The sequence below is a fragment of the Janthinobacterium sp. OK676 genome (assembly GCF_900103595.1).
Lineage (GTDB): Bacteria > Pseudomonadota > Gammaproteobacteria > Burkholderiales > Burkholderiaceae_D > Janthinobacterium.
Window position 1 is genome coordinate 1 of sequence record NZ_FNHA01000005.1, and the last position, 54,867, is coordinate 54,867.

A 54,867-nucleotide genomic window follows, 5' to 3' on the forward strand; every position below is an offset into this window, starting at 1 on the left:
GGTCTTGATATGCCTACCAAGATTTTGACAGCGGTCGATACCGTTCGCAATATCACGAACGGCATGAAGGGAATAATACAAGGTCGGATTAGCGCCACGCGCGTAATCCGACAGGACGCGGCAACAATGTTGTCGGATTACGCTGCGCTAATCCGACCTACGCACTTATGCGGGCACACCGAGTATCACGCTGGACGCTTTAAATATCGCCGTCACGCTGCTGCCGATGACGATACCCAGGTCGGTGCAGCTCTGGTTGGTGATGATGGCGGCAATCGTGCCGCCGCGCGGCAAGTCCAGTACCACTTCCGTGTTGACGGCGCCCGTCTGCACGCGCGTGACCGTGCCGGCCAGCTGGTTGCGCGCGGAAAAGCGCGCGCCTTCGCTGTCGGTCACGAGGATGATGGACGAGGCCTTGATCAGCGCAAACGCTTCCGCGCCCGGCACCAGGCCCAGGCTTGCGCTGCTGCCCTGGGTGACGATGGCCACGATGTGCTGGCCACCGGGCAACTCCAGGGTGACTTCGTCGTTGACGGCGCCCTGTTTCAGTTCAGCCACCTTGCCCAGGAATTGATTGCGTGCCGTCGTTTTCATGGCCATTCTCCGAATGAGTAAAAGATCGTCGGCGATGCCTTCGGCCTGGCTGCCCAGCTGGCGCAGGTAGCGTGCATGCTCGCGCTCGATGATGCGGAAATTGTCGACCAGCTGGCGCCCCCGCTGCGTCAGCCGCGTGCCGCCGCCGCCCTTGCCGCCCGTCAGGCGCTCGACCAGCGGTTCGCCGGCCAGGTTGTTCATCGCGTCGATGGCGTCCCAGGCCGCCTTGTAGCTCATCTTCACAAGCTTGGCCGCCTGCGTGATGGAGCCGCATTCGGCGATGGCGCCCAGCAACTCCACCCTGCCGGCGCCACCGAGGTTTTCTCCGCCCACCGTCATCCATACCGAGCCTTCCAGGCCGATTTCCGCTGCCGCTGATTTATCCAATGCGTTCCCCCAATGCCATGTGCTCTTCCCTGTTATCGATCTGTCCGTCGCGCAAGTACAGCACGTGTTCGCCCAGGATGCGCGCATCTTCCGGATCGTGCGTGATCAGGATCATGGGCACGTCCAGGCGCTGCTGCCACTGGCTCAGTTCCAGCCGCATTTTGACACGCAGGGCCGGATCGAGGGCGGCAAACGGCTCGTCGAGCAGCAGCGCGCTCGGTTCGGCCACGAGCGCCCTCGCCAGCGCCACCCGCTGGCGCTGGCCTCCGGACAACTCGTCGGGGAACTGGTGCGCCAGTTCCTGCAAGTGGAAGGCATCGAGCCAATGCTCGACCTTCTGCAATTTTTCGCGCGCACGCGGATTGAACCAGCCGCGGCTCAGGCCAAAGCCCACGTTCTGGCGCACCGTCAGGTGCGGGAACAGCGCGTAATCCTGGAACAGGTAGGCGACGTTGCGCTGCTGCGGCGGCAGGTTGATGCCGGCGGCCGAGTCGAACAGGGTGCGGCCATTCAGGCGGATATGGCCTTCGTCCGGCGTGAAGAGACCGGCAATGGCTTTCAAGGTCATGCTCTTGCCGGCGCCGGACGGGCCATACATGGCGATGCGCTGGCTGCTGGACGTGCATTGCACCTGCAGGTCGAAGCGGCGTTTGCCGGAGCGCAAGGTGGCGCGGAGGTCGAGGTCGAGTTGCATGGGCGTCATCCTCAGCGTCATTTATGCGCGACGCGCCCGGGCGCCAGGCGGCCAGCCGACAGCAGCACCACGATGCAGACCAGGGAGGTGATCAGCACCAGCGTATTGGCCACGTCGTCCTGGCCCGCCTGCACGGCTTCGTACACGGCCACCGACAGGGTCTGCGTCTTGCCGGGGATGCTGCCGGCCACCATCAGGGTGGCGCCGAATTCGCCCAGCGCGCGCACGAATCCCAGCAGCACGCCGGCCAGGATGCCGCGCCAGGCCAGCGGTAACGTGACGCGAAAGAAAATCGCCATTTCGGAAATGCCCAGCACGCGGGCCGCCTGCTCGAGCTGGCCGTCGACGGCCTCGAAGGCGGCGCGCGCCGGCTTGAAGACGAGGGGAAAGGCGACCACGGTGGAAGCGATCACGGCGCCCTGCCACGTAAAAATCAGGTTGATGCCGAAGTTGTCCTGCAACCAGATGCCCAGGGTGCCGCGCCGGCCCAGCAGCACCAGCAGGTAATAGCCGAGCACGGTCGGCGGCATCACCATCGGCAGGGTCAACAGGGCGTCGAGCAACTCTCGCCCGGGAAAACGCGTGCGCGCCAGCAGATAGCCCGTGCCGATGCCGAGCAACAAATTGAGCGCCGTGGCCCATGCCGCCACTTTGAGCGACAGGGCCAGCGCAGTCCAGGCGATATCCATGTGCAGTCGTTTGCCTTATGGCTTCTTGAAACCGTACTTGGCGAGGATGGCTTGCGCCGACGCCGTCTGCAGGTAGCTGACGAAGCGCTTCGCTTCGGCCGCGTTGCCGCTGCCCTTGATGGTGGCGATCGGGTACAGCACGGGCGAGGCCAAAGGCACCTCCAGCACCACGTTTACCTTGTCTTTCATGATGGCCGCGTCCGTGGCGTAGACAAAGCCCGCATCGACTTCGCCGCGCGCCACATAGTCGAGCGACTGGCGCACGTTCTGCGTGCCGATGGCCTTCGCTTGCACGGCGTCCCACAGCTTGGCCTTCTTCAGCGCGCCTTCCGAGTAACGGCCGACGGGCACGCTGGCCGGATTGGCGATTGCCACGCGGGTCACGTCCTTGTGCGTCAGGTCGCTCAAGCTCTTGATGCCCAGCTTGCTGTCGTGCGGCACGATCAGCACCAGGCTGTTGCCGACGAAGTCCATGCGGTCGGCCGGCAGCACCAGGCCCTGCTTTTGCGCCGCATCCATGGTTTCCTGGTCGGCTGAGGCAAACACGTCCACGGGCGCGCCCTTGACGATCTGCTGCAGCAGCACGCCCGAGGCGGCGAAGTTCAGGGACACCTTGCTGCCCGGATACTGCGCCTCATAGCCCTGCGCCGCCTCCTTGAACGCATTCGTCAGGCTGGCTGCGGCCGACACGACCACTTCGCCGGCAAGGGCGGACGAGGCGGCGGTGGCAAAGAGGGCGGCGCCGAGCAGTGTGGCGAGGGAGGTGAGGCGCATGATCGTATCCTTGATGAGAAGAGAACCAGGCTCGTAATATACACCGATATATAGCGTTCTGCCATTGCGTGGGTCAAGACTATGCCAATGGCATTGACAGATGCGGATAGTCGGACTATTTTTAAAAATAGAAGAATATCAACTACTTTCCAGGGTTAAACGATGGGATACGCAGCGGTACTGCTTGGCCCCTTGATACTGCTGGCGGTCATTCTTCTGGCATTGGCCATCGAGAGGCGCCATCCCCTGGAACAGCAGCCCGCTGGCGCGTCGCGCTTCAATCTGGCGTATATGATCATCTATGCCGCCAGTGGCGCGATGCTTGCCCCGCTCACGGCCATCGTCACGGTACGGCTGGTCAATGCGGCCGGCGGCGGGCTCATCGATCTCGACGCTTCAGGCTGGATGCTGGTACCGGCATTCGTCGTGTATGCGCTCTCGATGGATTTTCTGGAATATGCCTTTCATCGGGTGCAACATCGCGTGCCCGCCATGTGGGCCATGCATTCCTTCCATCACAGCGATGCGGCCATGAATGCCAGCACAACGACCAGGCATTATTGGGCCGAAGCGGGCATCAAGGCGCTCAGTATCTACCTGCTTGCCGGTATCTTGTTCAAGACCAACTTGGCGATATTGGGAATGTACGGGGTTCTGGGCCTGTATCACGTTTTCCCGCACATGAATGTCCGGGCCGGCTTTGGCCCTTGCTGGATGTTGTTCAATTCACCGCAGTACCATCGCATTCATCACTCTGCGCAAGCGGAACATTTCGACCGTAATTTCGCAGGGCTGTTCCCCGTCTTCGACTGGCTATTCGGCACCCACCATATTCCCCGCGCGGGAGAATATCCCCCCACGGGTCTGGACACGGGCAAGGCGCCGGCAAGCTTGCTCGACACGCTAACGTGGCCAGTGCGCAAGTAAGGCCAGCCTCCCTAGGCGCGCGCCACGGCCTCCTCGTCGCGCCGCGCATAGCGTTGCGCGATCACGGCGCAAATCATCAGCTGAATCTGGTGGAACAGCATCAGCGGCAAGATCACCATGCCCAGCGAACGCGTGGAAAACAGCACCTTGGCCATCGGCACGCCGCTGGCCAGGCTTTTCTTCGAGGCGCAAAAGACGATGGCGATTTCATCTTCCTTGTTGAACCCCAGGCGGCGGCTGACAAAGGTCGAGATGCCCAGCACCAGCGCCAGCAGCAGCAGACTGATCAGGCCCAGCGCCACCAGCGTTTCCACCGAGATCGTATGCCACAGGCCTTCGCTGACGGCTTCGCTGAAGGCCGTGTAGACCACCAGCAAGATCGAACCCTGGTCAACGTATTTCAGGGTGGCTTTGTGGCGGTCGACCCAGCGGCCGATCCAGCGGCGCAGGAACTGGCCGGCCAAAAACGGCAGCAGCAGCTGCATGACGATGGACAGCACGGCGTCCACGGACGACTTGCTTTCCGCGCCCTTGGCCACCAGCAGGCCGACGAGGATGGGGGCGAGGAAAATGCCGATGAAGTTCGAGGCCGAGGCGCTGCAGATGGCGGCCGGCACGTTGCCGCGCGCCATGGCCGTCATGGCGATCGAGGACTGCACGGTCGACGGCAGCGCGCACAGGAACAAGATGCCCATGTACAGGTCGGGCGTGAGGAAGGTCAGCGCCAGCGGGCGCAAGGCCAGGCCCAGCAGCGGAAACAGGACAAAGGTGCTGGCCAGCACCAGCAAGTGCAAGCGCCAGTGCATGGCGCCGGCCACCACCGCTTCGCGCGACAGCTTGGCGCCGTGCAGGAAGAACAGGGCGCCGATGGCGACCGTGGTGATGTTGCCGAAGACCACGGCCGTCTGGCCCGTGCAGGGCAGGAAAGTGGCCAGCGCCACGGTGACGAGCAGGGCGATGGTGAAATTATCGGGTTTCAGATTGCGCAACAGGGCAGCGGGAGAAAAAGAAGACATGCGGTAGCCTGGTAACGGCGCAGCCTTGCAACAGAACGCTGTGCCGGGGATGACAAACGGCGCCGGGAGCGGCGCCAGTGCCAGCCATTCTACCTGCTTCCAGGCGGCTTGCCTGGAAGCAGCAATGCTCCCACTCGCTACCCGCCTTACACGATACCGCTGCTGCTGGCGCCTGCCTTCGGGGGGCGCGCCACGCCGCGCTGCTCCCGATAGCCGCTACCGCGGTAGCAAACGACGGGATCGATGGCGGCGCCCGAGCGCTGGCGCGCCATGGCCAGGATGGCGCTGACATCGGTGCGGAACGCCTGCTTCAGCGTCTGCGCCGAGGCGTGCACGTCGTTGGCTTCCTGGTGTTGGCGCAGGGCGGCGCGGTCGACCAGCGCGGACTGGATGAAGGCGCGCTGCACCTCGACTGCGCTGCTCATCAGGCTTTCGATGGGGTCCGTCACGTTGTGCGACTGGTCCAGCATGTAAGCGGGATGGAAGGCGGCGCCGTCGCGCGCGGCCGCATCGGCCAGCTCATTGAATACAAGGAACAGCTGGAACGGGTTGATGCTGCCCGAATCGAGGTCGTCGTCGCCGTATTTGCTGTCGTTGAAATGGAAGCCGCCCAGCTTGCCGAACTGCGCCAGGCGCGCGACGATCATCTCGATGTTGGTATTGGGCGCATGGTGGCCCAGGTCGACCAGGCATTTGGCTTTCGGCCCCAGCGCGCTGGCGCAGGCAAAGCTGGTGCCCCAGTCGGCGATGGTGGTGGCATAGAACGCGGGCTCGAACAGCTTGTGTTCGATAAAGATGTTCCAGTCGGCGGGCAGGGCGCCGTAGATGTCGCGCATGCTGTCGAGATAACGCTCCAGCGCGCCGCGCAGGTTGTGCTGGCCGGGAAAGTTGGCGCCATCGCCCACCCACACCGTCAGCGCCTTCGAACCCAAGGCACGCCCCAGTTCGATGCATTCGATGTTGTGCTCGATGGCTTGCGCACGCACGGCCGCGCTGTGCGACGTCAGGCTGCCGTATTTGTACGACTGCGCCTGTCCGGCCTGGTCCTGGAAAGTGTTCGAATTGACGGCGTCGAAGCCCAGGCCGTGGCTCGCGGCGATGTCGCGCAGGGCCGCCGTGTCGCTGACCTTGTCCCACGGAAAATGCAGCGAGACGGCGGGCGTGGCGCGCGTCAATTGATGGATCACGGCGCAGTCTTCCAGTTTTTCAAATACATTGCGCGGTTCGCCCAGGCCGGGGAAGCGGGCAAAGCGCGTGCCGCCCGTGCCTGCGCCCCAGCTGGGCACGGCCACGGCAAACGTCTGCGCCAGCGCCGTCAATTGCTCGATGTCCTGGCCGCGCCGTTCCAGCACGCCGCCCAGGGCCGCATAGTCGGCCTCCAGGTTGGCTTGCAGCTTGGCATTGTGGTCGGCCACGCGGCCGCTATCGATCATGGTATGCATCTTGTCTCCTTGCGCGCAGCGGCGCCATGGCCGGCTGCGTCGTTTTTTAGATTAACGTGTAAATGCGGCCGCGTTGCCCGCGTCGACATTGATGATATTGCCCGTGCTCTTGGCGGCCTTGTCGCTGGAGAGGAAATATACGGCTTCGGCGATGTCTTCCGGCAGCACGCTGCGTTTGAGCATGCTGCGCTGGCGATAGAATTCCTCGATATCGTCCGTATCGATCTTGTTCGAGGCGGCCCGCTCTTCCTTCCACTTGCCGTCCCAGATGCGCGAACCGCGAATGACGGCATCGGGGTTGACGACGTTGACGCGGATGCCGTACGGCGCACCTTCGAGCGCGATGCAGCGGGCCAGATGGATTTCCGCCGCCTTGGCGGTGCAATAGGCCGAGGCGCCGGCCGATGCCACCAGACCGTTCTTGCTGGCGACAAACACCATGCTGCCACCGAGCTTTTGCTGCTGCATGATGCGGAAAGCGGCGCGGCTGACGAGGAAATAGCCGGTCACCAGGATGGACTGGTTGCGTTCCCACATGGCCAGGGTCGTCTCTTCCAGCGGCGCCGACGAGGCGATGCCCGCGTTCGAGACCAGCAGGTCGATGCCGCCAAAGCGCAGCACGGCCGCGTTCAGGATGGCCTCGACGTCGTCTTCGGCCGTGATGTTTGCGCGCACCGTGGCGATATTGTCGCGGCCCGCCACCTTCAGCAGGCTCTGCTCCGCCGCTTCCAGCGCGGCGCCATCGATATCGGTGAGCATCACGCACGCGCCTTCCTGCAGCAGCTGGCGCGCGACGGCCTGGCCGATACCGCCGCCGCCGCCCGTCACCAGCGCGATGCGTCCGGCCAGGCTCTTGGGTTTCGGCATGCGCTGCAGCTTGGCTTCTTCCAGCAGCCAGTATTCGATATCGAACGCTTCCTGTTCCGGCAAGCCCACATAGGTGTCGACGCCATTGGCGCCGCGCATCACGTTGATGGCGTTGACGTAGAACTCGCCGGCGATGCGCGCCGTGGCCTTGTCCTTGGCGAACGACAGCATGCCCACGCCGGGGATCAGATAAATGATGGGGTTGGCGTCGCGCACGGCGGGGCTGTTGTCGCGCTTGCAGCGCGTGTAATAGGCGAGGTAGTCGGCGCGGTAGGCGGCCAGCGCCTCGTCGAGGCCCGCCACCAGCTTGTCGAAGTCGGGGCTGGCCGGATCGAAGTCGATGACGAAGGGACGGATTTTCGTGCGCAGGAAGTGGTCGGGGCACGAGGTACCCAGCGCGGCCAGCGGCAGCAGGTCGGCGCTGCAGACGAATTCGAGCACGTTGGCGCTGTCGTCGAAGTGGCCCAGCTTGTACTCGTCCTGGCTGATCTTGCCGCGCAGCAGCGGCATCAAGCGCTGTGCCAGGACCGCGCGCTCGCGCGCCGGCAAGGGCGCGGATCTGGCACCGCCGAACGCCGGCTGCGTGGTGTTGGCCGCCAGCCAGTCTTCCGCGCGCTTGATGATGGCCAGGGTGGTTTCATAGCAGGACTTGGCCGTGTCGCCCCACGTAAACAAGCCATGGCCTTCAAGGATGATGCCCTTCAAATGCGGCTGGGCCTGCGACAGCGCTTCAAGCTTCAAGCCCAGGTCGTAGCCGGGACGCTGCCACGGCAGCCAGCCCAGTTCGCCCTCGAAGATCTTTTGCGTGAGCGCACGGCTATTGGCGCAGGCGGCAATGGCGATCACGGCGTCCGGGTGCATGTGGTCGACGTGCTTGCGGGCGATGTAGGCGTGCAGGGGCGTGTCGATGCTGGCCGCGCGCGGATTCAGGTTGAAGGTGCAATGGGGCAGGTAGGCGACCATTTCATCTTCCAGCGCCAGGCCGCGGTAGCGGCCTTTGAGGGCGCGCAGCTTGTCCATGTACAGGGTGGAAAAGCCGTCGAGCTTGATGCTGCCCAGGTCGCCGCCGGAGCCTTTCACCCACAGCACGTCGACTTGCTCGCCCGTCAGGTGATCCGTCATGGCGATCTTGGCCGAGGTATTGCCGCCGCCAAAATTGGTAATGCGCATGTCCGAACCGAGCAGGTTGGAACGGTACAGCAGAAGCTCCGGTTCGCTCAAGGTCGCGGCGTGCGCATCGTCCCATAGCGAGGCCATGGGCGCAGGTGGTGTGGTGTCCATCGTGGCGGTCATACAGTGTCTCCATTCTTGGTTGTGCGTGCGGATTGCCATGGCCGCATCTGTGTGCGGGACGCCATGACGGCAACGCCCAGTAGAAGCCAGCGGCCTGATCATGTCAATCAACAAGCAATCAAAAACGTGAGGGAAACGCAAATAATCATCATGTTGATCGGAACTCCAATCACGCATTTGCGCGCTATCCAAATAATCACGATGTTGATTGATTGAATGTTGACATGCACTGCTCAACTGCTTAGGCTGGCTCACCGATAAAGAAGTCGTCCCCGGGCAGCTGGTACGGGAGAGGACTCAAAAAGGAGACAACGTGGTTAATCACAAACGCCGCAAAGGGCTGTTGAAGTTACTCGCCGAGCATGGCGTGGCAAGCGTCGACCAATTGGTCGGCTGGCTCAATTCGTCGCCGGCAACGGTGCGGCGCGACATCGCGTGGCTGGCCGAACGCAGCCTGCTGGTGCGCACGCGTGGCGGCGCCGAAAGCCTGCCGCAGAAGAAACAGCGCACGTTTGCCCTGTCGGGCGACACCTTCCATAACAATATCGACCGCTGCGCCGCGCAAAAACGGGCGATCGCCCGGCATGCCTGCGGCCTGTGCAGCGATGGCGACACCATCATCATCAATGGCGGTACCACCACCTACCGCATGGTGGAATTCCTCGTCGACAAGCGGCTGAAAATCCTCACCAATTCCTTTCTCATGGCCGAGCAATTATTGCGCAGCAGCGAGAATGAAATCATCCTGCCCGGCGGCAAGGTGTACCGCGAGCAAAACGTCATCCTGAGCCCCTTCGACAACGACATCAGCCAGCACCATTACGCCGGCAAGATGTTCATGGGCATCTACGGCTTGTCGATGCTGGGCTTGATGGAAGCCGATCCCTTGCTGATCCAGGCGGAAAAACGCCTGATCAGCCAGGCCGAAGAGCTGATCGTGCTGGCCGACAGTTCCAAGTTCGCCCGCAAGGCAGGCCTGATCCTGTGCGGCCTGAACCGCGTGTCCTGCGTCATCACGGACACCGGCGCATCGGATGCGGCCGTGCAGATGCTGGAGCAGTCGGGCGTCAAGGTCGTGGCCGTGGCGCCCGAGGCGCTGGCGGAAGCGGCCATGCCGCTGTCGCCAGCGGAACACGAGTGGCAAGAGCAATAGGCAAGTCAGTGGCAAAAGCAGAGGGTTGGAGACATGGTGTCTACCGCCCCGGCAGCAACAATAAAAAAGGAGACGTGGCATGAAACTGAACAAGATGATGGTGACGGCATTGAGCATGTGCATGATCGGCTGCCTGGCCAGCAGCGCCCAGGCGGCGGAAAAAATGAAGATCGCCATGGTCGTCAAGAGCCTGGGCAACGGCTTTTTCGACGCCGCCCACGAAGGCGCGAACGAGGCGGCCAAGCAGCTGGGCGACGTGGAAATCATTTACACGGGCCCCACCACGGCGACGGCGGAAGGGCAGATCGAAATCATCAGCTCGCTGATCAGCCAGAAGGTCAATGCCATCGTCATTTCCGCCAACGACGCCAATGCGCTGGTGCCGATCACCAGGAAAGCCATGCAGCGCGGCATCAAGGTCATCTCGTTCGACAGCGGCCTGGCCAAGGACGGGCGTTTGATGCAATTGAATCCGTCCAGCCCCGCGCTGATCGGCCAGAAGCAGATTGAAATGGCGGCCGACGCCATCGGCGGCGCGGGCGACATCGCCATCCTGTCGGCCACGGCGCAGGCGACGAACCAAAACATCTGGATCGGCGAAATGAAAAAGACGCTGGCCCAGCCCGCGTACGCCAAGATCAAGCTGGTGGCCACCGTGTATGGCGACGACCAGTCCGACAAGAGCTACCGCGAAGCCATCGGCTTATTGCGCAGCAACCCGAACCTGAAAGCCATCATCGCGCCGACCACGGTGGGCATCAATGCGGCCGGCAAGGCCGTGGCCGATGAAAAGCTCGTCGGTAAAGTGTACGTGACGGGCCTGGGCCTGCCGTCGGAAATGGCCGGCCACGTGAAGAGCGGCGCCGTGAAAAGCTTTGCCATCTGGAACCCGATCGACCTCGGCTACGCGGCCACGTATGCCGCCCATCAATATGTCACCGGCAAGGCCGGCAGCAAGCCCGGCGACACCATCGCCGTGGGCCGCATGGGCAAGCTGACCCTCGACGCCAGCGGCGAAGCGGCGCTGGCGCCACCGTTCACCTACAACAAGGATAACGTCGACAAGTTCTCGAAAATATTCTGATTTGTTTGTGTACCGATGGCCGTAATCCGACGTCACCGGTAAAGCCAACAATGTTGTCGGGTTACGCGCTTGCGCTAACCCGACCTGCGAATATCTCTCAAGTGTGAATGGCTATGTCACAGAATCCCCCTATTTCCGTGCCGGCGGAGGCGCCGGTGCTGCGCCTGTCCGGCATCTGCAAGCATTTCGCCGGCGTTGTCGCGCTGCACGACGTCGGCCTCTGCGTGCGCGCCGGTGAAGTCATGGCGCTGATCGGCGAAAACGGCGCCGGCAAGTCGACCCTGGTCAAGACGTTGACGGGCATCTATCAACCGGACGCGGGCAGCATGCAGCTGGGCGGCGAAACCGTCTCTTTTTCCAGCCCACAAGATGCGATGGATGCCGGCATTACCGCCGTGCACCAGGAAACCATGATGTTCGAAGAACTCACGGTGGCCGAGAATATCTATATCGGACGCCAGCCGCAAACGGGCTTTCCCGCGCGCATAGATTGGCCGCGCATGGCGGCCGAGGCGGAGAAAATCTTCGCGCGCCTGGAAGTGCAGTTGCCCGTCTTGGCCAAGGTCAAGGAACTGAGCGTGGCACAGCGCCACTTCGTGGAAATCGCCCGCGCCCTGTCGCAGGAAGCGCGCGTGGTGATCATGGATGAACCGACGGCATCCCTGTCGCAGCGCGAAATCCACGAGTTGTACCGCATCATCGCCCAGCTGCGCGCGGCGGGCACGGCGGTGATTTTCATTTCGCACAAATTCGATGAAATCTTTACCGTCGCCGATACCTATACGGTGCTGCGCGACGGCCATTTCGTCGCCGCCGGCGCGCTGGCCGACATCACGGAAGCGCAGCTGGTTTCGCTGATGGTCGGACGCACCATCGAGCAAGTGTTTCCCAAGGTGGACGTGCCGCTCGGCCCCACCGTGCTGGAAGTGGCGCAACTGTGCCACCCGACGGAATTTCATGACGTCAGTTTCTCCGTGCGGCAAGGCGAAATCGTCGGCTTCTACGGCCTCGTGGGCGCCGGCCGCTCGGAAGTGATGCAGGCGCTGTTCGGCCTCACGCCAGGCGTGAGCGGCAGCATTGCCATTGGCGGGCAGCAAGTGGCCATCGGCTGCGCCAGCGACGCCATCGGCCACGGCATTGCCTACGTGCCGGAAGATCGCCAGCACCAGGGCGCGCACCTGTCGATGTCCATCGTGCAAAACATCACCTTGCCGATTCTGGACAGCATCGGCTTTTTCCTGCGGCCACGGCGTTCCCAGGAAACGGCCATCGCGCGCCACCTGAGCGAGCAGCTGGAATTAAAGGCCAGCCACTTTACGCAGATGGTGTCGGAACTGTCGGGCGGCAACCAGCAAAAAGTCGTGCTGGCCAAGTGGCTGGCCACCAAGCCCCGCGTGATCATTCTCGATGAGCCCACCAAGGGCATCGATATCGGCTCGAAGGCGGCCGTGCACCGCTTCATCAGCGAGCTCGTCACGCAAGGCCTGTCCGTGATCCTCGTCTCGTCCGAGCTGCCCGAAGTGCTGGGCATGGCGGACCGCATCGTCGTCATGCACCAGGGCCATATCCACCGCGTCTTTGCACGCGCCCAGGCGACGCCTGAAAACGTCGTCGCCGCCGCGTCCGGCAGCGGCCATCCGCACGAGGAGCTCGCATGCGCTATCTGAAACAACGCGAAGTCCAGCTGGCCCTGCTGATCGTGCTGCTGGTGCTGCTGGTGGGCCTGCGTTCGCCCGTCTTCCTGACCCTGGGCAGCCTGTCCAGCCTGCTTACCGACAGCACCTTGCTGATCATGCTGGCGCTGACGCAAATGTTCGTCATCATCACGCGCGGCATCGACCTGTCCGTGGCGTCCAACCTGGCCCTGTCGGGCATGCTGTCGGCCCTGCTGGCCGTGCACCATCCGCAGTTGCCGCTGACGCTGGTGATCCTGGCGGCGCTGGGCATCGGCCTGCTGCTGGGGCTGCTCAACGGCTACCTGATCGGCTACCTGGACTTGCCGCCCATCGTCGTGACTCTGGGCACCATGAGCGTGTACCGGGGCCTCGTATTCGTGCTGTCGGGCGGCGCCTGGGTGTCCTCGCACCAGATGCCGGCCGCCTTCATCGATTTCCCATTGACACGGCTGCTGGGCGTGACCCACCTCGTGTGGATCGCCGCCGCCGCCATCGTGCTGACCTGCTACCTGGCCCGCTACACGCGCTTCGGGCGCGACCTGTATGCGATCGGCAACCAGCCGCAGGCGGCCCGCTATGTCGGCATCGCCACGGCGCGGCGCCTGCTGTGGACGTATGGACTGTCGGGCCTGATGGCCGGCCTGTGCGGCTATCTGTGGGTGGCGCGCTATGCCGTCGCGTATTCGGAAATCGCCTACGGCTTTGAATTTACCGTGATCGCCGCCTGCGTGATCGGCGGCATCAGCATCGCCGGCGGCGCCGGCACGGTGGGCGGCGCGGTGCTCGGCTCGCTGTTCCTGGCCGTCATCAACAACGCCTTGCCCATCGTCAAAGTCTCGCCGTTCTGGCAAAGCGCGCTGACGGGCATCGTGATCCTCACGGCCGTGCTGCTCAATGCGCGCGGCAACAAGAACACGGGCCGCCAGATCCTGCCGCTGGCGCGGCTCACCCCTACGACCCACAGGAGCGCCACGTGAACGCCACTGTCCCCACCTTGCACGGCAGCACGCCGGAGACGGCGCCCGTGCGCTCGCGCTACACCATCCTCGACCGCAAGGCGCACCGTCTGGGCCAGTATCTTGCCCACTGGGAAGCGTTATTGGCGCTGCTGCTGGTCGCCGTCTTCGCCGCCAACAGCGTGCTGCTGCCGCATTTCCTCGACGCCTACAACCTGGCCGACAGCACTTTCAATTTCAGCGAGAAAGCGCTGATCGCGCTGCCGATGGCCTTGCTGATCATTTGCCGCGAAATCGACATTTCCGTCTCCGGCATCCTGGCCCTGTCGTCCGTGGCCATGGGCCTGGCGCACCACGCGGGTTTGCCGCCGGCAAGCCTGCTGTTTGTCGCGCTGGCCACCGGCGCCGCCTGCGGCTGCCTGAATGGCGTGCTGGTGACGCGCTTCGCCCTGCCATCGATCGTCGTGACGATCGGCACCGTGGCCCTGTTCCGCGGCCTGGCCAGCGTGATCCTGGGCGACCAGGCCTACACGGGCTATCCGCAACTGCTGATCGACTGGGGGCAAGGCTATTTCTTCGACATCGTGCCACGCCCCTTCGTCATCCTGCTGGTCTTCACCGCCCTGTTCGCCGTGCTGCTGCATGCCACCAGCTGGGGCAGGCGCATCTACGCCATCGGCTGCAATCCTGGCGCGGCGCGCTTTTCCGGCGTGGCCGTGGACCGCTACCGCTTCGCCCTGTTCATGGCCACCGGCGCCATGGCGGGCCTGGCCGCCTGGCTGCTGACGGGACGCATCGGCAGCACGCGCCCGAACATCGCCATGGGCTGGGAACTCGAAGTGATCACCATGGTCATCCTGGGCGGCGTGAGCATCGCCGGCGGCAAGGGCAGCATCGGCGGTGTGCTGCTGGCCGTGCTGTTGCTGGGCATGGTGACGTATGGCCTGGCGCTGCTGAATATTCCCGGCGTCATCATGACGATTGTCGTCGGCATCTTGCTGCTGATCACGATTGCGCTGCCGCGCCTGCTGAACCGCAAACACACACGAAAATAAACCATGCAACAGATCGCTTTCAAGATGCAGCTGAAACCCGGCCATGCCGCCGAATATCAACGCCGCCACGACGCCATCTGGCCCGAGCTGGCCAGCCTGCTGCAGGAGTCCGGCGTGCGCGACTACAGCATCTTTCTCGATGAGGAGACGGGCGCGCTGTTCGCCGTGCTGCGCCGGGTGGACGGCCACGCGATGGAGGCGCTGCCGCAACATCCCGTGATGCGCCGCTGGTGGGCGCATATGGCCGACCTGATGGAAACGCAGGCCGATGCCTCGCCCGTCGCCGTGCCCTTGCTCCCCGTGTTCCATCTCGCATAAGGACCACCGTGACCATCGACGCCACCGTAGTACTCGATATCGGCAAGACCAATGCCAAGCTGACCTTGCTGGACGCCACGGGCGCCATCCTGGCCGAGCAGCGCCGCCCGAACCGCATCATTCAAACAGGACCGTACCCGCACCACGATACGGAAGGGCTGTGGGACTGGCTGCAAACGGGCCTGGCCGCCTTTTCTCGCCTGGCGCACGTCACCGCCATCGTGCCCGTCACGCATGGCGCCACGGCGGCGCTGGTCGACGCTGACGGCCTGGTGCTGCCCATCCTCGACTATGAATCGACCTTGCCGCAGGCACTGGCGGCAGAGTATGCCAGCTTGCGGCCGGCCTTTGCCGACAGCCTGTCGCCGCAATTGCCCTGTGGCCTGAACCTGGGCTTGCAACTGTTCTGGCTCGCCAAAACCTACCCGCAAGAATTTGCCCGCGCACGCCATATCCTGACCTATCCGCAATACTGGGCCTGGCGGCTATCGGGCGTGGCCGCCAGCGAAGTGACCTCGCTCGGTTGCCATACGGATTTGTGGCAGCCGCAGCAAGGGGCCTATTCGTCGCTGGTGGAGACGATGGCTTGGGCGCCGTTGTTTCCCCCGTTGCATGCGGCATGGACGGCGTTGGGACCCGTGCTGCCGCAGTGGCGCGAAAGCAATGGCTTGCTGCCCGATTGCCAGGTGCTGTGCGGCATCCACGACAGCAATGCCTCGCTGCTGCGCTACCTGGATGCGCAAGAGCAAGCCCAGCCGCGCACGGTCTTGTCGACCGGCACCTGGGTGATCGCCGCCGCCTTGGGCGCCCCCCTCGACCGGCTCGATGAAACGGCCGACATGCTGGCCAATGTGCATGCGCTGGGCCAGCCCGTGGCCTGCATGCGCTTCATGGGCGGGCGCGAATTTGCCGTGCTGGCGGGCAGCGCGCCGCAAGTGTGCGGCATCGATGATATCGCCCGCCTGGTCAGCCAGGGTACGCTGGCGCTGCCCTGCTTTGCGGAATCGGGCGGCCCCTTCGTCGGACAGGCGGGGCGCATTGCCGGACCGGCGCCACGTACGACCCAGGAACGCTATGCGCTGGCCACCCTGTATTGCGCGCTGATGAGCGATTATTGCCTCGATGCCCTTGGCGCCCAGGGACCCGTGACGGTGGAAGGCAGCTTCACGGACAACCCGCATTTCGCCCCCTTGCTGGCGGCCTTGCGGCCAGGCCAGGAGGTTGCCGTCTCGCAGGATGCCAGCGGCACCACCTGCGGCGGCTGGATGCTGCACCGCTGGGGCGAAGTACCGGCGATGGCGGCGACGGTGCTGCCCATGATGGAAGTGGAAGGTTTGAACGCGTACCGGGCGCAATGGAGGGCGATTTGCAGGTCGGATTAGGTCCGCAGGACCGTCATCCGACAACATCACCAGCGCCGGCCAACAATGTTGTCGGGTAAAACTGTGCGGGCAAAAAAAATGCCCTGTCCGCAGACAGGGCAACCCGGAGTAAAGTACAGCGCGAGCGGGATTAACCGGCGGCTTTGACTTTCAGCTCGTTCTTGATTTCTTTCACGCCGCTCACGGAAGCGACGATCTGCACGACGCGGTCACCCGCTTCGGCGCTCGGTACCTCGCCCGACAGGACGACGACACCTTGCTGGGTTGCTACCTTGACTGGCAGGGCGGCGGCTTGCGCATCGGCGCTCAGGGCGGCCTTGGCCGAGGAAGTGATGGTTTCATCAGGGACGGCTGCGGCAGCGTTGGCGGCCACGACGGTGTCAGCAGGAGCTTGTGCTTTTGGTGCGGAGTCAGCGGCATGCGAAGCGGTGATCGAGGCGCCCGACAGTACGATAGCGGCAACCAGGGTATTGAACAGTTTCGATGTTTGCATGGTAGTTCCTCTCAATGAAGTTAAAAGCTTCTTACTTGGATAAAGCAACACTTTGAAGCGTCACACCTACCCATACAGCAAGCGCCGTGCCAGCTTTTAAATTCCATTCAAAATCAACGACTTAGCTTTACACTCGATTTTTTCAGCCCGTTTCCCGGCGATCTGGCCCGAAAAACGGGGCTTTTTGTCGCCTGGCAGCGACAGCTTGTGGCAGGAACGTCAATGTTCCACACCAAGCCACTGATTTATAACGCTTTATTTTTGTCGCTATTCAGCGACAGGGTCGCCATCGCCCCGAAACAGGGCCGGCGTCAGCTCGTATTTCTGCAATAAGCGGTAGAACTCCGTGCGGTTGCGGTCGGCCAGGCGGGCCGCGTCGGCCACGTTGCCGTCCGTCAGGCGCAGCAGCTGAATCAGGTAGTCGCGCTCGAAGCGCTGCTTGGCTTCGTTATAGCTGAGCGCTTCCAGCGACGGCACGCGCAGCGCACGCTGCACCAGGGACAAGGGCACCAGCGGCGCCGTGGCCAGCGCGCACACTTGCTCGACGACATTGACCAGCTGGCGCACATTGCCGGGCCATGGCGCGGCCACCAGCGCCGTCAAGGCGTCGGGCGCAAAACCGTTCAGCGGTTTTTGATACTTGGCCGCCAGCTTCTGCAGGAAATGGTTGGCCAGCAGGGCGATATCTTCGCGGCGCTCGGCCAGCGGCGGCAGGGTCAAGGTCACGACGTTGAGGCGGTAATACAGGTCTTCGCGGAATTGCCCCTCGGTCATCGCCACGTCGAGGTCGCGGTGCGTGGCCGACAGCAGGCGCACGTCCACCGGACGCGTCTGGTCGGCGCCGACGGGGCGCACGGCGCGCTCCTGCAGCACGCGCAGCAGTTTCACCTGCAGCGGCAAGGGCATGTCGCCGATCTCATCCAAAAACAGGGTGCCGCCATCGGCCGCCTGGAACAAGCCTTCGCGGTTGCCGACGGCGCCCGTAAACGATCCCTTCACGTGACCGAACAGTTCCGATTCCAGCAGCTGCTCGGGAATGGCGCCGCAGTTGACGGCGATAAACGGCGCCTTGGCGCGGCGGCTGGCGTTGTGCAGCGCGCGCGCCAGCAATTCCTTGCCCGTTCCGCTGGGGCCGCGGATCAAGATGCTGGCGTCGGAGCCCGCCACCAGCTTGGCTTCGGCCAGCAATTCGGCCATCTGCGAACTGCGGCTGATCAGCTCGGCACGCCAGCTCTCGTCGCCGGACGCTTGCGCCGGCATGACGGTGGACAAGTTGATGGCATACGCCACTTTTTCCATCAAGAGCTTGCCGTCGAACGGTTTCGTCAGGTAGGCAAACGCGCCGCGCGCCGTCGCGTCGACGGCGTCGGGAATCGTGCCGTGCGCCGTCAGCAAAATGACGGGCAGGGCCGCATGCTGGCGGCGGATTTCATCGAACAGGGCCAGGCCGTCGCGGCCCGGCAATTGCACGTCGGTAATGACCAGGGCCGGCAATTCCACGGCCAGGCGCGCCAGCGCCGCTTCCGCGCTGCCCACGGCCGTGACCCGATAATTGCCCGCCTTCAGGCGGATGGTCAGCAAACGCAGCAGGTCTGGATCGTCGTCGACCAATAAAATGTGGGGGTGTTCGCTCATTTCGGCGCTCCCGCGGCAGGGCGCACGGACAGGCTGCGCTCGATGTTTTTCAGCGCTTCGAGTTTTTCATTGAGCAAGTCGTTGCGGCGCTGGGCGTCGCGCAGCTGCGTGTTGAGCTTGTCGATGCTCTCTTCCTGGCGGCGCAGTTCCGCATACTGGCTGCCCAGCAATTGGGCCAGCGGCGCCAGCAGTTGCGCATCCTTGCCCGTGGCCGTGGCCAGCGGTTCCAACAGCGCCTGCGCGCGGGCCAGGTCGCCGGGGCCGCGCAAGGCCGCCTGCAGCATGGCGCGGCGTATCGTGTTCTGCGGCGCATGGTCCGCTTTCGCCAGGTCCAGCTGCGCTTTCGCCAGCTCCGACGGCGTCATCAGGCGCAAGGCGCTTTGATACGCAAGCAGTTCGGTGAGCTGGGGATCGGCTACCACCACCACGCGCGGCGGCGTTTGCACCAGCACGGGCGTCTGGATGGGGGGCTTGGCGGCACAAGCGATCAACAGCAGCGCGCAGGCGGCCATGGCGGCCAGGGAAATTCTCGTCATCATAAGGGCAGTTCTATCCGAAAATGCGCGCCGGCGGGGCGCGGTAAAAGAGTGACGCTGCCATCGTGGGCGGCGATATATTCGCGCACGATGGACAGGCCGATGCCATTGCCGTTGCGCGCGCCGGCCGCCTGGCGCACTCCCTGGTAAAACGGTTCAAAAATACGCGCGGCATCCTCGGGCGCCACGCCGGCGCCCTCGTCGATGCAGTCGATGCGCACGCGGCCGCCTTCGCAAGACAAGCTAAAGCGCACGGTGCCGCCTTCCGGGCTGAAGCGCACGGCATTCGACAGCAAATTCGCCAGCGCCGTCGCCAGCTTGTCGCGGTCGGCCTGCACGATCAGGGACTCGCCCAGCACCTCGACCGTCAAGCGGCGCGCCAGCCATTGCAGGCGCTGCCCGGCCACCACATCTTGCAGCAAGACGAGCAAGTCGACCTTGCTGTGCGCCAGATGCTGGGCGTCAAAAGCGGCGGTATTGTAGCGCAGCAAGTCCTCGATCTGGGTTTGCAAGGACGCCGTGTTTTGCTGCAGGATGCCGGCGATTTCGCGCTGGCTGTCGCTGAGCTTGCCGGCCACCTCGTCTTCCAGCAAGGCCACGCCTTCGCGCAGGGCCGCCAGCGGGGTCTTCAGCTCATGCGAAATGTGGCGCAGAAAACGTTCCTTGTCAGCATCGAGGTCGGCCAGGCGCTGGCGCAGCCAGTCCAGCTGCTGGCCCAGGCGGCGCGTGTCGGCCGGGCCGCCGACAACGATGGGCTGATCGTAGCGTTTGTCACCGAGGCGCTCGATGGCCGTCTTGATGCGGCGCAGCGGGCGCGACAACAGAAAGCCGAAGCAGGTGGCCAGCACGGCCGCCAGCAGCACGGCGCCGCCCACCAGTATGCCCAGCAGGCGGCGCTGGCGTTCCAGCTCGGCCAGCAGGGCGTCGTTGCGGCTGCCGATTTCCGTCTTGCTTTCGCGCGCCAGGCTGTCATTGATTTGCGCCATGCGGGCGAACGCGCGGTACACGACGGCGTGACCATCGCGCTTGCGGCGCTTGCCAGCCTGTAAGACTTCCCACGCCGATTGCGCCTGCACCGTCCATTCGTCGGCCAATTGGGGAGCGAACTCGGGCGTGGCGCGGTTCAGCACTTGCAGCGCCGCCGCCGCTTCGTCGCGGGCCGCCGCGAAACGCTCGCGGAACACGGGATCATCGAGCACGAGAAACTGGCGCGCGCTGCGCTCCATGGCCAGGGTGCGCTCGGACAGGCGCTGCGACTGTTCCGTCAGGGTAATCGCCTGCGCCGCCGTCTCGCGCCCCAGCCGCGCCAGATGTTCCAGGGTCAGCAGGGCTTGCACGGAGGTGGCCGTCAAAATGCCCGTCGTCAAAATGAAGGCGGCAAATAACAGTTGGCGAAAGGAAAGTCGGGACAAGGTAGGCGCCTTCGGTTCAGTCTGGAGAGAGTAAAAGGCGCATGGTACGCTAAGCCTTCATCGCGGGGCGCCAGCTGTCAAAAATAGCCGACCTGATAACATTGTTGCTTTTGCGTCCCACAAGCAAGCCTCGGCGGCGGCGCGCAGATACTCCTAGTACAATAGGGAAAAACTTCATACAGGCATCAAAGTGGCCCCGGCCCTGGCATTACGCCGCTTTGCCCCCACATGTGATGCAGCCCCACCGACACTCCGAATCACCTACCGCAGAGATCCCATACCGCATGAGCACATTTGAAAAAGTCAGCAGCAACTTCATTCCAGTCTTGCAGGCAACCATCGAGCAATATGTCGAGCCAGCAACGGGCATGCGCCATATCCACATGCATACCGAGCAGGCTGAGATGGTGTTCCTGGTGGCCTTTCCCACTGTGCCCGAAGTGAGCGACGGGCGCGCCCACATCCTGGAACACCTGGCCTTGTGCGGCTCGTCGCGCTACCCGGTGCGCGACCCGTTCTTCTCGATGCTGCGCCGCTCGACGGCCACGTTCATGAATGCGATGACCTATCCGGACCGCACCGTGTACCCGTTCGCCAGTACCGACCGCAAGGATTTCTTCAACCTGCTCGACGTGTACCTGGACGCGGCCTTCTTCCCGAACCTCGATTACCTGAACTTCCGCCAGGAAGGCTGGCGCCATGCCTTCGAAGGCGACAAGCTCGTGTACCAGGGCATCGTCTTCAATGAAATGAAGGGCGCTTTCAACAGCCCCATGCGCGCGCTCGACAGCGGCATCGCCAGCGCCTTGCTCAAGGGCACGACGTATGAAGTGGAATCGGGTGGCGATCCGCTCGACATCCCCGAGCTGACGCATGACATGCTGAAAGCATTCCACGCCAGCCACTATCATCCTTCGCAAGCCGTGATCATGACGTCCGGCAATATCGAAGCGTCGGCCGTGCAGGAGCAAGTGGCGCAGCGCGTGCTGTCCAAGCTCAGCGGCTTCAGCCCGCGCCGCCTGCCGCAACTGGCGCCCGCATGGACGGCGCCGCAGGAAAACGTGGTAAAAATTCCGTCGCAGGAAGCGCGCGACGATGAATTCGGCCTGCAATTCGCCTGGCTGATGGGCGAGTCGAGCGACCCCATCGCCTACTACCACGCGCATCTGCTGTCGCACGGCTTGCTCGGTGAATCGTCGGCGCCCGTCATGCGCGCCATGGAATCGGCCGGCTATGGCCGCCCATCGGACATGAATGGCCGCGATGCGGGCATCCGCCAGATGGTGTTCCACATCGGCATGGAAGGGTTGACCCAGGAACAGATCGCCGATGCGCACCAGCGCATCTGGACGGCGCTGGAAGAAACGGCGCAAGAGGGCATCCCGGCCGCCGTGCTGCACGCGGCCTTGCGCGACATCAAGTACAGCCAGCGCGAGATCAGCAGCGGCCGCATGCCTTACGGCCTGGGCCGCTTGCTGCACGCCTTGCCGCTGGCCATGTACGATGGCAACGTCATGGATGCCTTCGACAACGCGGCGATTCTGGAAACCCTGGAACAGCAAATCGAGGACCCGGAATTCTTCAAGCAGCTGGTGCGCGAACTGATCGCCAACCCGACCCGTTTGACGACGCACGTGGTGCCCGACAGCGCCTACTTCACGGACCGCGCCGCCCAGGAAGACGCCAAGCTGGCGGCCCTGCAGGCGAAGCTGACGGATGCCGAGCGCGAGCACATCGTCGCCGAGTCCGCCGCACTGGAAGCGCATCAGCAACTGCCATCGAATTCCGAAGTCTTGCCGCGCATCCGCCCTGGCGACGTCAGCGCCTTGCCGCGCCCGGCCCTGCCGATTCCGGCCGCCGTCGACGGCGCCGTGGCGTTCAGCATCGCCTCGAACGGCATCAGCTATGCCAACGTGCTGTACGACGTGTCGGGCTTGCCGGAAGCGTCGTGGCCATGGCTGCGTCTGTACACGGACCTGGCGCCGGAACTGGGCGTGGGCGACATGTCGTTCGACGACGCCAGCGCCTGGCGCCAGAGCATGGTGCCCTCGTTCCACATCGGCCTGGAAGCCATTCCCCGCCCGCAACAGGCGATGCGCGTGGAACTGTCGTTCTCGGCCAGCGGTTTGCGCGAAGAACACGCGGCGATTGCCGCCGTGCTGTCGGCCTGGATCGCCAAGCCCCGCTTCGATGAAGAAGATCGCCTGGCCTTCCTGATCGAAAGCCTGGTGCAAGACAAACTCTCCAGCCTGGCCGAGTCCGGCAACCGCTACGCCATGCTGGCCTCGGCAGCACCGCTGTCGCCCACGCGCCGCTTCGACGACATCGTCGGCGGCCCGGCAGCATTGCCGTTCTACCGCCGTTTGCAGCAGCTGAGCAAGACGTCGGCAGGCTTGCAGGAAATCGCACGCGAACTCGACACCCTGCACGCGCACATCATCGCCCAGCCGCCGACCGTGCTGTGCGCGGGCCTGGAGCAGGATGGCATCACCCTGGCCCGCTTGCTGGAATTGCCGGCTGCCAGCACGGACGCGGCCGCGCCAGCCGTTGCTGCCGCAGCTGCCGCCTTGCCGCTGGCCAACACGGCCCTGCATGCGACAAGCCAGATCAACCATTGCTTCGTTTCCTGGGCCGTGCCGGGCGTGCACAATCCGGACGCTGCGGCCCTGGCTGTCGCCGCCGAGCTGATGACCAACCAGGTGCTGCATACGGCCCTGCGCGAAAAAGGCGGCGCGTATGGCGGCAGCGCCAGCTACGCGGCCGGCGCCGGCACGTTCACCCTGAGTTCCTACCGCGATCCGCGCCTGGCCGGCACGTTTGCCGATTTCGGCACGACGCTCGATCAAATCCTCGACGGCGATTTCTCGCAGGAGCAAGTGGAAGAAGCCATCATCTGCGTCATCAAGGGCCTCGACAAGCCGCATTCGCCGTACGCGGAAGCGCTGACGGCGTGGAACATGCAGCAGCGCGGCACGACGGAAGCCGTGCGCCAGCAATTCCGCACCGGCGTGCTGAACTGCACCCTGGCGCAGATCAAGGCCGTCACGCGCACATGGCTGAAAAACGGCCAGCCGAGCCGAGCCGCGTTTGCAGGTAATACAACGCAAGATCTGGCCGGGCTGGAAGTGGTGGATCTGCTGGCGCTGGCTTCTTAAGCTGGGCAGGCGGATCGTGTCGGATTACGCGGCGTACCGCCGCTAATCCGACCTACGCTACGGATCGGGTAGGTCGGATTAGCGTGGCGTAGCCGCGCGTAATCCGACACCACCACGGGCCAACAATGTTGTCGGATTACGTGCGGCCCTGCCGCACTAATCCGACCTACGATGCTATTGGGGGACAGAATTAGGTTCCATATACATTAATTCCCACTGGTGCCCATCCGGATCCTGGAAACTATGTCCATACATGAAGCCGTAATCCATCGGCTCCTTGTAGATGCTGCCGCCCGCCTGGACGGCCTTCGCCACCAGCGCATCGACTTCGCCGCGGCTCTCGGCCGACAGGCACACGAGCACTTCCGTCGCCACGGTGGTGTCGCACAGCTGCTTGGGCGTAAATTGCTTGAACTTGTCGTGCGTCAACAGCATGACAAAAATGTCGTCGGTGACGATCATGCACGTCGCCGTTTCATCCGTGAAATGGGCATTGAAACTGAAGCCCAGCGCCGTGAAAAACGCCACGGAGCGTTCCAGCGACTGGACGGGCAGATTGACAAAGATTTTGCGGGCCATCATGTCTCCTAGTAGGTCGTATGAGTAGGTGCTGCCCGCCGATTCTACACCGGCTGTTCAGCCCTTCGCGCGCGCCACGGTCTTGGGCGCGTAGCCGAAATAACGGCTGAACGCGGCGCTGAAATTGGCCGGGTGGCGATAGCCCGTTTGCCAGCCCGCCTGCGCCACCTGGCAACCATTTTCCAGCAATAACTTTGCCCGTTGCATGCGCAGCGCCAGCAGGGTGCGCTGCGGGCTGTCGTTGTAGCGGTAGCGCCATCCCTGCTTGAGCTTGAACAAGCTCAAGCCCACCTGCGCGCACAGGTAATCGAGCGTGAGTTCCTGCGCCATCTGTTCCTGCATCAGCGCGTGCACGCGTTCCAGTTTGGCGATATCGGCCTCGGACCAGCGCGGCACGGCAGAGGGCGCCGGCCGCAGTGCCCGCAATTGCTCCGCAAGCAGGCTGAGTACGCCGATATGCACGGCCAGCGGGTCCGTCGCGCGCAGCAGCGCGCGCGCGTGCAGGGCGGAGGCGGCCGTCGTGGCCGCATGCGCCAGCTGGCGCGCGCCGCCGTTGGGCAACAGGCAAGCCAGGCCCTCCGGCCAGTAGCGCGCCAGCGCCTCTTCCCCGACCAGCACGCGCAATTGCGCCGCCCGTTGATTCGCCTCGAAACGGCGCTCGCCGCTCGTGTGGCGAAACGCCGTCACCGTCGTATGGCCGCCCTGGAAACGCAGTTGTTCGCCATCGCGCGTGACGTAGCCGGACGCGCCTTCCAGGCCGATGGTGATCACCATGCCGCCCGCGTCGTCATGCTTCGATTGCTCGACGAGCGCCAGGCGCGGACGGTAATCGGAATGCACGAGCAGCAAGCCCTGGTCGACCTGGCGCTGCTCGGCGCGGCACTCTTTCAACCCCGGGTCCAGCTGGCGCCGTGTCCAGCCTGCCGCTTCCCAGTTCTGTCCCATCATCGCTCCCCCTGTTTTCCCGCGCGCCGACACGCATACGAAATGCGCCGTGCCGCATACAAATGCAAATGATAATTATTCTCATTGTTGCATAAAATAGGCATCCATGCCCATCACGCCGAAAGGAAGCGCCATGCCAATACCTTCGCAACACGCCTTGCAACCCGACCGTAACCTGGCCATCGCGCCCTTCCAGGCGGACGGGCTGGCCGCCGCCCTGGAACTGGGTATTTTCGATGCGCTGGCCACGCCGCACACGCCGGCGCAACTGGCCGCAGCCCTGTCGCTGCATGCGCCGCATACGGCCATGCTGCTGGAACTGCTCTGGAGCATGCAGATGCTGGAATGCGACGGGACCGATGACGGCATGCGGCGCTACCGCTGCACGGCCACTACCTTGCAGTATTTCTGCCGCAACTCTGTTGCCTTTTGCGGCGACGCCTGGCTGTCCCGGCTGCATGCGCTGGCGCCCGCGCAAGTAGCGATTGAACGCGCCTAACAATTACCATTTAGTAATTATGTTTTTTATAGCAAAAATGGGAGCAAATGCGCTAAGCTGTGCCGGCATTGATCGATGTCATCCGCAGCACTCCGCTGCCTCCACAGGGAATCCATCATGAGTCTGAATATCGCAGGGAAAGTCGTCGTCATCACCGGTGCCAGCAGCGGCCTGGGCGAAGCCACCGCGCGCCATCTGGCGGCGCTGGGCGCTTCCGTCATGCTCGGCGCGCGCCGCATGGACTTGCTCACTACCATTGCCGAGGAAATCACGGCCGCCGGCGGTCAGGCCGCCATCGCCCAGACCGATGTCACCCAGGCGGGCGACCTGACGCGGTTGGTTGACACGGCCCTGGCCGTGTTCGGCAAGGTCGACGTGCTGATCAACAATGCGGGGCTGATGGCCATCGCACCGATGAGCGCCTTGAAGGTCGACGAGTGGAACAACATGATCGATATCAACATCAAGGGCGTACTCAACGGCATCGCCGCCGTGCTGCCGCATTTCCTGGCGCAAAACAGCGGCCACTTCATCAATATTTCGTCGGTGGCGGGACAAAAAGTCTTCAGCCCGGGCGGCACCGTCTACAGCGGCACCAAGTTTGCCGTCAGCGCCATTTCGGAAGGCTTGCGCCATGAGCTGGCGGCCAGCGGCGGCGCCATCCGCACGACGGTCATTGCGCCGGGCGCCGTGGACACGCCATTGAGCGAGGGCAGCAGCCATGCCGAGAGCGCCAAGGCCGTCAAGGAGTTCTACCAGATTGCCATTCCCGCCGCCTCGGTGGCGCGCGCCATCGCGTATGCGATCGAGCAGCCGGCCGACGTGGATATCAACGAGATCGTGCTGCGCCCGACGGCGCAGGCGTTTTAAGCGGGGTCAGTCTGCAGCGCGGCGATGATCAGGTCCGCCAGCCGCTCGACGGGCGGCCTGCTCACCGGTGACGCACGCAACAGTTCCAGCGACAGCGGGGGCAGGGCGGGCAAGCCGGCCGCCACGTGATCGAGCACGCACACGGAAGACGGCAAGCCCAGGCCCGTGCGCACCGTCACGCCCAGCCCTGCCGCGGCGGCCGCCCACAGGCCTGCCAGGCTGGGACTGGTAAACGCCGTGCGCCAGGCGATGCCGGCCCGGTCCAGCGCCTGCGTGGCGCAGCGCTGGAACAGGCATTCGCGGTCGAACGCAATGAGCGGCAAAGGCTCGCCCGATTCGGGCCGCCAGGCCAGGCTCGACGAGGCGATCCAGCGCATGGCCGGTTCGGCGATATGCTGGCGCTGCTGCGGCGGATACTCGGCCACGTCGGCGATGCCCGCGCCGCCCCACAGCAGGGCCAGGTCCAGCTGGCCCATGGCCAGCCCTTCCATCAAGGCCGTGTTGCGCGCCACGTGCGCCTCGATGCGCACTTTCGGATGCGCGCGCGCAAAGCGTCCCAGCACGTCCGGCAGCAAGGCTTCGCCGAAATCCTCTTGCAGACCCAGCCTGATCCAGCCTTCCAGTTCCGCGCCCCGCAAGGCGACGGCCGCCTCGTCGTTGAGTTCCAGCAGGCGGCGCGCATAGCCGAGCAAGACTTCGCCGGCCGGCGTCAGCGCCAGGCCCCGTCCATCCTTGCGAAACAGGGGCATGCCCGCCTGCTCCTCGAGTTTTTTCAGCTGCGCGCTGACGGCCGAGGTGGAACGGCCCACCTTGTCCGCCGCGCGGGCAAAGCTGCCCAGCTCGATGCCAGCCACATAGCTGCGCAGGAAGGCGATGTCGAAATTAAGCAAGCTCATGGCATCAATACAATCGTCCGGTTTTATGGGATGGTTTAACGTAAATTATCTGATATTCAGAATGATCGTACTGCGCAACACTGTCAGGGTCAACCACTTACTTTCCTTGCCATGAGCACCAATTGCCAAGCTCTTCCTGTTCCTGTCTCCGCCACCGTGCCCGCGCCGGGCGACGCTCACCGCTGGAAAGTGCTGGCCGTCGGCGTGGCGGCCAATGCCAGCTTTTCCGCCGCCGCCAACGGCATGCCCACCACGGCCATCTGGCTGCGCAGCGGCTATCACCTGAGCAATACGGACCTGGGGGTGGCGCTGGGCGCCATGGGCCTGGGCGTGGCCTTGACCGAATTGCCATGGGGTATGGCCACCGACCGCTGGGGCGACCGCCCCGTGCTGCTGACCGGCTTGCTGGGCACCATGCTGGCACTATTGACCTTGCTGCTGTGGATCACGCCCGCTGACGGTTCCGTGCCTCCGTTGTGGGCGCTGGCGGCCGGGCTGGCCCTGGTCGGCGTGCTGGGCGGCAGCGTGAATGGCGCCAGCGGCCGCGCCGTGATGCGCTGGTTCGGCGCCGGCGAACGGGGTTTCGCCATGAGCATCCGCCAGACGGCCGTGCCGCTGGGCGGCGGCCTCGGCGCCCTCATCCTGCCCAGCCTGGCCTCGCGCCATGGCTTCATGCCCGTGTTTGGCGCCCTGGCCCTCGTATGCGGCCTGTCGGCGTTTTTTACGTGGCGCTGGATGCATGAACCCGATTTTTCTGCCGAGGCCGCCACGGGCCCGCAAAACGCGCCCAAAGGCCCATTGAAAGACCAGGCAACGTTGCCCCTGAAGAATCGCAAAGTCTGGCGCATGGTGGCCGCCATCGGCTTGCTGTGCGTGCCCCAGTTTGCCGTGCTCAGCTTTGCCACCGTGTTCCTGCACGATGACGGCAACCTGGGCCTGGCGGAAATCACGGCCGTGATGGTGGCCCTGCAGGGGGGCGCCATGGTGATGCGCATCTGGAGCGGGCGCTACACGGACCGCCACGCGAACCGGCCCGCCTGGCTGCGCGGCTCGGCCCTGGTGGCGCTGGCCACGTTCGTGCTGCTGGGCATGGCCGCCGCATACGATGCGCCAGGCTGGGTCTTGATGAGTGCCGTGGTGGTGGCCGGCATCGCCGTGTCCGCCTGGCATGGCGTGGCCTACACGGAACTGGCCACGGAAGCGGGCGGCGCCAACGCGGGCACGGCCTTGGGAATGGCAAACACGGCCGTGTACGTGGGCCTGTTCCTCACGCCGATTGCCATCCCGCATTTGCTGGCGGCCAGCAACTGGCCCGTCGTGTGGTGGCTGGCGGGGCTGGTGGCACTGCTGGCCCGGCCATTGTTTCCGAAAGCCTAGGGCAGCGCCCTGATCCGGTACACGCAGCGCATGGCGTTGGCCAGCACGTGCTGCTCGCGCACGATGCTGGCGTTCGGCCCCACCACTTCCTGGAACAGCTGCAATTCGGAGCGGCAAAAGCCCTGGCAGGTGCGCGCGGCGGCACAGATGGGGCAGTGGTCTTCGATCAGCAGCCAGTCCTTGCCGTCCGCTTCCACGCGCGCCATATAACCCTCTTCATCGCGCACGGCCGCCAGTTGCCGCAGTCGCGTGGGCAAGTCCGGCGCCGAGCACGCCTGCGCATACGCGCCGCGGCTTTCCTCTTCGCGCTGCGTGATGAGTTTATCCAGGCCCGTCTCGCCGAACAGCTGGCGCACGGAACCGATCAGCTTGATCGTCAGCTGCGCATGCGTGTCGGGAAAGCGCGCATTGCCCGCTTCCGTCAAGACCCAGTTCTGGCGCGGCCGGCCGGCGCCCGCCTGCGCTTCCTGCCGTCCCTCGATCAAGCCCGCCGCCACCAGCTTTTGCACTTGCTGGCGCGCCGCCTCGCCCGTCATGTCCAGGGTCTTGGCCAGGGTCGCCGTGGAGACGGGTCCCTTGGTCTTGATGAAATACAGGATGCGCTCCGTCGTTTGCGGCACCTCGCTATTATCCAAACGTTTACTTGTGTAATTCATTTCACTCAACTATCATGGGGCAAGTTAACCAACTAATTGCTTGCATAATAGGCCGGTAGCTCCCCGCTGTCGAGGAGTTTCCACGTCCGCGTGCCGGCAAGACACTTTTTGGACGGGAATCCCATGCAGCTGCAGCACTCGATCTGGCTGTTTCACGCCATCCTCGCTACCGGCCTGGCCATCTGGCTGACCTTGGCCGCCATCAACAACCTGCACGCCTTCCACGGCGCCGTCTGGGCCATCGGCAACACCATGCGCATGGACCCGCTGCGCCAGGACCCGACCATCCAGACACCGCTGCTGCGCCGCGCGCTCACGTCCTTGCGCTTACACCGGCTGGCGCTGGGCGTGGTGCTGGCCTTGCAGCTGCTGGCCGCCATCGCCGCCTGGACGGGCGTGGCGCTGTTTGCCGGCGACGGCCTGACCGCTGCCTTGCCCTGGCTGAACCTGGCCTTGTGCGCCATGGCCGCCTTTTTGCTGCTGATGCACCTGGGCGGCCTGTGGTTCGGCTACTGGATCGCGCAGGAAGGCTTGCAGACGACGCATCTGGTGCTGCTGCTGTGGACCCTGGCGCTGTTTTTCACCTTCAACGCGCAGCGGACCTGACCAGCCTCCGCTGCGCCTCTTCTTCCCAGTTGTAAAGGACTTCATCATGCATACGAAACTCGTCGGCGCCTCCGCGCTGGCCATCACCCTGGCCGTCGCGGGCGCCGCGCTCTATCCGCGTGCCGACTCGCATGCGGCCGATGCCGCCGCCTACCCCGCCACCAAGGTGGCGCTGGTGCCCGTCGTGCTGGGCACGCAGGAACGCTACTTTGCCGGCGTGGGCGAACTGGAAGCGGCGCGCCAGGTGCAGGTGGCGGCCGAAACGGGCGGGCGCATCACGCAGATCCGCTTCGCATCGGGGCAAAGCGTGGCGGCCGGCGCCGTGCTGGTGCAGCTCAATGATGCGCCGGAACAGGCGGCCCTGCTGCGCCAGCGCGCGCAGCTGAAAAACGCGGAAAGCAGCCACGCCCGCACGGCGCAGATGGTGAAGGAAAAGGCGGCCACGCAGGAGCAGCTCGATAGTGCGCTGGCAGCGCGCGATGCGGCCTTGGGCGACGTGCGCCAGACGGAGGCGCTGATCGCGCAAAAGACCATCCGCGCACCGTTCGCCGGACAGCTGGGCATCCGCAAGGTGCACGCGGGCCAGTACCTGAACGCGGCCGACACGGTGGCCAGCCTGATCGACACGAAGTCGCTGATGGTGAACTTCGCCCTCGATGAACAGAGCAGCGCGAAACTGGCGCCAGGCCAGGCCGTGCAAGTGCTGGTGGACGCCTATCCCGGCGACGTCTTCACGGCCAAAATCAACGCCATCGACCCGCTGATCTCTCGTTCGCGCATGGTGCAGGTGCAGGCGGCGCTGAACAATCCGCGCGGCGCGCTCAAAGCGGGCATGTACGCGAATGTGCGCGTGGCGCGCGAAGCGGGCCGGCAGCTGACGGTGCCGGAAACGGCAGTGACCTACAGCGCATATGGCGACACGGTCTTCGTCGCGCAGCAGGAAGGAAAACAGCCGCTCACCGTCAAGCGCGTGGGCGTGAAACTGGGCGAGCGGGCAGGGGGCCGGATCGCCATCCTCGACGGCTTGCGCGAGGGCCAGCGCGTGGTCGCTTCGGGCCAGCTGAAACTGGCCGATGGCATGGCCGTGCAAGCGGTCGCCAATACCTTGGACGAAGTAAAACGCGCCGCGCCCAAAGCCGGCTCGTAAAGGAAAGACATCACCATGAAATTTACCGATTTATTCGTACGCCGCCCCGTGCTGGCGCTGGTGATCAGCACATTGATTTTGATGCTGGGCGTGGTCGCCATCCTGCAGCTGCCGATCCGCCAGTATCCGATGCTCGAATCGTCCACCATCACCGTCAAAACCACGTATCCGGGCGCCTCGGCGGAACTGATGCAGGGCTTTGTCACCCAGCCGATCGCGCAAGCCGTGTCGTCAGTGGAAGGCATCGATTACCTGACGTCGTCGTCGGTGCAGGGCAGCAGCACGGTCACCGTGCGCATGGAACTGAACCGCGATTCCACGCAAGCGTTGACGGAAGTGATGGCCAAGGTCAACCAGGTGCGCTACAAGCTGCCCGAAGGCGCCTTTGATCCCGTCATCGAGCGCTCGGCCGGCGATTCCTCGGCCGTCGCCTATGTCGGCTTTGCCAGCGAGAGCGTGTCCGCGCCCGCGCTGACGGATTATCTGGCGCGCGTCGTGCAACCGATGTTCGCCACCATCGACGGCGTGGCAAAGGTCGACGTGTATGGCGGCCAGCAGCTGGCCATGCGCCTGTGGATAGACCCGGCGAAACTGGCCGCGCGGGGCCTGACGGCGGCCGACGTGGCAGATGCCGTGCGGCGCAATAACTACCAGGCGGCGCCCGGCAAAGTCAAAGGACAATTCGTCGTGTCTAATATCAGCGTCAACACGGATCTGACCAGCGTGGAGCAGTTCCGCGACATGGTCATACGCAAGGGCGCAGATGACAGCGCGGCGCTCGTGCGTCTGAAAGACGTGGGCACGGTGGAACTGGGCGCGGCCGCCACGGAGACGAGCGGCATCATGGACGGCGTGCCGGCCGTGTACCTGGGCCTGTCGCCCACACCCGGCGGCAACCCTTTGGTGATCGTCGACGGCATCAGGAAGCTGCTGCCCGAAATCCAGAAAACCCTGCCGCCGGGCGTGAAAGTCGAACTGGCGTTCGAGACGGCGCGCTTCATCCAGTCGTCCATCGACGAGGTGGCGCGCACCCTGCTCGAAGCGTTGCTGATCGTCGTCATCGTCATCTACCTGTGCATGGGTTCCTTGCGCTCCGTGCTGATACCCGTCGTGACGATCCCCCTGTCGATGCTGGGCGCGGCGGCGCTGATGCTGGCCTTCGGCTTCAGCATCAATTTATTGACCTTGCTGGCGATGGTGCTGGCCGTGGGCCTGGTGGTCGATGACGCCATCGTCGTGGTGGAAAACGTGCATAGGCATATAGAGGAAGGCAAGACGCCCGTGGCGGCCGCCCTCGTCGGTGCGCGCGAAGTGGCCGGCCCCGTGATCGCCATGACGATCACGCTGGCCGCCGTGTATGCGCCGATCGGCATGATGGGGGGACTCACGGGCGCGCTGTTCAAGGAATTCGCGCTGACCCTGGCCGGCGCCGTGGTGGTCTCGGGCGTGGTGGCCTTGACCCTGTCGCCCGTGATGAGCTCCTTGCTGCTGCAGCCCAAACAATCGGAAGGGCGCATGGCGCGCGCCGCCGAGCATTTCTTCGAGGGCTTGACCAGCCGCTATGCGCGCCTGCTGGACCGCTCCTTGCATCACCGCTGGCTCAGTGCCGGTTTCGCCGCGCTGGTGATGGTCAGTCTGCCGTTTTTGTACCTGCTGCCGCAGCGCGAACTGGCGCCGGCGGAAGACCAGGCCAGCGTGCTGACGGCGATCAAGGCGCCGCAGCACGCCAACCTCGATTACGTCGAGCGCTTTTCCTACAAGCTTGATGCCATCTACAAAAATATTCCCGAGACGGACTCGCGCTGGATCATCAATGGCGGCGAAGGGCCGGCATCGAGCATCGGCGGCATCAACCTGACGCCGTGGGCCGAACGGGCGCGCAATGCGGCCGTCATCCAGGCCGAATTGCAGCACGCCGTGGGCGACGTGGAAGGCACGAGCATCTTCGCCTTCCAGCTGGCGCCCTTGCCCGGATCGAGCGGCGGCTTGCCCGTGCAGATGGTCTTGCGCAGCGCGCAGGATTACGCCACCCTGTTTCGCACCATGGAAGACGTCAAGCAGCGTGCGCGCGCAAGCGGCCTGTTTGCCGTCGTCGACAGCGACCTCGATTACAACAACCCGGTGGTCAAAGTGCGCGTGGACCGTTCCAAGGCGAACAGCCTGGGCATCCGCATGCAGGATATCGGCGAGTCGCTGGCCGTGCTGGTGGGCGAAAATTATCTGAACCGTTTCGGCATGGATGGCCGCGCCTACGACGTCATCGCGCAAAGCCCGCGCGAGCAGCGCTTGACGGCGCAAGCCCTGACGCAGCAGTACGTGCGCGCCGACGATGGCAGCCTGCTGCCCCTGTCTGCTGTTGTCTCGGTGACGGAACAGATCGAGCCGAACATGCTGACCCAGTTCAACCAGCAAAACGCGGCCACCTTCCAGGGCGTGCCCGCGCCGGGCGTGACCCTCGGCGACGCCGTCGCCTTCCTCGATGGCGTGGCGAAAACCCTGCCGCCGGGCTTCAGCTACGACTGGCAATCGGACGCGCGCCAGTTCGCCACGGAAGGCAATACCCTGCTGCTGGCCTTCCTCGCGGCCGTCGTCGTCATCTACCTGGTGCTGGCGGCGCAGTACGAAAGTCTGACGGACCCGCTGATCATCCTGATCACCGTGCCGCTGTCGATCTGCGGCGCGCTGATTCCACTGGCCCTCGGCTACGCCACCGTCAACATCTATACGCAGATCGGCCTCGTGACCCTGATCGGCTTGATCAGCAAGCACGGCATCCTGATGGTGGAATTTGCCAACGAATTGCAGGTGCATGAACAGCTCGACCGCATCACGGCCATCCGCAAAGCGGCGCAGATCCGCTTGCGCCCGATTTTGATGACGACGGCGGCCATGGTGGTGGGCCTGGTGCCGCTGCTGTTCGCCTCGGGCGCGGGCGCCAACAGCCGTTTCGGCCTCGGTGTGGTGATCGTCTCGGGCATGTTGATCGGCACCTTCTTTACCCTGTTCGTGCTGCCCACCGTGTACACCTTTCTGGCGCGCCGCCACACGGCCGACCATGCCACGCCGCGTGCGCGCGATTTGTCGCAGGCGCTGAAGGAATCCCCATGAAAAATTACCGCTATCTAGCCTCCCTTTTTGCTGCCCTTTTCCCCGTGCTGGCCGGCTGCGCCGTCAGCCCCGCCTACGTCACGCCGGGCACGCCCGACATCGCCCTGGCCAGCCCGCAGCAAGCGCAATTCGCACCCGGCGCGAGCGCCGTCAGCGAGGCCGCCTGGTGGACATTTTTCGACGATGCGCGCCTGTCGCAGCTGATCGCCAGCGCGCTCGAACACAACCTCGATATCGCCCAGGCGCAGGCGAACCTGCTGGCCGCGCGCGCCGTCTTCGACGAACGCCGCCTCGATGAACTGCCTGCCGTCACAGGACAGGCGGGCTGGCGGCGCACCGTGCAGCAAGACACGCCCGACAGCCGCGCCGCCAGCGCCAGCACGCGCGTGGGTTTCGACGCGCAATGGGAGATCGACCTGTTCGGCCGCCTCGCGCATATCAGCCGCTCGGCACAGGCGCGCGCCGACGCGGCGCAGGCCGATTTGCGGCAGGTGCGGCTGACGATTGCCGCCGAGGTGGCGCGCAATTACTACGAGGCGCTGGGCTACCAGCAAAACCTGGCGCTGACGCAGGCGCAGGTGCACAGCTGGCGCGATACGGTGGCATTGGCCGACGCGCGCATCCGCGCCGGCAGCGGCTTGCCGGAAGAGCGCCACAACGCGCTGGCCAACCTGGCGCGCAGCGAGGCGATGCTGCCGCCCTTGCAGGCGGGCTTGCGCCAGGCGCAGTACCGGCTCGATGTCTTGAGCGGTCAAACCCCGGGCGCCATCGCGCTGGCCACCACACCCCGGCAACAGGCGCCGCTGGCGGGCCAGCTGCCGCTCGGCGACGTGAACCGCCTGATCAAGCAGCGTCCCGACGTGGTGCGCGCCGAACGCCTGCTGGCCGCCTCCAGCGAAGACGTGGGGGCCGCCACGGCCGACCTGTATCCGCGCCTGAGCCTGGGCGGCTTCCTGGGCTTTTTCGCGCTGCGCGGCAGCGGCGTGTTCGACGGCGGCGCGCGCGCCTTCGAGGTGGCGCCATCGGTCAGCTATCCGGCCTTCCGCCTGGGCAGCGTCAAGGCCCGCTTGCGCGGCACGCAGGCCGAGGCGCAAGGCGCGCTGGCGCGCTATGCGCAGGCCTTGTTAATCGCGCAGGAAGACGTGGAAAACGCCGTCACGCAGCTGGCGGAAAACCAGACGCGATTGGCGTCATTATTGCGGTCGGCGCGCCACGGCAACGCGGCCCTCGGCATCGCCAGCACGCGCTTTGCGGGCGGTTCCGGCAGCTACCAGGCCGTGCTGGAAAACCAGCGCGCCTTGTACGATATCCGGCGCGAAGCGCTGCTGGCGGAAACGGCGTCCTACATCGATGCGATTGCCCTGTACAAGGCGCTGGGATGGGGGCAAACTATGTAGTATTTTCGATCAAAAGGAGAGACGATGTTCACGCAAGGCAGCTGGCTCAATGCACCGGAAAACTGGTCCGCCGACGGCGCGCAATTGCGCGTGACAACGGACGCCAACACGGATTTCTGGCGCAAGACTTCGTATGGTTTTATCCGCGACAGCGGCCACTTTTTCGGCACCGAAGTCGATGGCGATTTCACGGCGCAGCTGCATGTGTCGGCGCAGTACGCAGCGCTGTACGACCAGGCCGGCATGATGGTACGCATCGATGCGGAAAACTGGATCAAGTGCGGTGTCGAATTTTCCGACGGCCAGCTCTTATTGAGCACCGTGCTGACGGCCGATACATCCGACTGGGCCGTCAGCATCGCGCCCGCCATGCCGGACGGTTTCTGGCTGCGCGTGACGGTGGAGCAGGGCGCGATCCGCGTGCAGTATTCGACGGATGGCAAGCTGTGGCCGCTGCTGCGCCTGGCGCCGTTTCCCGTGGCATCGCGCTACCTCGTCGGCCCCATGTGCTGCACGCCGGAACGGGCCGGACTTGAAGTCGTGTTTTCGCAGTTTTCCACCGGACCGGCGCTGCAAAAGGATTTGCACGATCTCACTTAGAACGCCACTGCGCCTTGCTTAGCTGAGCGCCGTATCGAGCACCATCATCAGGAGAAAACCGAACACCAGCGCGATACTGGCAAAACCACCATTGCCGCTGCGCTGCGCCTCGGGAATGGCGTCGTGCACGATGACGAACAGCATGGCGCCGGCGGCCGCCGCCAGGCCCCACGGCAGCAGGGCGGACGAGAGGCCGATCACGGCCAGCCCCGCCAGCGCCGCCACCGGTTCGACCAGCCCCGAAATGGCGCCCATGGCCACCGACAGACGCCGGCCATAGCCCACGCTGCGCAGCGCCAGCGCCACCACCATGCCTTCGGGCACGTCCTGGATGGCAATGCCGGCCGCCAGCGCATTGGCCTTGTCCAGGTCGATGCCCGCATAGCCGACGCCGATCGCCAATCCCTCTGGCAGGTTGTGCAAGGTAATGGCAAAGACAAAAATCCACGCCCGTTTCAAACTGCTGGCCGCGGCGGCGTCGGGCGCGCCGGGCGGCACGCGCGCACGCACGGCCAGGTTGAGCGCGATGATCAGCACCACGCCCGCCGCCATGGCCAGCGCCACCAGCAGGCTGGCCGCCAGCGGCGTGGCCGCATGCAGGCGCGCCGCACCCAAGGCCGGCAACACGAGGGAAAACGCCGTCGCCGCCAGCATCACGCCGGCGCCGAAGCCAAGAAATGCATCGTAGCTGCGCTGCGAAAATGTGTGCGACAACAGCACCGGCACGGTCCCGAGTGCCGTGGCACCGGCCGCCATGCCGCCACCGATCAGGGCCGGCGCCAGATGGGCATGGCGCAGCGCCAGCTGGGCCGTCAGCGCGTACAGCAAGCACAGCGCGCCACCGCCGCACAGGGCAAAGCCCACTGCATGGGGCCAGGACCAGTGTCTGGCCAGGGCCTGCAGCGCGCGCGGCGTGTTCACGCTGGTGGTGCCCGGCCAGCCGCGCTACAAGGGCATGGACGAGGTGCCGCCATCGCGGCCGTTGGGCCGCATGCCCAGTTCCGCGCCCGTCAACGGGTCGGCGTCCGGATTCGATGCCGTGCGCGCGGCCATCTGCCGCACCGTCGCCAGTTCGTCCTGCGGCAGCTTCACTTCCGCCTCGCCCGTGCCGCCATCGACGGCCATCTGCTGGCGCGGGTCGGAAATGTACTGCCACTTGCCGCCCTGGTTCCACGGCCCCCGCTCCTCGCCCGGCCCCTGCGACATGTTGAAATACACGTCCGCATACTGCGGGTCGCCCGGCAACTTGCCCGGCGGGAAGTTGGGCTCGATCGAATACAGGGCTTTTTCAAACGACTTCTGGTGCGCCACTTCACGCGTCATCAGGAAGCCCAGCGCTTCCTTCACGCCCGGATCGTCCGTCAGGTTGATGAGGCGCTCGTAGACGATCTTGGCGCGCGCCTCGGCCGCGATATTCGAGCGCAAATCGGCCGTCGGTTCGCCGATGGTGTCGATGTAGGCGGCCGTCCACGGCACGCCGGCCGAATTGACCAGCGGGGCGCCACCGCCGTACAGCACCTGCGTCACGTGGCTGTCGTTGCCCGCGCCCGTGATATTGCGGTACAGCTCCGCGGCCTGGTCGACCCCCTCGGCCAGCCGCCCCTTGGCGCCCTTGTTGAGCATGACGACGATATTGCCGATCACTTCCAGGTGGCTCAGTTCTTCCGTGGCGATATCGAACAGCATGTCCTTGCGGCCCGGATCGTCCTCGGACAAGGCTTGCGTGAAATAGCGGCAGGCGGCGGCCAGCTCGCCCTGCGGGCCGCCGAATTGTTCCAGCATCAGGTTGGCCAGCCCGGGATTGGGCTGCTCCACCCTGACCGTGTATTGCAGTCGCTTGTTGTGTGCAAACATGGTGCTCTCCTCGTTCACAGCACGCCGGCCTACTCGTGCTGATTCAGTGATCTGTGGATGTCCTTCGACTCGTTGCGGCCCGGCCGGTCGTCGGCCAGCTTGCCCGCTTCGCTCTGCGGCCGCTGCGCCGCGCCCTTGACGTGGGCGTTGTCGTCAGTTTGCGTCAGGGTGGCCAGGTTTTCCTGCTCCACCGGATCAGGCCCGCCCTGCGGCGTAATGACGTCATTGGCCCAGTGGCCGCTGTTGGCATTGCCGCTGGCCAGCTTGCCGCCGCCCTGGTTGGCATATGCATCGCCCTTCGACTTATAGGCGTCGGTCTTGTCCATGCGCGTGTTGCGGCCCTGGTCGGCGGGGTGCTGCGGGGTATTGCCGTGTTCGTCCTGCATGCGTTTCTCCTCGGTTGGTGGATGAAGACCCATGCTACTGGCGCGCGACCGCCGGCAAGATAGGAGCGCGGCGTGACGTCATGTAGGAAAGCGTCGCGTGCGTCAGCGCCGCCGCAGCCACAGCGCGCCGGCGGCCAGGCCGATGCCGAAGGCGCCGTACACGAGCAGCAGCGAGGGGCGCGACAGGCGCATCTCGTAGCCGGGCTGCAAACGGTGCGGCGTCAGCTGGTAATCCGTGAAGCAGGCCACGGCCGTGGCGCCGGCCGCCGCCGCGACGGTGGACGCTACGCGGCGCCGGTCGAGGATGCGCGCCGCATAACGCTCGAACAGCACGCCCCAGAACATGGCGCTGCAATGGTGGATGACGTAGCCGACCAGGGTGTGCCTGAGCGAGGCGTCGTCGCGGCGCGCCGCCTGGTCGCCCCACAGCCAGTGGCTGACGGCATTCACGGCGGCGAACACGCTGCCCGTTTCGCGCCGCCCGCACAGGGCCAGGGCGGCGGCGGACAAAAGGGAGGCAAGGCTGCCCGACAGGGCGCCATGACGCAGAGAGGGGGGTAGGGCGGGCATGGTTTTTCTCCAGTGGTGTAATCGCACAGTGAACTGAAACGCAAAAGACCTATCCAATCCCGACAAGAGGAGGCATGCATGCGCATACTGCTGACGGGAGCGAGCGGTTTCATCGGAACGCATGTTTCGACCGCGCTGCTGGCCGAAGGTTTCCAGCTCGCGTGCACGACGCGCCGCGCGCCGTCCCACGCCCGCATCGGCGATGCGCCGCGCGTGCGCCTGATCAAGGCCGATTTTGCGCGCGACACGGCCAAGGCCGCGTGGCTGCCGCGCCTGGCCGGCATCGACGTCGTCATCAACTGCGTCGGCATCATCGCCGAGCATGGCGCGCAGACGTTTGCGGCCCTGCACACGCAGGCGCCGCGCGCCCTGTTCGCCGCCTGCGCCGAGAGCGAGGTGCAGCTGGTGATACAACTGTCTGCCCTGGGCGCGGACGATGGCGCCGTCTCGCCCTACCACCTGAGCAAGAAGGCGGCCGACGATTTTCTCGCCAGCCTGCCGCTGCGCGCCGTCATCGTGCAGCCGTCGCTCGTGTATGGCGACGACGGCGGGAGCGCGCGCCTGTTCCGCATGCTGGCCAGCCTGCCCGTGTATCCCCGCTTCGGCCGCGCGCCGCAGCTGGTGCAGCCCGTGCACGTGGACGACCTGACCGATGTCATCGTCGCGCTGGTGCGCGGCGCGGGCGCGCTGGGCGGCCAGAAGGCGCGCCGCGTGCCCGTCGTGGGGCCGCAGGCGCTGCCGTTTGCGGCCTATCTGGCGGCGTTGCGCTCAGCCATGGGGCTGGGACGGCTGCGCGCCGTGCCGCTGCCCAGGTGGCTGATGCCGCCCGTGCTGCTGCTGGCCAGGCTGCTGGGCTTTGCCATGCCGGACCGCGCCACCCTGGGCATGCTCGAGCGCGGCAATACGGCCGATGCCGGACTCACGCGGCGTTTGCTCGGGCGCGTGCCGCGGCCCGTGGCGCAGTTCATCAGCGACGCGCGCGGCGCGGCCGTACGCGCCCGGCTGGACTGGCTGCTGCCTGTGCTGCGCCTGTCGATGGCCATCGTGTGGATCGCCACGGCCATCGTCTCGGCCGGCATCTATCCAGTCGAAGACAGCTATCGCCTGCTCGAACGCAGCGGCGTGCCGCCAGATTGGGCGCCGCCGCTGCTGGCCGGCGCCTGCCTGTTCGACCTGCTGCTGGGCATGGCCACCCTGGCGCTGCGCCCGCCGTGGCGGCGCTGGCTATGGCCGTTGCAAGCCGCACTCATCGTGTTCTATACCGTCTGGATCGCCGTATTCCTGCCGGAATTCCTGTGGCATCCGTATGGCCCCCTGACGAAAAACCTGCCCATGCTGGCGGCCCTGTGGCTGCTGTACCAACTGGAGGAAACACAATGGAATACCTGATCGTCAAATGGCTGCACATCGTCTCGTCGACCCTGCTGTTCGGCACCGGCATCGGCTCGGCCTTCTACCTGCTGTTCGCGAGCCTGAGCCGCGACGTGCGCGCCATCGCCGTCGTCAGCCGCCACGTGGTGCGCGCCGACTGGCTGTTTACGGCCACGACGGTGGTGTTCCAGCCGCTGAGCGGCTTTTACCTGGCCCACCTGGCCGGTTATCCCTTGGGCAGCCGCTGGATCGTCTGGTCCGTGGTGCTGTACCTGGTGGCGGGCGCCTGCTGGCTGCCCGTCGTGTGGCTGCAGATGCGCCTGCGCGACATGGCGCAAACGAGCGCGCGCGACGGCGTCGCCTTGCCGGCGCTGTACTGGCGCTATCTGCGCATCTGGACGGCGCTGGGCGTGCCCGCCTTCTTCGCCCTCATCGTCGTGTTTTACCTGATGACGGCCAAGCCGACTTGAACACGCATCACCGGGTTTGCGTCAGTGTTTGCGGCCCTGCTTCTTGCCGCCGCCGGCACCCTTGCCGGAACCGGCCTTGGCATGGCTGGCCGCATCCTTGCCGCGCTTGCCAACGTCATTGTCGGTGCCGCTTTTGTCTTCCATGGGGGCGGCCGATTGGCGGTTCTGGCCGGCCTGCGATTTTTGCTTGGGCATGACGCGCTCCTGATGAACGAGGGGACCTTGTCAGCCTAGCCGCCATGGCGCCATTGTCCATCGGCGCGCCCGCCGCCACGCTGTAGGATCAAGCCGCCCGCGCCGCCCACGTTTCATGCAGGTGGCGCCACAGCAAGGCGCCATCGGGCGTTTTCTCATACACGACGGTGGACCAGCGCTCGGTGTCTTCCGCGCCCGGCAGCGACTGGAATTCGCGGTAGGAGACGGTGGCGCCGGTGGCGCTTTCCTGGATCAATTGCAAATCCGCGATGCGCATGGCGAGGCCCGGGCGGCTACCGCCGGCGCCCTGGAAAAACCCGGTCAATCCGGCATGGTCGAGCCGCATCCCGCCCGGCGCCACCATCGTAAAGTCGGGCGAAAAACGCGCCAGCAATTGCGCGCAGTTTTCCGCTGCCGCCTCGCCGGAAAGCCACTCGCGGATCAGCACATGCGTGGATAGAACGTCGTCAAAACAGGGGTTCGTGGCAGTCATTTTTTTGCTACTCCATGGTGATGTAAAAGGTCGAGAACGGCGCGGTTGTCGATGCGCAGGCACAGTGCCAAAGGCAGCAGGCACGCGCTAGCCGCCAGCGCAAAGCACCAGTGGAACACCTGCGCCGCGCGCAGATGCTGGGCGGGGTCGTCCAGCGATGCGATGCCCTGCGCCGCCAGCAAGCCATTGAGCAGTACGCTGAGCAGCGCGACACCGAGGCAAAAGCCCAGCTGGCGGTTGATATTCCACACGGCGCTGGCCTGGCTCAACTGCGCGTCCGGTGTGCGCAAGAAGGCCGTGCTTTGCGCCGTGCTGCTGCACAAGCCGCCGCCAAAGCCCATCACGGCATACGCGCCGGCCAGCCAGAACAGCTGATCGGCCGCCTCCACGCGCAGCAGCATCAGCATGCCCGCCGCCTGCAGCAGGGCGCCAGCGATGAACAGCGGCTGCGGACCCACGCGGCGGTAGCTTTTGCCGGTCAGTGAAATGGCCGCAAACGAGGCCAGCGCCCACGGCAGCATCAGCGCGCCCGCCGTCGACGCCGGCATGCCCAGCACGCCCTGCAGGTACAGCATGGCCAGCAGGCTCACGCCCATGAAGACGCCCGGCACCAGCAGATACATCAGCATGGCGATGCGCAGCAGCGGCTCACTGGCCAGGCGCAGGTTGAGCAGCGGCGTCGATTTGCGCAGGGCGCCGCGCACGTAGCCCCAGGCGCAGGCGGCGCCCAGCGCCAGCACGCCAGCGCCGGCCAGCAGCTCGTCCGGCGTGCCCAGCATGGTCAAGCCCAGCAACAGCAGCAAAATCGCCGTGCTGCCCGCCAGCAGGCCGCTCACGTCGAGACGGGGAACGGCCCCGCGCGGCGGGTCGGGACGCAGCCAGCAGGCGGCCAGCAGCAGCGCCAGCGCGGCAAACGGCACGTTCAAATAAAAGATCCAGCGCCACGACAGGCTGTCGACGATAACGCCGCCCAGCGCGGGCGACAGGGCCGGCGCCAGCAAGCCCACCAGCATGATGATGGACGACAGGCCGGGGCGCTCGGCAGGCTGGTACAGCTGGTAGGTCATGCTTTGCCCCAGCGGAATGAGCAAGCCGCCGCCCAGGCCCTGCACGCAGCGCCAGGCGATCAGCGCCTCGATCGACGGCGCCAGGCCGGCGCCGATGCTGGCGCATAAAAAAGTTAGCAACGATGCCATGAACACGGTTTTGCTGCCATAATAGGCAGCCAGCCAGGCGCTGGCCGGGATGACGATGGTCAGGCCGAGGATGTAGGCGGTGCTGATCCAGGCCAGCTGCGCCACCGAAGCGTGCAGGGCATGGCCGATGTCGGGGTAGGCGACGCTGGTGATGAACATGTTGATCAGGTCGACGAAAAACCCCAGCAGATAGATGGCCGCGACCTTTTTGCGATAGTCCATGGTGCTCCGAATGGCAAACGGCCAGCTTAAGCTTGCATCGCCATTTGCGTAACGGGCCAGCCCCGATTACACTGTCAAAGAAATTTTGACAAATCTCGAAACCCGCATGTTTACTCATCCTTACCATGATCAGTCTTGACCGCCTGGGTATTTTCATCGCCATCGTCGATGCCGGTTCGCTGACGGCGGCCGCCGCCGTGCTGGGCCAGAGCAAGGCCGTCGTGAGTTTTAATTTGAAGCAGCTGGAGGCGGAGCTGGGCGTGTCGCTGCTCACGCGCAGCACGCGCAGCCTGGCGCTGACCGACGTGGGACGGCGTTTTTATGAAGATTGCCAGCGCGTGCTGAGCGAAGCGCAGGGCGCCATCGAAACGGCGCGCCAGGGCCACCTGGGCTTGCGCGGCACCCTGCGCCTGACCACCACCGTCGAATATGGCAGCCGCACGGTGATTCCCGCGCTGATCGCCTTTGCCGCCGCCCACCCGCAGCTGCAGATCCAGCATTCCTCGTCGTCGTCGCATGAAGACCTGATCTCGGGCCGCTACGACCTGGCCATCCGCATGGGTTCCCTCAACGATTCGAGCTACCGCGCCGCGCTGATCGAACCGTACGCGATCTGGCCCGTCGCCTCGCCCGCCTACCTGGCCTGCCTGCCTGCCAAGGGCATCGCCAGCCTGGACGACTTGCAGCGCGCGCGCTGGCTGGCGCACAGCCGCCTGGCCGCGCCCTTGCGCTGGGACGTGCAGACACAAGACGGCCCCGCCGCCTTCACGGCGCAGGACGACGCGGCCATCCATTCCGACTCCGCCTCGGCCCTGCTGGGCTTTGCCCTGGGCGGCTGCGGCGTGGCCTTGCTGCCGCAGTGGCAGGTGGAGGCGGAAGTGCGCGCGGGACGCCTGCGCCGCCTGCTGCCCGACGTCGTCTTCCCGCAGCAGGGCGTGTATGCCGTGTATCCGAACACCCAGCATATCGCGGAAAAAGTGCGCGCCTTTATCGATTTTTTGCGCGCCTTCGTGGGCACGCCGGAATGAGATTTCACGTCCTCAATATTTGACAAGGACAATGGTTTCCAAAGGGCAAACGAGCGCCCTTTTCGATTTGCACGGCCTACACTGACAGGACGTTGTTCACCGATTGGAGACCATCATGGCACATACATTGGCAGCAGTTTTCGCCGTGCGCGATATGGCCGAGCGCGCCCGGCACGACCTGATCACGGCGGGCTTTCCCGGCGCCAGCATCCGCCTGCACGATGCGGGCACCGACGATACTTCCGCCACGGAAAACATCCGCCGCGACGACAGCGACGGCCTGCTCGACAGCGTCAAGCATTTCTTCACCGACCTGTTCGGCAGCCACGCCGACCGCCACATCTATGCGGAAGCCGTGCGGCGCGGGCATGTCGTGCTGACCCTGGAAGAGGCCAGCGACGCCGATATCCAGCGCGCCACCGACATCGTCGAACGCTACGCGCCGCTCGACATCGATGCGCATGCCGAGCACTGGCGCGCCGGCGGCTGGCAAGGCGCGCCGCAAGACGCCAGCGCCATGCGCCAGGGCGCCAGCATGCAGTCGGATACGTCATCGCAGCAGGGCAGCATGAACGAGGCGCCAGGGTCGCAGCAATTTGCCAGCGACATGACGCCCCCGCCACCGTCCGGCGCGGGCGCCAATGTGCGCCGCTATCCCAGCGCCGACAACCTGCCCGGCACCAGCTACGACGACGAGCAGTACTACCGCAGCCACTGGAGCACCACCTATGTCGCCACGGGCGCGCGTTTCGAGGACTACGATCCCGCCTACCGCTATGGCCATTCGATGGCGAATAGCGACAGCTACCGGGGCCGCCCGTGGGACGAAGTGGAAGCGGACCTGCGTTCCACGTGGGAGCACACGTATCCGCAATCGGCATGGGACAACTTCAAGGCGGCCATCAAACATGGCTGGGCACGCGTGACGTCCTGACGCGCGAAGAGGGGGAGTGCTCCCTCTCAGCGCCCCTCGTGCGTGAGCTTGAGGAAGTGGTTCAGGATGTGGAAGTGGTCTTCGAAGAATTGCTCTTCCATGGCCGGCAGCGCGGCCACGGGCACCCATTGCGCCAGCGCCGCATCGTCGGCCGCCGTCACGGCCGGCAGCTGGCGCGTCTTCAAGTCAAAGTAATGCGCATGCGTGATGGTGCGCCCGCGCTGGCTGCGGTCCGGGTGGTCGAATACGGCCACGCCGACCAGCGCCTCGACGAGGGTGGGCGCCAGCACGCCCAGCTGGGTTTCCTCCGCCAGCTCGCGCAAGGCGCCCTGCAGCAGGCGTTCGCGCGGTTCCAGGAAGCCGCCCGGCAGCGCCCACAAACCCTTGCCCGGATAGCCGCCGCGGCGCACGAGCAGCACGTGGCCGCCCGTCTGCACCAGCGCGTCGACGGTGGTGAAGATGGGCGGATACGGCGCCATCCGCCAGCGCGCTTTATAGGCTTCGATGGCGCGGTATTCCTGTACCAGCGGCGCGTACCACGGCAACAAGGTCCACGCTTTTACATACTGGCCGATGGCCGCCGGCAGCAGCTGGGCCACGGCGCTCAGCGACACATCCACGTCTTCCGCCTCGAACAGCACGTTGCGAATCGCCGTCGCACCGATGGGCGCGCCCGCATCGATCTCGAGGTTGAATAACTGCCAGTGCGGGAAGTGGTGCAGGTAGTAACTGGTGGCGTCCTTGAAGCAGGCCACCAGCATCACGCGCTGCGCCTTCGGCACGGCGCCCGCCACGGCGCGCCGCACGGCGTCGGCCCACAGGCCGTCATCGTAGTAATCGCGCACGGCCACGTAATGCACGCGCGCGCGCTGCGCCTCGGGTAAGGTCGCGGCAATCATGGCGGCCCGTTCCTGCCACGTAAACGGGTTCTTCGGACTGCGCGCATGGAAGGCCGAGCCGAGCACCACCACCACTTGCGCGGCCGTCGTCAGGGCCTTTTGCAGCAAGCCCGCATGGCCATTGTGAAAAGGCTGGAAGCGGCCGATCAGGATGGCTGCGTCGGCAGGATAGGATGGGGTCATGCGTCGTCTCCGGTGGGGTAGTGGGCGGCGATCGGCAATTGACGGCCGCTGCCAAAGGCGCGCGAACGCACGCGGATGATGGGCGCCGCCTGGCGCCGTTTGTATTCGTTGCGGGCGACCATGCCGAGGATGCGCGTCACGAGGGTACGTCCCTCGTCCGTCTCGCGCAGCTGGTCGACCAGGGTCAACGCCTGCGCGCTTTCGGCCGCCGGCAAACGGCGTCCCTCGATATGCCATTTGAGGACTTCATCGAGCACGGGATACGGCGGCAGACTATCCGTGTCGCGCTGGCCCGGCGCCAGTTCCGCCGACGGCGGTTTATCGAGCACGGCGACGGGGATCAGTTCGCGCCCGGCGCTGGCGTTGACGTGGCGCGACAGGGCAAACACCTCGGTTTTATAGAGGTCGCCGATCAAGCCCAGGCCCCCATTCGTATCGCCGTACAGGGTGCAGTAGCCAACCGAGATTTCGCTCTTGTTGCCGGTGGTGAGCAGCAGGGCGCCGAACGCGTTCGAGTATTCCATCAGGATCGTGCCGCGCACGCGCGCCTGCAGGTTTTCCAGCGGCAGTCCCTGCAGCTTGCCATCGAAGGCCTGGGCGTAGCCGGTTTCATATTGCGCCACGATGTCGCGTATCGGATGCGTGTAGAGGGCGATGCCCAGGTTGACGCACAGGGCGACGGAATCGGTGACGGAGCCGGCGCTGGAAAACACGGATGGCATGGTGATGCCCACGACGTTGTCGGCGCCCAGCGCTTCGACGGCCAGGGCCAGGGTCAGCGCCGAATCGATGCCGCCCGAGCAGCCGACGACGACTTGCGTAAAGCGGCAGCGGCGCGCGTAGTCGCGTAACCCCAGCACGATCTGGCGCCGCGCAAATTCCACGGCGGGGATGCCGTCCGGGTCGGGCACGGGAAACGCGGCACCGTCGGTACGCGTAAAACGGCCGTCGGCAAAGCGCAGCAATGGAAAATCTTCGACGAAGCGGGCCGCCTCGAATTGCACGCCCTGGCTCGGTGACATGGCGAACGAGGCGCCGTCGAACACGAGCTGGTCCTGGCCGCCCACCTGGTTGACGAAGAGCAGGGGCAGATCGACGCGCTTGCAGGCGGCGCCAAACACGGCGTGGCGCTGCGCGCGCTTGCCGATGTCGGACGGGCTGGCGTTGATGCTGACGATCAGGTCGGGCCGCGCCGCGTGCAGGGCGTCGAAGGGGTTGACCGCGTAGGCGCGGCCATCGTCATTCCAGCCATCCTCGCAAATCATGAAGCCGACCCTGCAGCCGGCGATCTCCAGGGTGCAGGCGCCGGGCGGGCCCGGCTCAAAATGGCGGCCCTCGTCGAAGATGCCGTAGGTGGGCAGCAGCTGCTTGTAGTATTCGGCCACGATGCGCCCGTCGCGCATCGCCAGCAAGGCGTTGTACAGGGGCTTGCCGACACCGGAGTTCGGCCGCGCCGCGCCGATGACGGTAACCAGTTGCGGCCAGCGCGTGGACGCCTGCAACACGGTATCGAGCGCCTGCTGCATGCCGCGCAGGAAGGCGGCGTCTTCGAACAGGTCGCCCGGGTAATACGCGCACAGCGACAGTTCGGGACAGACGAGCAGATCGGCGCCTTCCTCGCTGGCGCGCAGCATGCGCGCGACGATGGCGGCGACATTGGCGTCGAAGTCGCCCACGGTGGGATTCATCTGGGCGAGGGCGATGGTCAGCATGGTGATCCTTCAATCGGTTGCGCTTGAAACCACTATCCTGCCTGAAAAGTTTTCCGAGCGTACTGATGCAATCGTGCAAGCCTGCCACTGCGGGTACTACAAGGTCTTGAGCCAGGCCCGCAAGCGCGTGCGCGCGTTCGCATATGGCGACGCCGTGTTGAACTGGATCATGCGTCCCATCGTGTAATGCGTGTACCAGGACTGGCCATACAATTGCGCGTCATCATGGCTTTCGACCAGCGCCAGCAACTGGTCTTTCGCCTGTTCCAGGCGCTGCAGCAAGTCGTCCATGCCCAGTTCAGCATAGTCGGCATAGAAGCGCTGCGCCAGTTTTCCCAGAGCGTTCCACGTGAAACCTTCGGCGGGAAAGGCGATGTCCTCGATGTGTTTGCCATCGCGCAGCTGCGCGTGCCAGTGCAAGACCAGCTCGTTCCAGCCGACCAGGTAGGCGAGCAGATCGCACACGCTCATGCGTGTGCCCGCCACTTGTCCTTCCAGCACGGGCTCCCGCGCCAGCGCCGGCGGCACGCGCGCCAGCTCCTGCGCCAGTTTCGCATACGTGGTGGTAATCGCCTCGATCAGTTCCGACTTGCTGGTGGGGATCGCCATCACGCCGCCTTGACGACAGGCAAGCCGGCCGCCTGCCAGTCGTCGTAGCCGCTGCCCAGACGGCGCGCCTGCAAGCCGTGCTGGCGCAAGGCCGCCACGGCCTGCACGGACAGCACGCAATACGGACCGCGGCAGTAGGCGGCGATCTCTGCGTTCGCGGGCAATTCGCCGAGGCGGCGCTGCAAGTCATCAAACGGAATATTGAGCGCACCGGGCAAGTGGCCGGCGGCAAACTCCTGCGCGGGCCGCACGTCGAGCACGGTGATGCTGGCTTCGCGCATGCGCTCCTGCAGCTCGTCGCCCGTGATCGCCTCCACGTGGTCGCCCCGGCCCAGCGCCTGCAACTCGCTGCGCTGGTGCTGCGCATACACGTCCAGCGCGGCCAGCAATTGCACGATGGGGCCGCTGCCGAGCCGGTACAGCACGCGCTTGCCGTCGCGCCGCGCCTGCACGAAACCGGCGCGCCGCAACTGCTGCAAATGCTGGGACGTGTTGGCCACGGACAGGCCCGTCAACTCCACCAGCTGCTCCACCGCGTACTCGCCATGCACGATCTGCTCGAGCAGGCGCAAACGGGGCGCGCTGCCTAAAACATGGGCAAACCCGGCAGAACCGGTGAGGAATTCAATATCGGCATTTTTCATTGACACAATGCTAGCACCCTTATAACATTCAAGCAATTAATTGAATGTTAGGGGTGGCAATGCAAATACTTTGGCTCGATGCGCTGGCGATCGGCGTGGGCGCGACGGCGGTGATGGATGTGTGGGCGGTGGCCTTGAAACGCTTCTGGTGCATTCCCTCGCTGAACTTTGCGATGGTGGGGCGCTGGCTCGGCCATCTGCCGCGCGGTACCTTCAGCCACGTCAACATCGCCCAGGCGGCGCCCGTACGCGATGAAGCCATCCTGGGCTGGACGGCCCATTACCTGATCGGCGTGCTGTTTGCGGCCGTGCTGCTGGCGCTGGTGGGACAGGAGTGGGTGCAAGGGCCGACGTTCGCGCCGGCCCTGCTGGCGGGTGTGTTGAGCGTGGCCGCGCCATTTTGCATCTTGCAGCCGGGCATGGGTGCCGGCCTGGCCGCCAGCAAGACGCCGCACCCAAACGCCGCGCGCCTGCGCAGCCTGATGGCGCACACGGCGTTCGGCATCGGCCTGTACCTGGCGGCCCTGCTGTGGTCGACCATGCGCTGACTTGCCGACTAGCTCGTCAGCGGCGGCACGGGTGCGGGCGCCGGTGCAACGGCTGACATGGCCGGCGCCTCGGGCTGCGCCGGCACCGTACTCAGCACCATCGTGCTGGGCTTGGCGATGGCAATGTGCGCCTCGTCCAGGCGCTTGAGCAGTTCGAACAGCAGCGCGCTGCGGATGCCCGACGTCAGGCGCGGCGACGAGGCAAAGCCGGTGGCGTTGAACAACAACAGGCCATTGTCGATGCCGTCGAGCTGCACATTCGGCGCCGGCGTGTCGAGCACGTCGGGATTGTCGACAAAGACGGACAGGATCAGCGCGCGCGCCGCCTGCGCATCCGTGCCCAGCGGCAGCGGCAGCTTGACCTGCACCAGGCCCAGCGGATTGGCCAGGGTCACGTTGCGTACCGTCTTGGTGATGAATTCCGAGTTCGGCACGATCACCGTCGAACGGTCGCCCAGCTGAATTTCCGTGGCGCGCACATTGATGCGGCGAATGTCGCCTTCCACGCCGCCCAACGACACCCAGTCGCCCACCTTGACGGGACGCTCGGCCAGCAGGATCAGGCCGGACACGAAGTTCTGCACCACGGCCTGCAAGCCAAAACCGATACCCACCGACAAGGCCGACGCCACCCACGCGATGCGTTCGAGGCCGATGCCGGCCGCCGACAGCGCCAGCGCCACGGCCAGCACGCCGCCGATGTAGCCGAACAGGGTGATGAACGACACTTGCATACCCGTATCGAGATTGGTAGTCGGCAAATAACTGTTTTGCAGCCAGCGCTTGAACAGGCCCAGCGCGATAAAGCCGACGACCAGCACCAGCAGCGCCTGGATCATGGCGGCCGGGCGGATCGCCACCTCGCCGATGGCCAGGCCATCCTGCAGCTTGCCGATCCGCTGGAACAGCTCGCCAGGCCCTTCGCCGAACGGCGCCAAGAGCAGCATCAGGGCCAGCAGCACGACGATGGCGCGGCCGATGCCCGACAGCAGCACGGCCGCCTGGTCACGCGCCTTGGGCGTGGCCAGCACGGGATGGGCCGCGTCCGGCGGTGGCGGCGTCGAGGCCAGCAACATGCAGATATCGTCGACCAGCACCGTCAGCAGATACGTGCTGCACAGCACGACGATGACCCAGGCGATTTGCTTGGCAATAAAACTGCCGAACGCCACATAGCCGACCAGCAAGCTGATGACGCTCGACGCCAGCGCCAGCCACAGCAGCACCGTGACGCAGCGCAGCCACAGTGGCGTCACCAGGGTGGTGGGATCGGCCTCGCGCAACTGGCGCCAGCAGCGCTCGGCCCGCATCAGGCCATAGGCGATGGTCGTGCTCATCACGAGGGCGACGATGCAATTGACGGCCACGGCCGTCGACAGGCCCGCATTGATGACGATGGTGACCCGTTCCGTCGCCCACACGAGCACGACGATGAAGGAAAACATCGATGGAAAATTGCGCATGCGGTGCGCCAGCGCATCGGGCAGGGGCAGCAAACGCCACGACACGCGGCGCGGCGACAGCAGTGCGTGACCGAGTCCCGCCGTAAAACCGGCAAAACAGATGATGCCGATCAGGCTGCTGAGGAAAGTCGACGTCTTTTCGGACAGGCCGCCCTCCCAGCGCAGGCCCATGGCCAGCAATTCCGCCACCAGGCCCGGCGTGGCCAGCGCCAGCACGAGCACGGCCAGCGCATGCAGGGAGCGGCGCAAGCGGCCATGCGGCACGCGCGTGGACGTGACCAACAGCAAATAGCGCGACGTCCAGATGCTGGCGCCGATCACGGCCACGATACCGGCCAGCAAGCCGCCCCAAGCCGACCACGGCGTGGCGCTTGCCGCATTCGCCAACTCTTGCTCCAGCGCCCGCAGGCGCTGCAGGTTCTGCGGCAATTCGCCATGCAGCTGCTTCCAGAACGAGCCGGCGAGTATCGAGGCCGTACGCTCGCCCAGGCGCGCCTGCAACTGCGCGCGGCGCGCCGTCGACACCTGTTCCGACGCCTGCGTCGCTTCCACGGCCAGCAAGCGCGCCAATTTCACCTGCGCATCGAGCGCGCTGCTGGTGCGGTCGAGCTGGCTGCGCTGCGCCGCCACGTCAGGGGCGTCTTTGGTCCCCGCCGCCGGCTTGCCCAGCTCGGCCAGCCGCGCCTGCACGCTGGCGAGCGTGGGCGCGAGCGCCTCGGCCACCTTGTCCGCCTCGGCGCTGGCCGCCAGCGCATCGGCGCGCATCTGCGACAGGGTCGCATCATCGAGGTCGGCGTCGCCATCGAGCGCCTTCTGGATGGTGGTAATCTGCTTGCGCAAGCCATCGAGACGCTGGTCGGCCGTGGCCGCATCGTCGACGGGCTGCGACCAGGCCGGTGGCGCAGATAGCGAGCAGGCCAGCAACAGGGTCAACAGCAGCGGCAGCAGCCAGCCGCGCCAAGGCTGGCGCGCGGAAAAGAAATGGGGGGTACGGAATGAAATCATGCGGTCCTATCGGCCAGGTCAATACGGGTGAAAGCAAGACGGCATCGCGCCGGCAGGCGCAGCGGCCGGCGGCGGGGCGATGGGTGTTACGGGAGTTGCTGAACTGTACGGCAAACAGCGACAGCCTAGCGCACTCCTGCGATAGATGGCGGAAATTTTCGTGCGGCAAGAAGATGGAGGATTTTGATGAACATAAAATTGAATTTAATGTCATTAAATTTAATTTTATGTTCACCTATATGAAGCGATAGCAAACATATTCTTGCAGTTAAGGACTAGAATATAAAGAATATGTTCACTTCCATGTTCACTTCCTAATCATGACAAAACGTGCCCGCCCGGAAGATGCCATGCCGACGCTCGTCAACGAGCGGCTCAGGATATGGGGCCAGTGCGTGCGCAAGCAGCGGGTGCAGCAAAACATCACGGCACGCGACCTGTGCGCACGCCTCGACATTTCGCACCCCACCCTGCAGCGCATGGAAAGGGGCGAGGCGTCCGTCAACGTGGGCCTGTTCCTGGCCGCCTTCCACGTGCTCGGCATTCTTGCCATCACGGCGCCGGAACCCGACGCGGCGCTGTGGCAAATGGACAGCGTCAACATCCGCAGCCGCCCCACCGTGAACGAGGGCGACGATGGCTATTTCTAGCCGCCCTTTGTTTGTCTATCTGCAGCGGCCCGACAACGGCGAATGGGTCGTGGCCGGCCGCCATGCGTTCGATGCGCGCACCGGCATCGGCAGCTTTCTGTACGCGCCCAGCTATGTCGATGCAGGCTTGTCCTGGGCCATCGATCCCGTCAATCTGCCCTTTATTCCCGGCATGGAACACTTGGCGCGCCGCTATGGCGGCCTGCATGACGTGCTGCGCGACGCCAGTCCGGATTCCTGGGGACAGATGCTGATACGCCGCGAACACCAGCTGAGCGAAAAAGCCACGGCGATCCAGTTCTTGCGCCTGTCGGGCAACGGCGACCGCTGGGGTGCGCTGGCCGTGGGGGACACGCCCAAACCGAACATTGCGCAACTGGCCAGCCCCAGACTGCACCACCTGGATGCGCTGGTGCAGGAAGTGCTTGCGATTGCTGAAGGCCGGCCAGCCGTCCATGCGCCCCTGCGCAAACGCCTGTTCGCCACCCCCAGCATGGGCGGCGCGCGCCCCAAGGCAACGGTGCGGGACGGCGAAGACTATTGGCTGGTGAAACCGGGATTGATGACCGATACGGTCGACCTGGCGCTGCTGGAACACGCGACGATGCAATGGGGCAGGGCGGCCGGCCTGCGTTTCGCCGACACGCGCCACCATGCATTGACGGCCGAACGCAGCGTGGTGCGCATCTTGCGCTACGACCGGCGCGGCGCGCGGCGCATCATGACGGCCAGCGCCGCATCGCTGCTGCAAGTGCAATATCCGCCGGTGGAAGCGGCCGACAGCGATGGCGCCAGCTATCCTCGCCTGGCGGAAGAACTGCGGCGCATCGGCGCGCCGCCGGAAGACGGCATCGAACTGTTCGGCCGCATGGTCTTCAATGGCGTCGTCGGCAACAACGACGACCATCCGCGCAACCACGCCGTGCTGTTCGACCTGGACGAACAACGCTGGCGCCTCTCGCCCGCCTTCGATGTCGTGCCGGATACGGAAGACGACCCGCAAGCGCTGGTCATGCAAATGAGCGCCGGCCGCCGCGACATCACGCGCGACGCCATGCTGCGCGATGTGACCCGTTTCGGCTTCTCCACGCGACAGCAGGCGGAAGATTATATCGATGCCCTGCTGGCGCGCATCGACAAAGCTTTTGCGCAGGTGGCGCCGCTGCTGAACGCAGCCTTGCGGGCACGGATGGCGGAGCGCTTGCGGACGATGCTGCTGCGCCTGGCTTAGGCGCAGGCGTAACTTCACCAGCCGGCTAGGAAAGCTCTCCCCGGATGATTTCCGCGCCGGCACTGAGCGCATTCAGCTTGCCTCTTGCCACCCGGCGAGCCAGGGGCGCCATGCCGCAGTTGGTGCTCGGGTAGAGCTTGTCGGCATCGACAAAGCGCAGCGCTTTGCGCAGGGTGTTGGCCACTTCCTCCGGCGTTTCAATGGTGTTACTGGCCACGTCGATGGCGCCGACCATCACTTTTTTGCCGCGAATGAGTTCAATCAGGTCGATGGGCACACGCGAGTTGTGGCATTCGAGCGAAATGATGTCGATATTCGATTTCTGCAGCTTCGGGAAAGACTCTTCATATTGGCGCCACTCGGAGCCCAGCGTATTTTTCCAGTCCGTATTGGCCTTGATGCCGTAGCCATAGCAAATATGCACGGCCGTTTCGCACTTGAGTCCTTCGATCGCCCTTTCCAGGGTGGCAATCCCCCAATCATTGACCTCGTCAAAGAAGACATTGAATGCGGGTTCGTCAAACTGGATGATGTCGACGCCGGCCGCCTCCAATTCCCTCGCTTCCTGGTTGAGGATCTTGGCAAATTCCCAGGCCAGTTTTTCACGGCTCTTGTAATGGCTGTCATACAGCGTATCGATCATCGTCATCGGACCTGGCAGCGCCCATTTGATCGGCTGCGTGGTTTGCTGGCGTAAAAATTTGGCGTCGTCCACAAACACCGGCTTAGTGCGGCTCACGGCGCCAACCACCGTCGGCACGCTCGCATCGTAGCGGTTACGGATCCTGACGGTTTCGCGTTTGTCGAAATCCACGCCGCTCAGATGCTCGATAAACGTGGTGACGAAATGCTGGCGGGTTTGCTCGCCATCGCTGACGATATCGATGCCCGCCTGCTGCTGTTCTTGCAGCGACAACAGCAAGGCATCCTGTTTGCCCTCGATCAATTCCTCGTCCTGCAATTTCCACGGCGACCACAGTTTTTCA

The 54,867-nt window shown here is 64.9% G+C and carries 52 protein-coding genes (1 of these 52 only partly in view); 24 read left to right on the forward strand and 28 right to left on the reverse strand.

All coding sequences use genetic code 11. The features are described 5' to 3' along the window. Positions 1–165: 165 nt before the first annotated feature. The 4 genes from BLU39_RS11440 to modA are packed head-to-tail and all read right to left on the reverse strand — an operon-like array spanning position 166 to position 3,138. Entirely contained in the window at positions 166–933 is a 768-nt protein-coding gene (locus BLU39_RS11440) for a TOBE domain-containing protein (RefSeq protein WP_092713053.1), read from the reverse strand. 40 nt (positions 934–973) lie between these two features. After that, the gene (locus BLU39_RS11445; protein ID WP_092713615.1) at positions 974–1,675 is read right to left on the reverse strand and encodes a sulfate/molybdate ABC transporter ATP-binding protein; all 702 of its coding nucleotides are present in this window, start codon (positions 1,673–1,675) and stop codon (positions 974–976) included. Positions 1,676–1,692: 17 nt separating this feature from the next. Further along, positions 1,693–2,364 carry a molybdate ABC transporter permease subunit gene (gene modB, locus BLU39_RS11450; RefSeq protein ID WP_092713055.1) on the reverse strand — a complete coding sequence of 224 codons (672 nt, stop codon included), beginning with the start codon at positions 2,362–2,364 and terminating at the stop codon, positions 1,693–1,695. A 15-nt stretch (positions 2,365–2,379) separates the two neighbouring features. Beyond that, positions 2,380–3,138: a molybdate ABC transporter substrate-binding protein gene (gene modA, locus BLU39_RS11455; protein WP_092713057.1), complete on the reverse strand. Its 759-nt coding sequence runs from the start codon at positions 3,136–3,138 to the stop codon at positions 2,380–2,382. Between the two features lie 162 nt (positions 3,139–3,300). Between modA and BLU39_RS11460 the strand changes: the two genes are divergently transcribed. Beyond that, positions 3,301–4,065 (forward strand): sterol desaturase family protein, encoded by a 765-nt coding sequence (locus BLU39_RS11460; RefSeq protein ID WP_092713059.1) that lies wholly within the window; start codon positions 3,301–3,303, stop codon positions 4,063–4,065. A gap of 11 nt (positions 4,066–4,076) precedes the next feature. Here BLU39_RS11460 and BLU39_RS11465 read toward each other — a convergent pair whose 3' ends face one another. The 3 genes from BLU39_RS11465 to BLU39_RS11475 form a co-directional block, all read right to left on the reverse strand. Continuing rightward, positions 4,077–5,081, reverse strand: coding sequence for a bile acid:sodium symporter family protein (locus BLU39_RS11465; RefSeq protein WP_092713061.1), 1,005 nt, complete (start codon positions 5,079–5,081; stop codon positions 4,077–4,079). A gap of 146 nt (positions 5,082–5,227) precedes the next feature. Then, positions 5,228–6,523: an L-rhamnose catabolism isomerase gene (rhaI, locus tag BLU39_RS11470; protein ID WP_092713063.1), complete on the reverse strand. Its 1,296-nt coding sequence runs from the start codon at positions 6,521–6,523 to the stop codon at positions 5,228–5,230. A gap of 51 nt (positions 6,524–6,574) precedes the next feature. After that, positions 6,575–8,683 (reverse strand): bifunctional rhamnulose-1-phosphate aldolase/short-chain dehydrogenase, encoded by a 2,109-nt coding sequence (locus tag BLU39_RS11475; RefSeq protein WP_254788953.1) that lies wholly within the window; start codon positions 8,681–8,683, stop codon positions 6,575–6,577. Between the two features lie 313 nt (positions 8,684–8,996). Here BLU39_RS11475 and BLU39_RS11480 point away from each other — a divergent pair, with 313 nt between their 5' ends. From BLU39_RS11480 to BLU39_RS11510, 7 genes are all read left to right on the forward strand, one after another. Continuing rightward, a complete protein-coding gene (locus tag BLU39_RS11480) occupies positions 8,997–9,836 on the forward strand; it encodes a DeoR/GlpR family DNA-binding transcription regulator (RefSeq protein ID WP_092713065.1) in 840 nt (279 codons plus the stop codon). Between the two features lie 79 nt (positions 9,837–9,915). After that, the gene (gene rhaS / locus BLU39_RS11485; protein WP_092713067.1) at positions 9,916–10,920 is read left to right on the forward strand and encodes a rhamnose ABC transporter substrate-binding protein; all 1,005 of its coding nucleotides are present in this window, start codon (positions 9,916–9,918) and stop codon (positions 10,918–10,920) included. Between the two features lie 113 nt (positions 10,921–11,033). Further along, positions 11,034–12,587, forward strand: coding sequence for a sugar ABC transporter ATP-binding protein (locus tag BLU39_RS11490; protein WP_254788954.1), 1,554 nt, complete (start codon positions 11,034–11,036; stop codon positions 12,585–12,587). Further along, positions 12,575–13,573 carry an ABC transporter permease gene (locus BLU39_RS11495; protein WP_092713071.1) on the forward strand — a complete coding sequence of 333 codons (999 nt, stop codon included), beginning with the start codon at positions 12,575–12,577 and terminating at the stop codon, positions 13,571–13,573. Before BLU39_RS11490 ends, BLU39_RS11495 begins: the two co-directional genes overlap by 13 nt. Beyond that, positions 13,570–14,607 carry an ABC transporter permease gene (locus BLU39_RS11500; protein WP_232731254.1) on the forward strand — a complete coding sequence of 346 codons (1,038 nt, stop codon included), beginning with the start codon at positions 13,570–13,572 and terminating at the stop codon, positions 14,605–14,607. Before BLU39_RS11495 ends, BLU39_RS11500 begins: the two co-directional genes overlap by 4 nt. A gap of 3 nt (positions 14,608–14,610) precedes the next feature. Further along, complete coding sequence (gene rhaM, locus BLU39_RS11505) at positions 14,611–14,925, forward strand: L-rhamnose mutarotase (protein WP_092713073.1); 315 nt, start codon at positions 14,611–14,613, stop codon at positions 14,923–14,925. A gap of 8 nt (positions 14,926–14,933) precedes the next feature. Next, positions 14,934–16,307 carry an FGGY-family carbohydrate kinase gene (locus BLU39_RS11510; protein WP_092713075.1) on the forward strand — a complete coding sequence of 458 codons (1,374 nt, stop codon included), beginning with the start codon at positions 14,934–14,936 and terminating at the stop codon, positions 16,305–16,307. A 130-nt stretch (positions 16,308–16,437) separates the two neighbouring features. Here BLU39_RS11510 and BLU39_RS11515 read toward each other — a convergent pair whose 3' ends face one another. The 4 genes from BLU39_RS11515 to BLU39_RS11530 all read right to left on the reverse strand — a co-directional run bounded on the left by BLU39_RS11515 (position 16,438) and on the right by BLU39_RS11530 (position 20,383). Next, positions 16,438–16,800: a BON domain-containing protein gene (locus BLU39_RS11515; protein WP_092713077.1), complete on the reverse strand. Its 363-nt coding sequence runs from the start codon at positions 16,798–16,800 to the stop codon at positions 16,438–16,440. A gap of 267 nt (positions 16,801–17,067) precedes the next feature. Beyond that, on the reverse strand, positions 17,068–18,435 hold the full coding sequence (locus tag BLU39_RS11520) for a sigma 54-interacting transcriptional regulator (protein ID WP_092713079.1): 1,368 nt from the start codon (positions 18,433–18,435) through the stop codon (positions 17,068–17,070). After that, positions 18,432–18,974, reverse strand: coding sequence for a hypothetical protein (locus tag BLU39_RS11525; RefSeq protein WP_254788955.1), 543 nt, complete (start codon positions 18,972–18,974; stop codon positions 18,432–18,434). The genes BLU39_RS11520 and BLU39_RS11525 overlap by 4 nt, the downstream gene beginning before the upstream one ends. Beyond that, positions 18,971–20,383 (reverse strand): HAMP domain-containing sensor histidine kinase, encoded by a 1,413-nt coding sequence (locus BLU39_RS11530; protein ID WP_092713081.1) that lies wholly within the window; start codon positions 20,381–20,383, stop codon positions 18,971–18,973. Before BLU39_RS11530 ends, BLU39_RS11525 begins: the two co-directional genes overlap by 4 nt. A 284-nt stretch (positions 20,384–20,667) precedes the next feature. Between BLU39_RS11530 and BLU39_RS11535 the strand changes: the two genes are divergently transcribed. Continuing rightward, positions 20,668–23,538, forward strand: coding sequence for an insulinase family protein (locus BLU39_RS11535; protein WP_092713083.1), 2,871 nt, complete (start codon positions 20,668–20,670; stop codon positions 23,536–23,538). A gap of 174 nt (positions 23,539–23,712) precedes the next feature. On the opposite strand, the gene BLU39_RS11540 is transcribed toward BLU39_RS11535, so the two are convergent. Both BLU39_RS11540 and BLU39_RS11545 read right to left on the reverse strand, forming a co-directional pair. Then, positions 23,713–24,117 carry a VOC family protein gene (locus BLU39_RS11540; RefSeq protein ID WP_092713085.1) on the reverse strand — a complete coding sequence of 135 codons (405 nt, stop codon included), beginning with the start codon at positions 24,115–24,117 and terminating at the stop codon, positions 23,713–23,715. Positions 24,118–24,174: 57 nt separating this feature from the next. Beyond that, positions 24,175–25,065: a helix-turn-helix domain-containing protein gene (locus BLU39_RS11545; protein WP_092713087.1), complete on the reverse strand. Its 891-nt coding sequence runs from the start codon at positions 25,063–25,065 to the stop codon at positions 24,175–24,177. Positions 25,066–25,195: 130 nt separating this feature from the next. Here BLU39_RS11545 and BLU39_RS11550 point away from each other — a divergent pair, with 130 nt between their 5' ends. Together BLU39_RS11550 and BLU39_RS11555 are read left to right on the forward strand one after the other, a co-directional pair. After that, a complete protein-coding gene (locus BLU39_RS11550; protein WP_175539274.1) occupies positions 25,196–25,561 on the forward strand; it encodes a methyltransferase family protein in 366 nt (121 codons plus the stop codon). 117 nt (positions 25,562–25,678) lie between these two features. Then, complete coding sequence (locus BLU39_RS11555) at positions 25,679–26,431, forward strand: SDR family oxidoreductase (RefSeq protein ID WP_092713091.1); 753 nt, start codon at positions 25,679–25,681, stop codon at positions 26,429–26,431. Here the strand turns inward: BLU39_RS11555 and BLU39_RS11560 are convergent. Beyond that, positions 26,428–27,327, reverse strand: a complete 900-nt coding sequence (locus BLU39_RS11560; protein WP_092713093.1) for a LysR substrate-binding domain-containing protein — start codon at positions 27,325–27,327, stop codon at positions 26,428–26,430. The two genes, BLU39_RS11555 and BLU39_RS11560, sit on opposite strands and share 4 nt — an antisense overlap. 111 nt (positions 27,328–27,438) lie before the next feature. On the opposite strand from BLU39_RS11560, the gene BLU39_RS11565 reads away from it, so the two are divergent. Continuing rightward, complete coding sequence (locus BLU39_RS11565; RefSeq protein WP_092713095.1) at positions 27,439–28,704, forward strand: MFS transporter; 1,266 nt, start codon at positions 27,439–27,441, stop codon at positions 28,702–28,704. Here the strand turns inward: BLU39_RS11565 and BLU39_RS11570 are convergent. Next, positions 28,701–29,360: a helix-turn-helix transcriptional regulator gene (locus tag BLU39_RS11570; protein WP_092713097.1), complete on the reverse strand. Its 660-nt coding sequence runs from the start codon at positions 29,358–29,360 to the stop codon at positions 28,701–28,703. The two genes, BLU39_RS11565 and BLU39_RS11570, sit on opposite strands and share 4 nt — an antisense overlap. 123 nt (positions 29,361–29,483) lie before the next feature. Here BLU39_RS11570 and BLU39_RS11575 point away from each other — a divergent pair, with 123 nt between their 5' ends. The 5 genes from BLU39_RS11575 to BLU39_RS11595 are packed head-to-tail and all read left to right on the forward strand — an operon-like array spanning position 29,484 to position 36,218. Continuing rightward, complete coding sequence (locus BLU39_RS11575) at positions 29,484–29,966, forward strand: DUF2165 family protein (RefSeq protein WP_092713099.1); 483 nt, start codon at positions 29,484–29,486, stop codon at positions 29,964–29,966. A 46-nt stretch (positions 29,967–30,012) separates the two neighbouring features. Then, positions 30,013–31,113, forward strand: coding sequence for an efflux RND transporter periplasmic adaptor subunit (locus tag BLU39_RS11580; protein ID WP_092713101.1), 1,101 nt, complete (start codon positions 30,013–30,015; stop codon positions 31,111–31,113). 15 nt (positions 31,114–31,128) lie between these two features. After that, a complete protein-coding gene (locus BLU39_RS11585; RefSeq protein ID WP_092713103.1) occupies positions 31,129–34,221 on the forward strand; it encodes a MexW/MexI family multidrug efflux RND transporter permease subunit in 3,093 nt (1,030 codons plus the stop codon). Next, positions 34,218–35,618 (forward strand): efflux transporter outer membrane subunit, encoded by a 1,401-nt coding sequence (locus tag BLU39_RS11590; RefSeq protein WP_092713105.1) that lies wholly within the window; start codon positions 34,218–34,220, stop codon positions 35,616–35,618. The genes BLU39_RS11585 and BLU39_RS11590 overlap by 4 nt, the downstream gene beginning before the upstream one ends. A 24-nt stretch (positions 35,619–35,642) precedes the next feature. Then, on the forward strand, positions 35,643–36,218 hold the full coding sequence (locus tag BLU39_RS11595) for a DUF1349 domain-containing protein (RefSeq protein ID WP_092713107.1): 576 nt from the start codon (positions 35,643–35,645) through the stop codon (positions 36,216–36,218). An 18-nt stretch (positions 36,219–36,236) separates the two neighbouring features. On the opposite strand, the gene BLU39_RS11600 is transcribed toward BLU39_RS11595, so the two are convergent. The 4 genes from BLU39_RS11600 to BLU39_RS11615 all read right to left on the reverse strand — a co-directional run bounded on the left by BLU39_RS11600 (position 36,237) and on the right by BLU39_RS11615 (position 39,028). Then, positions 36,237–37,139, reverse strand: a complete 903-nt coding sequence (locus tag BLU39_RS11600) for a ZIP family metal transporter (protein ID WP_217635069.1) — start codon at positions 37,137–37,139, stop codon at positions 36,237–36,239. A gap of 24 nt (positions 37,140–37,163) precedes the next feature. Next, the gene (locus BLU39_RS11605; protein ID WP_092713109.1) at positions 37,164–38,072 is read right to left on the reverse strand and encodes a manganese catalase family protein; all 909 of its coding nucleotides are present in this window, start codon (positions 38,070–38,072) and stop codon (positions 37,164–37,166) included. Between the two features lie 29 nt (positions 38,073–38,101). Continuing rightward, entirely contained in the window at positions 38,102–38,458 is a 357-nt protein-coding gene (locus BLU39_RS11610) for a hypothetical protein (RefSeq protein WP_092713111.1), read from the reverse strand. 102 nt (positions 38,459–38,560) lie between these two features. Beyond that, positions 38,561–39,028: a hypothetical protein gene (locus BLU39_RS11615; protein WP_092713113.1), complete on the reverse strand. Its 468-nt coding sequence runs from the start codon at positions 39,026–39,028 to the stop codon at positions 38,561–38,563. A gap of 78 nt (positions 39,029–39,106) precedes the next feature. Between BLU39_RS11615 and BLU39_RS11620 the strand changes: the two genes are divergently transcribed. Both BLU39_RS11620 and BLU39_RS11625 read left to right on the forward strand, forming a co-directional pair. Continuing rightward, positions 39,107–40,417, forward strand: a complete 1,311-nt coding sequence (locus tag BLU39_RS11620) for an SDR family oxidoreductase (protein WP_092713115.1) — start codon at positions 39,107–39,109, stop codon at positions 40,415–40,417. Then, positions 40,405–40,869 carry a DUF2269 family protein gene (locus BLU39_RS11625; RefSeq protein ID WP_092713117.1) on the forward strand — a complete coding sequence of 155 codons (465 nt, stop codon included), beginning with the start codon at positions 40,405–40,407 and terminating at the stop codon, positions 40,867–40,869. The genes BLU39_RS11620 and BLU39_RS11625 overlap by 13 nt, the downstream gene beginning before the upstream one ends. A gap of 21 nt (positions 40,870–40,890) precedes the next feature. Here BLU39_RS11625 and BLU39_RS28590 read toward each other — a convergent pair whose 3' ends face one another. From BLU39_RS28590 to BLU39_RS11635, 3 genes are all read right to left on the reverse strand, one after another. Beyond that, positions 40,891–41,064, reverse strand: a complete 174-nt coding sequence (locus tag BLU39_RS28590) for a hypothetical protein (protein WP_175539275.1) — start codon at positions 41,062–41,064, stop codon at positions 40,891–40,893. Positions 41,065–41,152: 88 nt separating this feature from the next. Further along, a complete protein-coding gene (locus BLU39_RS11630; RefSeq protein ID WP_092713119.1) occupies positions 41,153–41,557 on the reverse strand; it encodes a DUF4440 domain-containing protein in 405 nt (134 codons plus the stop codon). Then, on the reverse strand, positions 41,554–42,975 hold the full coding sequence (locus BLU39_RS11635) for an MFS transporter (RefSeq protein WP_092713121.1): 1,422 nt from the start codon (positions 42,973–42,975) through the stop codon (positions 41,554–41,556). The genes BLU39_RS11630 and BLU39_RS11635 overlap by 4 nt, the downstream gene beginning before the upstream one ends. 125 nt (positions 42,976–43,100) lie before the next feature. Between BLU39_RS11635 and BLU39_RS11640 the strand changes: the two genes are divergently transcribed. Together BLU39_RS11640 and BLU39_RS11645 are read left to right on the forward strand one after the other, a co-directional pair. After that, positions 43,101–44,003 (forward strand): LysR family transcriptional regulator, encoded by a 903-nt coding sequence (locus BLU39_RS11640; protein WP_092713123.1) that lies wholly within the window; start codon positions 43,101–43,103, stop codon positions 44,001–44,003. Between the two features lie 115 nt (positions 44,004–44,118). Next, positions 44,119–44,937 carry a hypothetical protein gene (locus tag BLU39_RS11645; RefSeq protein WP_092713125.1) on the forward strand — a complete coding sequence of 273 codons (819 nt, stop codon included), beginning with the start codon at positions 44,119–44,121 and terminating at the stop codon, positions 44,935–44,937. A 26-nt stretch (positions 44,938–44,963) separates the two neighbouring features. Here the strand turns inward: BLU39_RS11645 and BLU39_RS11650 are convergent, their stop codons facing one another. From BLU39_RS11650 to BLU39_RS11665, 4 genes are all read right to left on the reverse strand, one after another. Beyond that, complete coding sequence (locus BLU39_RS11650) at positions 44,964–46,019, reverse strand: bifunctional nicotinamide-nucleotide adenylyltransferase/Nudix hydroxylase (protein ID WP_092713127.1); 1,056 nt, start codon at positions 46,017–46,019, stop codon at positions 44,964–44,966. Further along, positions 46,016–47,731: an NAD+ synthase gene (locus BLU39_RS11655; RefSeq protein ID WP_092713129.1), complete on the reverse strand. Its 1,716-nt coding sequence runs from the start codon at positions 47,729–47,731 to the stop codon at positions 46,016–46,018. The genes BLU39_RS11650 and BLU39_RS11655 overlap by 4 nt, the downstream gene beginning before the upstream one ends. 96 nt (positions 47,732–47,827) lie before the next feature. Next, entirely contained in the window at positions 47,828–48,340 is a 513-nt protein-coding gene (locus BLU39_RS11660; RefSeq protein WP_092713131.1) for a ClbS/DfsB family four-helix bundle protein, read from the reverse strand. Further along, positions 48,340–48,984: an ArsR/SmtB family transcription factor gene (locus BLU39_RS11665; protein WP_092713133.1), complete on the reverse strand. Its 645-nt coding sequence runs from the start codon at positions 48,982–48,984 to the stop codon at positions 48,340–48,342. The genes BLU39_RS11660 and BLU39_RS11665 overlap by 1 nt, the downstream gene beginning before the upstream one ends. Positions 48,985–49,043: 59 nt before the next feature. Here BLU39_RS11665 and BLU39_RS11670 point away from each other — a divergent pair, with 59 nt between their 5' ends. Next, positions 49,044–49,532, forward strand: coding sequence for a DUF2938 domain-containing protein (locus BLU39_RS11670; RefSeq protein ID WP_217635070.1), 489 nt, complete (start codon positions 49,044–49,046; stop codon positions 49,530–49,532). Between the two features lie 8 nt (positions 49,533–49,540). Here the strand turns inward: BLU39_RS11670 and BLU39_RS11675 are convergent, their stop codons facing one another. After that, the gene (locus BLU39_RS11675) at positions 49,541–52,000 is read right to left on the reverse strand and encodes a DUF3772 domain-containing protein (RefSeq protein ID WP_254788956.1); all 2,460 of its coding nucleotides are present in this window, start codon (positions 51,998–52,000) and stop codon (positions 49,541–49,543) included. 350 nt (positions 52,001–52,350) lie between these two features. Between BLU39_RS11675 and BLU39_RS11680 the strand changes: the two genes are divergently transcribed. Both BLU39_RS11680 and BLU39_RS11685 read left to right on the forward strand, forming a co-directional pair. Continuing rightward, positions 52,351–52,650 carry a helix-turn-helix domain-containing protein gene (locus BLU39_RS11680; RefSeq protein WP_175539276.1) on the forward strand — a complete coding sequence of 100 codons (300 nt, stop codon included), beginning with the start codon at positions 52,351–52,353 and terminating at the stop codon, positions 52,648–52,650. Continuing rightward, positions 52,637–53,881: a type II toxin-antitoxin system HipA family toxin gene (locus BLU39_RS11685; RefSeq protein WP_092713139.1), complete on the forward strand. Its 1,245-nt coding sequence runs from the start codon at positions 52,637–52,639 to the stop codon at positions 53,879–53,881. Before BLU39_RS11680 ends, BLU39_RS11685 begins: the two co-directional genes overlap by 14 nt. Before the next feature lie 25 nt (positions 53,882–53,906). Here BLU39_RS11685 and BLU39_RS11690 read toward each other — a convergent pair whose 3' ends face one another. Beyond that, positions 53,907–54,867, reverse strand: partial view of a methionine synthase gene (locus BLU39_RS11690; RefSeq protein ID WP_092713141.1) — the 3' portion only. The gene runs 65 nt beyond the window's last position; the window shows 961 of its 1,026 coding nt (coding positions 66–1,026); its start codon lies off the right edge, out of view — the gene reads right to left on this strand; it ends in the stop codon at positions 53,907–53,909.

What these genes read in the sequence shown, in the direction of transcription:
- BLU39_RS11440 (WP_092713053.1), bottom strand. Translation starts at nt 933, where the DNA reads ATGACGGTGGGCGGAGAAAACCTCGGTGGCGCCGGCAGGGTGGAGTTG.
- BLU39_RS11445 (WP_092713615.1), bottom strand. Translation starts at nt 1,675, where the DNA reads ATGCAACTCGACCTCGACCTCCGCGCCACCTTGCGCTCCGGCAAACGC.
- modB (WP_092713055.1), bottom strand. Translation starts at nt 2,364, where the DNA reads ATGGATATCGCCTGGACTGCGCTGGCCCTGTCGCTCAAAGTGGCGGCA.
- modA (WP_092713057.1), bottom strand. Translation starts at nt 3,138, where the DNA reads ATGCGCCTCACCTCCCTCGCCACACTGCTCGGCGCCGCCCTCTTTGCC.
- BLU39_RS11460 (WP_092713059.1), top strand. Translation starts at nt 3,301, where the DNA reads ATGGGATACGCAGCGGTACTGCTTGGCCCCTTGATACTGCTGGCGGTC.
- BLU39_RS11465 (WP_092713061.1), bottom strand. Translation starts at nt 5,081, where the DNA reads ATGTCTTCTTTTTCTCCCGCTGCCCTGTTGCGCAATCTGAAACCCGAT.
- rhaI (WP_092713063.1), bottom strand. Translation starts at nt 6,523, where the DNA reads ATGCATACCATGATCGATAGCGGCCGCGTGGCCGACCACAATGCCAAG.
- BLU39_RS11475 (WP_254788953.1), bottom strand. Translation starts at nt 8,683, where the DNA reads ATGACCGCCACGATGGACACCACACCACCTGCGCCCATGGCCTCGCTA.
- rhaS (WP_092713067.1), top strand. Translation starts at nt 9,916, where the DNA reads ATGAAACTGAACAAGATGATGGTGACGGCATTGAGCATGTGCATGATC.
- BLU39_RS11490 (WP_254788954.1), top strand. Translation starts at nt 11,034, where the DNA reads ATGTCACAGAATCCCCCTATTTCCGTGCCGGCGGAGGCGCCGGTGCTG.
- BLU39_RS11495 (WP_092713071.1), top strand. Translation starts at nt 12,575, where the DNA reads ATGCGCTATCTGAAACAACGCGAAGTCCAGCTGGCCCTGCTGATCGTG.
- rhaM (WP_092713073.1), top strand. Translation starts at nt 14,611, where the DNA reads ATGCAACAGATCGCTTTCAAGATGCAGCTGAAACCCGGCCATGCCGCC.
- BLU39_RS11515 (WP_092713077.1), bottom strand. Translation starts at nt 16,800, where the DNA reads ATGCAAACATCGAAACTGTTCAATACCCTGGTTGCCGCTATCGTACTG.
- BLU39_RS11520 (WP_092713079.1), bottom strand. Translation starts at nt 18,435, where the DNA reads ATGAGCGAACACCCCCACATTTTATTGGTCGACGACGATCCAGACCTG.
- BLU39_RS11525 (WP_254788955.1), bottom strand. Translation starts at nt 18,974, where the DNA reads ATGATGACGAGAATTTCCCTGGCCGCCATGGCCGCCTGCGCGCTGCTG.
- BLU39_RS11535 (WP_092713083.1), top strand. Translation starts at nt 20,668, where the DNA reads ATGAGCACATTTGAAAAAGTCAGCAGCAACTTCATTCCAGTCTTGCAG.
- BLU39_RS11540 (WP_092713085.1), bottom strand. Translation starts at nt 24,117, where the DNA reads ATGGCCCGCAAAATCTTTGTCAATCTGCCCGTCCAGTCGCTGGAACGC.
- BLU39_RS11545 (WP_092713087.1), bottom strand. Translation starts at nt 25,065, where the DNA reads ATGATGGGACAGAACTGGGAAGCGGCAGGCTGGACACGGCGCCAGCTG.
- BLU39_RS11550 (WP_175539274.1), top strand. Translation starts at nt 25,196, where the DNA reads ATGCCAATACCTTCGCAACACGCCTTGCAACCCGACCGTAACCTGGCC.
- BLU39_RS11555 (WP_092713091.1), top strand. Translation starts at nt 25,679, where the DNA reads ATGAGTCTGAATATCGCAGGGAAAGTCGTCGTCATCACCGGTGCCAGC.
- BLU39_RS11560 (WP_092713093.1), bottom strand. Translation starts at nt 27,327, where the DNA reads ATGAGCTTGCTTAATTTCGACATCGCCTTCCTGCGCAGCTATGTGGCT.
- BLU39_RS11565 (WP_092713095.1), top strand. Translation starts at nt 27,439, where the DNA reads ATGAGCACCAATTGCCAAGCTCTTCCTGTTCCTGTCTCCGCCACCGTG.
- BLU39_RS11570 (WP_092713097.1), bottom strand. Translation starts at nt 29,360, where the DNA reads ATGAATTACACAAGTAAACGTTTGGATAATAGCGAGGTGCCGCAAACG.
- BLU39_RS11575 (WP_092713099.1), top strand. Translation starts at nt 29,484, where the DNA reads ATGCAGCTGCAGCACTCGATCTGGCTGTTTCACGCCATCCTCGCTACC.
- BLU39_RS11580 (WP_092713101.1), top strand. Translation starts at nt 30,013, where the DNA reads ATGCATACGAAACTCGTCGGCGCCTCCGCGCTGGCCATCACCCTGGCC.
- BLU39_RS11585 (WP_092713103.1), top strand. Translation starts at nt 31,129, where the DNA reads ATGAAATTTACCGATTTATTCGTACGCCGCCCCGTGCTGGCGCTGGTG.
- BLU39_RS11590 (WP_092713105.1), top strand. Translation starts at nt 34,218, where the DNA reads ATGAAAAATTACCGCTATCTAGCCTCCCTTTTTGCTGCCCTTTTCCCC.
- BLU39_RS11595 (WP_092713107.1), top strand. Translation starts at nt 35,643, where the DNA reads ATGTTCACGCAAGGCAGCTGGCTCAATGCACCGGAAAACTGGTCCGCC.
- BLU39_RS11605 (WP_092713109.1), bottom strand. Translation starts at nt 38,072, where the DNA reads ATGTTTGCACACAACAAGCGACTGCAATACACGGTCAGGGTGGAGCAG.
- BLU39_RS11610 (WP_092713111.1), bottom strand. Translation starts at nt 38,458, where the DNA reads ATGCAGGACGAACACGGCAATACCCCGCAGCACCCCGCCGACCAGGGC.
- BLU39_RS11615 (WP_092713113.1), bottom strand. Translation starts at nt 39,028, where the DNA reads ATGCCCGCCCTACCCCCCTCTCTGCGTCATGGCGCCCTGTCGGGCAGC.
- BLU39_RS11620 (WP_092713115.1), top strand. Translation starts at nt 39,107, where the DNA reads ATGCGCATACTGCTGACGGGAGCGAGCGGTTTCATCGGAACGCATGTT.
- BLU39_RS11625 (WP_092713117.1), top strand. Translation starts at nt 40,405, where the DNA reads ATGGAATACCTGATCGTCAAATGGCTGCACATCGTCTCGTCGACCCTG.
- BLU39_RS28590 (WP_175539275.1), bottom strand. Translation starts at nt 41,064, where the DNA reads ATGCCCAAGCAAAAATCGCAGGCCGGCCAGAACCGCCAATCGGCCGCC.
- BLU39_RS11630 (WP_092713119.1), bottom strand. Translation starts at nt 41,557, where the DNA reads ATGACTGCCACGAACCCCTGTTTTGACGACGTTCTATCCACGCATGTG.
- BLU39_RS11635 (WP_092713121.1), bottom strand. Translation starts at nt 42,975, where the DNA reads ATGGACTATCGCAAAAAGGTCGCGGCCATCTATCTGCTGGGGTTTTTC.
- BLU39_RS11640 (WP_092713123.1), top strand. Translation starts at nt 43,101, where the DNA reads ATGATCAGTCTTGACCGCCTGGGTATTTTCATCGCCATCGTCGATGCC.
- BLU39_RS11645 (WP_092713125.1), top strand. Translation starts at nt 44,119, where the DNA reads ATGGCACATACATTGGCAGCAGTTTTCGCCGTGCGCGATATGGCCGAG.
- BLU39_RS11650 (WP_092713127.1), bottom strand. Translation starts at nt 46,019, where the DNA reads ATGACCCCATCCTATCCTGCCGACGCAGCCATCCTGATCGGCCGCTTC.
- BLU39_RS11655 (WP_092713129.1), bottom strand. Translation starts at nt 47,731, where the DNA reads ATGCTGACCATCGCCCTCGCCCAGATGAATCCCACCGTGGGCGACTTC.
- BLU39_RS11660 (WP_092713131.1), bottom strand. Translation starts at nt 48,340, where the DNA reads ATGGCGATCCCCACCAGCAAGTCGGAACTGATCGAGGCGATTACCACC.
- BLU39_RS11665 (WP_092713133.1), bottom strand. Translation starts at nt 48,984, where the DNA reads ATGAAAAATGCCGATATTGAATTCCTCACCGGTTCTGCCGGGTTTGCC.
- BLU39_RS11670 (WP_217635070.1), top strand. Translation starts at nt 49,044, where the DNA reads ATGCAAATACTTTGGCTCGATGCGCTGGCGATCGGCGTGGGCGCGACG.
- BLU39_RS11675 (WP_254788956.1), bottom strand. Translation starts at nt 52,000, where the DNA reads ATGATTTCATTCCGTACCCCCCATTTCTTTTCCGCGCGCCAGCCTTGG.
- BLU39_RS11680 (WP_175539276.1), top strand. Translation starts at nt 52,351, where the DNA reads ATGCCGACGCTCGTCAACGAGCGGCTCAGGATATGGGGCCAGTGCGTG.
- BLU39_RS11685 (WP_092713139.1), top strand. Translation starts at nt 52,637, where the DNA reads ATGGCTATTTCTAGCCGCCCTTTGTTTGTCTATCTGCAGCGGCCCGAC.